Source organism: Gemmatimonas sp., from assembly GCF_044345575.1.
GTDB lineage: Bacteria > Gemmatimonadota > Gemmatimonadetes > Gemmatimonadales > Gemmatimonadaceae > Gemmatimonas.
This window is the reverse complement of record NZ_JBIJAW010000001.1, coordinates 1-50780: the sequence shown is the minus strand read 5'-3', so window position 1 is coordinate 50780 and position 50780 is coordinate 1. Positions and strand designations below refer to the sequence as shown.

General features: G+C 67.1%; 38 protein-coding genes and 1 tRNA gene. 16 read left to right on the top strand and 23 right to left on the bottom strand.

Annotated elements, in window-relative coordinates; all coding sequences use genetic code 11:
• The 5 genes from prfA to ACIQ6O_RS00175 form a co-directional block, all read left to right on the top strand.
• Window positions 1–828, top strand: an 828-nt coding sequence (prfA, locus tag ACIQ6O_RS00195) for a peptide chain release factor 1 (protein WP_396205748.1), incomplete at its 5' end; no start/stop codon positions are given.
• Complete coding sequence (prmC, locus tag ACIQ6O_RS00190) at window positions 825–1727, top strand: peptide chain release factor N(5)-glutamine methyltransferase (RefSeq protein WP_396205747.1); 903 nt, start codon at window positions 825–827, stop codon at window positions 1725–1727. The genes prfA and prmC, both read left to right, overlap by 4 nt.
• 28 nt (window positions 1728–1755) lie before the next feature.
• A complete protein-coding gene (locus ACIQ6O_RS00185) occupies window positions 1756–2106 on the top strand; it encodes a YlbF family regulator (protein WP_396205746.1) in 351 nt (116 codons plus the stop codon).
• Window positions 2099–2866: a dTMP kinase gene (gene tmk / locus ACIQ6O_RS00180; protein ID WP_396205745.1), complete on the top strand. Its 768-nt coding sequence runs from the start codon at window positions 2099–2101 to the stop codon at window positions 2864–2866. Before ACIQ6O_RS00185 ends, tmk begins: the two co-directional genes overlap by 8 nt.
• A gap of 15 nt (window positions 2867–2881) precedes the next feature.
• Window positions 2882–4525 carry a S41 family peptidase gene (locus ACIQ6O_RS00175; RefSeq protein WP_396205744.1) on the top strand — a complete coding sequence of 548 codons (1644 nt, stop codon included), beginning with the start codon at window positions 2882–2884 and terminating at the stop codon, window positions 4523–4525.
• 173 nt (window positions 4526–4698) lie between these two features.
• Here the strand turns inward: ACIQ6O_RS00175 and ACIQ6O_RS00170 are convergent, their stop codons facing one another.
• From ACIQ6O_RS00170 to rpsF, 13 genes are all read right to left on the bottom strand, one after another.
• Window positions 4699–5376: an outer membrane lipoprotein carrier protein LolA gene (locus ACIQ6O_RS00170; protein ID WP_396205743.1), complete on the bottom strand. Its 678-nt coding sequence runs from the start codon at window positions 5374–5376 to the stop codon at window positions 4699–4701.
• Between the two features lie 39 nt (window positions 5377–5415).
• A complete protein-coding gene (gene aroF / locus ACIQ6O_RS00165) occupies window positions 5416–6450 on the bottom strand; it encodes a 3-deoxy-7-phosphoheptulonate synthase (RefSeq protein WP_396205742.1) in 1035 nt (344 codons plus the stop codon).
• A 19-nt stretch (window positions 6451–6469) separates the two neighbouring features.
• Window positions 6470–7228: an MBL fold metallo-hydrolase gene (locus ACIQ6O_RS00160; protein ID WP_396205741.1), complete on the bottom strand. Its 759-nt coding sequence runs from the start codon at window positions 7226–7228 to the stop codon at window positions 6470–6472.
• A 4-nt stretch (window positions 7229–7232) separates the two neighbouring features.
• A complete protein-coding gene (locus ACIQ6O_RS00155) occupies window positions 7233–8282 on the bottom strand; it encodes a hypothetical protein (RefSeq protein ID WP_396205740.1) in 1050 nt (349 codons plus the stop codon).
• Window positions 8279–11866 carry a chromosome segregation protein SMC gene (smc, locus tag ACIQ6O_RS00150; RefSeq protein ID WP_396205739.1) on the bottom strand — a complete coding sequence of 1196 codons (3588 nt, stop codon included), beginning with the start codon at window positions 11864–11866 and terminating at the stop codon, window positions 8279–8281. Before smc ends, ACIQ6O_RS00155 begins: the two co-directional genes overlap by 4 nt.
• Window positions 11866–13284 (bottom strand): SPOR domain-containing protein, encoded by a 1419-nt coding sequence (locus ACIQ6O_RS00145; protein WP_396205738.1) that lies wholly within the window; start codon window positions 13282–13284, stop codon window positions 11866–11868. Before ACIQ6O_RS00145 ends, smc begins: the two co-directional genes overlap by 1 nt.
• Window positions 13281–14777, bottom strand: a complete 1497-nt coding sequence (locus tag ACIQ6O_RS00140) for an SPOR domain-containing protein (protein ID WP_396205737.1) — start codon at window positions 14775–14777, stop codon at window positions 13281–13283. Before ACIQ6O_RS00140 ends, ACIQ6O_RS00145 begins: the two co-directional genes overlap by 4 nt.
• Before the next feature lie 291 nt (window positions 14778–15068).
• Complete coding sequence (locus ACIQ6O_RS00135; RefSeq protein WP_396205736.1) at window positions 15069–18350, bottom strand: hypothetical protein; 3282 nt, start codon at window positions 18348–18350, stop codon at window positions 15069–15071.
• A gap of 5 nt (window positions 18351–18355) precedes the next feature.
• Window positions 18356–18736 (bottom strand): ribosome silencing factor, encoded by a 381-nt coding sequence (gene rsfS / locus ACIQ6O_RS00130; RefSeq protein ID WP_396205735.1) that lies wholly within the window; start codon window positions 18734–18736, stop codon window positions 18356–18358.
• Between the two features lie 247 nt (window positions 18737–18983).
• On the bottom strand, window positions 18984–19427 hold the full coding sequence (gene rplI / locus ACIQ6O_RS00125; protein WP_396205734.1) for a 50S ribosomal protein L9: 444 nt from the start codon (window positions 19425–19427) through the stop codon (window positions 18984–18986).
• Window positions 19428–19463: 36 nt separating this feature from the next.
• Window positions 19464–20630, bottom strand: a complete 1167-nt coding sequence (locus ACIQ6O_RS00120; protein ID WP_396205733.1) for a hypothetical protein — start codon at window positions 20628–20630, stop codon at window positions 19464–19466.
• Between the two features lie 2 nt (window positions 20631–20632).
• Window positions 20633–20854 carry a 30S ribosomal protein S18 gene (gene rpsR, locus ACIQ6O_RS00115; RefSeq protein ID WP_306523386.1) on the bottom strand — a complete coding sequence of 74 codons (222 nt, stop codon included), beginning with the start codon at window positions 20852–20854 and terminating at the stop codon, window positions 20633–20635.
• Window positions 20855–20857: 3 nt separating this feature from the next.
• On the bottom strand, window positions 20858–21250 hold the full coding sequence (gene rpsF / locus ACIQ6O_RS00110; protein WP_396205732.1) for a 30S ribosomal protein S6: 393 nt from the start codon (window positions 21248–21250) through the stop codon (window positions 20858–20860).
• A gap of 225 nt (window positions 21251–21475) precedes the next feature.
• Here rpsF and ACIQ6O_RS00105 point away from each other — a divergent pair, with 225 nt between their 5' ends.
• On the top strand, window positions 21476–25039 hold the full coding sequence (locus tag ACIQ6O_RS00105; RefSeq protein WP_396205731.1) for a beta strand repeat-containing protein: 3564 nt from the start codon (window positions 21476–21478) through the stop codon (window positions 25037–25039).
• Between the two features lie 31 nt (window positions 25040–25070).
• A complete protein-coding gene (locus tag ACIQ6O_RS00100; protein WP_396205730.1) occupies window positions 25071–25754 on the top strand; it encodes an SOS response-associated peptidase in 684 nt (227 codons plus the stop codon).
• A 9-nt stretch (window positions 25755–25763) separates the two neighbouring features.
• Here the strand turns inward: ACIQ6O_RS00100 and ACIQ6O_RS00095 are convergent, their stop codons facing one another.
• Together ACIQ6O_RS00095 and ychF are read right to left on the bottom strand one after the other, a co-directional pair.
• Entirely contained in the window at window positions 25764–26570 is an 807-nt protein-coding gene (locus tag ACIQ6O_RS00095; RefSeq protein WP_396205729.1) for a DUF3108 domain-containing protein, read from the bottom strand.
• 56 nt (window positions 26571–26626) lie between these two features.
• A complete protein-coding gene (gene ychF, locus ACIQ6O_RS00090) occupies window positions 26627–27727 on the bottom strand; it encodes a redox-regulated ATPase YchF (RefSeq protein ID WP_396205728.1) in 1101 nt (366 codons plus the stop codon).
• A 126-nt stretch (window positions 27728–27853) separates the two neighbouring features.
• On the opposite strand from ychF, the gene ACIQ6O_RS00085 reads away from it, so the two are divergent.
• Entirely contained in the window at window positions 27854–28237 is a 384-nt protein-coding gene (locus ACIQ6O_RS00085) for a four helix bundle protein (protein WP_396205727.1), read from the top strand.
• A gap of 83 nt (window positions 28238–28320) precedes the next feature.
• Here the strand turns inward: ACIQ6O_RS00085 and ACIQ6O_RS00080 are convergent, their stop codons facing one another.
• Both ACIQ6O_RS00080 and ACIQ6O_RS00075 read right to left on the bottom strand, forming a co-directional pair.
• The gene (locus ACIQ6O_RS00080; RefSeq protein ID WP_396205726.1) at window positions 28321–30078 is read right to left on the bottom strand and encodes a M28 family peptidase; all 1758 of its coding nucleotides are present in this window, start codon (window positions 30076–30078) and stop codon (window positions 28321–28323) included.
• 6 nt (window positions 30079–30084) lie between these two features.
• Complete coding sequence (locus ACIQ6O_RS00075) at window positions 30085–31326, bottom strand: sialidase family protein (RefSeq protein ID WP_396205725.1); 1242 nt, start codon at window positions 31324–31326, stop codon at window positions 30085–30087.
• Between the two features lie 44 nt (window positions 31327–31370).
• On the opposite strand from ACIQ6O_RS00075, the gene ACIQ6O_RS00070 reads away from it, so the two are divergent.
• From ACIQ6O_RS00070 to ACIQ6O_RS00060, 3 genes are all read left to right on the top strand, one after another.
• Entirely contained in the window at window positions 31371–32999 is a 1629-nt protein-coding gene (locus ACIQ6O_RS00070) for a M20/M25/M40 family metallo-hydrolase (RefSeq protein WP_396205724.1), read from the top strand.
• Window positions 33000–33139: 140 nt separating this feature from the next.
• Window positions 33140–34468, top strand: a complete 1329-nt coding sequence (locus tag ACIQ6O_RS00065) for a carboxypeptidase regulatory-like domain-containing protein (RefSeq protein ID WP_396205723.1) — start codon at window positions 33140–33142, stop codon at window positions 34466–34468.
• Between the two features lie 9 nt (window positions 34469–34477).
• Window positions 34478–35869, top strand: a complete 1392-nt coding sequence (locus tag ACIQ6O_RS00060) for a carboxypeptidase-like regulatory domain-containing protein (protein ID WP_396205722.1) — start codon at window positions 34478–34480, stop codon at window positions 35867–35869.
• A gap of 43 nt (window positions 35870–35912) precedes the next feature.
• Here ACIQ6O_RS00060 and pth read toward each other — a convergent pair whose 3' ends face one another.
• The 3 genes from pth to ACIQ6O_RS00045 form a co-directional block, all read right to left on the bottom strand.
• Complete coding sequence (gene pth, locus ACIQ6O_RS00055; protein ID WP_396205721.1) at window positions 35913–36536, bottom strand: aminoacyl-tRNA hydrolase; 624 nt, start codon at window positions 36534–36536, stop codon at window positions 35913–35915.
• Between the two features lie 42 nt (window positions 36537–36578).
• On the bottom strand, window positions 36579–37208 hold the full coding sequence (locus tag ACIQ6O_RS00050; RefSeq protein WP_396205720.1) for a 50S ribosomal protein L25/general stress protein Ctc: 630 nt from the start codon (window positions 37206–37208) through the stop codon (window positions 36579–36581).
• Between the two features lie 85 nt (window positions 37209–37293).
• Complete coding sequence (locus ACIQ6O_RS00045; protein ID WP_396205719.1) at window positions 37294–38262, bottom strand: ribose-phosphate diphosphokinase; 969 nt, start codon at window positions 38260–38262, stop codon at window positions 37294–37296.
• Between the two features lie 307 nt (window positions 38263–38569).
• Between ACIQ6O_RS00045 and ACIQ6O_RS00040 the strand changes: the two genes are divergently transcribed.
• Window positions 38570–41773: a carboxypeptidase regulatory-like domain-containing protein gene (locus ACIQ6O_RS00040; protein ID WP_396205718.1), complete on the top strand. Its 3204-nt coding sequence runs from the start codon at window positions 38570–38572 to the stop codon at window positions 41771–41773.
• Between the two features lie 155 nt (window positions 41774–41928).
• Window positions 41929–41999, top strand: a tRNA-Gln gene (locus ACIQ6O_RS00035).
• 164 nt (window positions 42000–42163) lie between these two features.
• On the opposite strand, the gene ACIQ6O_RS00030 is transcribed toward ACIQ6O_RS00035, so the two are convergent.
• Window positions 42164–43111, bottom strand: coding sequence for an ROK family protein (locus ACIQ6O_RS00030; RefSeq protein WP_396205717.1), 948 nt, complete (start codon window positions 43109–43111; stop codon window positions 42164–42166).
• Between the two features lie 137 nt (window positions 43112–43248).
• Between ACIQ6O_RS00030 and ACIQ6O_RS00025 the strand changes: the two genes are divergently transcribed.
• The gene (locus ACIQ6O_RS00025) at window positions 43249–44691 is read left to right on the top strand and encodes an NADP-dependent isocitrate dehydrogenase (protein ID WP_396205716.1); all 1443 of its coding nucleotides are present in this window, start codon (window positions 43249–43251) and stop codon (window positions 44689–44691) included.
• Complete coding sequence (locus ACIQ6O_RS00020) at window positions 44691–46217, top strand: glycoside hydrolase family 10 protein (protein ID WP_396205715.1); 1527 nt, start codon at window positions 44691–44693, stop codon at window positions 46215–46217. Before ACIQ6O_RS00025 ends, ACIQ6O_RS00020 begins: the two co-directional genes overlap by 1 nt.
• A gap of 183 nt (window positions 46218–46400) precedes the next feature.
• Here the strand turns inward: ACIQ6O_RS00020 and ACIQ6O_RS00015 are convergent, their stop codons facing one another.
• Entirely contained in the window at window positions 46401–47693 is a 1293-nt protein-coding gene (locus tag ACIQ6O_RS00015; protein WP_396205714.1) for an MFS transporter, read from the bottom strand.
• Window positions 47690–48589, bottom strand: a complete 900-nt coding sequence (locus ACIQ6O_RS00010) for an ATPase (protein ID WP_396205713.1) — start codon at window positions 48587–48589, stop codon at window positions 47690–47692. The genes ACIQ6O_RS00015 and ACIQ6O_RS00010 overlap by 4 nt, the downstream gene beginning before the upstream one ends.
• A 49-nt stretch (window positions 48590–48638) precedes the next feature.
• On the opposite strand from ACIQ6O_RS00010, the gene ACIQ6O_RS00005 reads away from it, so the two are divergent.
• Window positions 48639–50780, top strand: a 2142-nt coding sequence (locus tag ACIQ6O_RS00005; protein WP_396205712.1) for a WD40/YVTN/BNR-like repeat-containing protein, incomplete at its 3' end; no start/stop codon positions are given.

The window sequence follows — 50780 nt, the reverse complement described above, 5'->3', positions numbered from 1 at the left end:
GCTGAGGTCGTGCGGTTGGAGATCGAAGTGGAGCAGCTGCAGAAGGCGCTGCTCCCGTTGCTCATTCCGCGCGACCCGCTCGACGATCGTCCGGCGATCATGGAAATCCGTGCGGGGACAGGCGGCGACGAGGCCGCGTTGTTCGCCGGCGACCTCGTGCGCCTCTACACGCGCTTTATCGAGCGGCGCGGCTGGCGCATCGAGGCCATCTCCTGGTCCGACGGGGCGGTGGGTGGCGTCAAGGAAGCGGTGTTCAAGGTGATCGGTGACGGCGCCTTCGGCGTACTGCGTTGGGAGAGCGGCGTGCACCGCGTGCAGCGGGTGCCGGCCACCGAATCGCAGGGACGTATTCACACCTCGGCGGCTACGGTGGCGGTGCTCCCGGAGGCGGAAGAGGTCGATGTCCGCATCGAGGACAAGGACCTCCGTATCGACGTGTTCCGCTCGTCGGGCCCCGGCGGGCAGAGCGTGAACACGACCGACTCGGCCGTGCGCATCACGCATATCCCCACGGGTATCGTGGTCTCGCAGCAGGATCAGAAGTCGCAGCTGCAGAACAAGGCGAAGGGGATGGAAGTGCTGCGCGCCCGGCTGCTCGACCTGCGCCTCTCCGAGCAGGAGGCGGAGCGCTCGCGCCTGCGCAAATCGCAGGTGAGCACCGGCGACCGGTCGGCCAAGATTCGCACCTACAACTTCCCGCAGGGGCGCGTGACTGACCATCGCGTGGGCGTCACACTGTACGATATCGACGGCGTGATGAACGGCGACATTGGCGGCTTCCTCGACGCTATCCAGTTGGCGAATGCCGAGGAGAGCCTCGCCGGGTGACGTTGCGCGAGGTGGTGCAGCGTGTGGTGTCGTTGATTGGCGAATGCGCGCAACTCGAGCCGGAGGTCCGTCAGGACGCTGCTCGCGAGGGGCGGTTGCTCGTCGCCGGGGTGCTGCACCTTTCTCCCGGCGAGTTGGCCCAGCGTCTCGTGGCCGAGCCGGCGCTGCGCGCGGGGGAGGCTGCCCACATCGAAATCGCGCTGCATCGACGGCTCCGTGGGGAGCCGCTGGCCTATGCAGTGGGCGAGGCCCCCTTCCGCGATCTTGTGCTGCGCGTGGACAGCCGCGTGCTGATTCCGCGCCCTGAGACCGAAGTGGTGGTGGAGGAGGTGCTGCAGGTCGCCGCCGCCGCCCCAGGCGGGCTGGCCGTGGACATCGGGACCGGGTCGGGGGCCATTGCGCTCGCCCTCGCCACCGAAGGGCGTTTCGATGCGGTGCTGGCTACCGATGTCTCCTTGGAGGCGCTCGCCGTGGCACAGGAGAACGCCGAATGGCTTCGGCAGCAGGGGGTGGCGATGGCTCCCGTCGAGTTCCGGCACGGGGCCGACTTGGCGCCGCTGCGGGCCCGGCTGGCTGACCACGAGAAGGCCCGTGTGATTGTCTCGAATCCCCCGTACATTGCGTACGAGGAAGCCGTGCGGCTGCCGGCCAGCGTACGCGACTGGGAGCCCACCCTGGCGCTGTTCGCGGCCAACGGGGGGCTCGCCCGGTATCAGGTGCTGGTGCAGGACGCTCGAGCGTTGCTGGAGCCCGGCGGGTGGCTGATCCTGGAGCTCGATGCGAACCGTGCGGCGCCCGTGGCGGCCATGGCCGCGGCTGCGGGGTATGACGTGGTGCAGGTCAAGCAGGACCTCGCGGGGCGTGACCGGGTGCTGTTGGCCCGCACGCCGCCGGAGTAACTCATTCCACGGCCGGGAGGCCGGATTCATGCTCGAAGACAAGGCGAAGGATCTCGGCCGCTCGATCGGCCAGAGCGAGGAATACAAGGCCGTGAAGCGCTCGAGCGACGCGCTCAATAACGACCGCGAGGCCACGACGATCCTTCGGCAGATGGAGAAGATCCGTCAGGACGCGCAGGCGATGATCGACCGCGGTGAGGAACCCACGGGCGACATGGAGCAGCAGCTCGACACGCTGCTGCAGCAGGTTCAGGTGAACCCGGCGTATCAGGCGGCCATCAGCGCACAGGACAACTTCGACAAGCTCATGCTGCGCGTGAACCAGTGGATTGCCGATGGCATCCGCACCGGTGCCGCGAGCCCGATCATTCTTGGCTGAGCGTTTGGCCGCCGCCGACATGGTCGACGACGCGTTGGACAGTCCGAGGGCCGACAGTGTGTCCCTCGCGGCGGCAGACCGTCGCGGGGTGTTCGTCGTGCTCGAAGGTGGCGAAGGGGCAGGCAAGACCACTCAGTGGTCACGGCTGGCCGACGCCTTGCGCGCGGTGGGGCACGACGTGGTTGCCGTTCGCGAGCCGGGTGGCACGCCGGCGGGCGACGCCATCCGTGCGCTGTTGCTCGATCCGGCGTCCCAGCTTGCCGCGGAAAGCGAGGCGCTCCTGTTCGCCGCCTCACGCGCGCAACTCGTGCGTGACGTGATCGCCCCCGCCGTGCAACGCGGTGCCGTGGTCATGGTGGACCGCTTCCTGCTCAGCACCTATGCGTATCAGGGGGCTGGTCGTGGGCTGCCCATGTCGTCGTTGCGGGCGGTGAATCATTTCGCCACAGGTGGCCTCGCGCCCGATCTCACCTTGCTGTTGTCGTTGCCCCTCGCTGAGGCGCAGGCGCGCATGCACGCGCGCGGGGCCGCCGATCGTATGGAGCGCGAGGATCTCGCGTTCCACGAGCGCGTGCGCGAGGCGTTCGATCGCGCCGTCAGCGCCGAATGGCAGGCACAGCATCCGGAAGTCGGTCCGGTGGTCGCGGTACCCGCTGAGGGTGCCGCCGACGCGGTGACCGGCCGTTGTCTGGAGGCGCTGGTGGCGCGGTGGCCTGAGCGGTTCGCCGCAGCGGCCACGGCGGCCCTCGGCGCGCTCTGAGTCCGTACAGCCTTCATGCCCGAAATTCTTCCCGACGCCCCCGCGGTTACCCGCCGTCCACTGCGCGCCCTCGTCGCGGCCCTCGGCTTCGGCGCGCTGCTTGGTGTTGGCGGCTGGTGGGCCGGCCGGGATCTCACCGCGGCGTCGCAACCGTCACGCGCGCCCCTCGGCGGCGCGCGTCTGTTCGATCAGGTGGTGGCCGCGATCGCGCAGAAGTATGTGGATTCCATCCCGCCCGACTCCATCTACGCGAAGTCGGTCACGGGTATGCTCAACGAACTCGACGATCCGTTCACCTCGTTCCTCACGGAAGATCGTGTCCGTCGGTTGAGCGAACAGATGAACGGCACGTTCTCGGGGATCGGCCTGCAGGTGGACATCCGTGACGGATGGCCCATCGTCATCGAGCCGCTGATCGGCGGGCCGTCGGAGCGGGCCGGCATTCTCGCGGGTGACCGTATCGTGCTCATCGGCAAGGAAAGCACGAAGGATCTCGATCGTGAGGAAGTGCTGCGACGATTGCGCGGCCCCACCGGGACAACGGTCGCGTTTACCGTGGAGCGGGAGAACCAGCGGCAGGTGTTCACGCTCACTCGCGACAAGGTGCATCTGCGGGCCGTGCAGCGTGTCGCGCTGCTGCAGAATGGTGTGGGCTACCTGGACGTGAACGTCTTCAACGCGTTCACCGCCGACGAAGTGGCTGCGGCCATTGATTCCCTGGTGAAGATGGGCGCGCGGTCCATGGTCATGGACCTGCGTGGTAACCCGGGCGGCCTCCTGGAGCAGGGGGTGGCTGTCGCCGAGCTGTTCCTCGACCGCGGGCAGAGCATCGTGCAGCTGCGCGGACGTGCCGGCGTTCCGCCGCAGACGTTCACCGACTCCCAGCCGCAACGGTGGCCCACGCTGCCGCTGGCCGTGCTCGTCGATCGCTCGAGCGCGAGCGCCTCGGAGATCGTGGCCGGCGCGCTGCAGGATCACGATCGTGCGGTGGTGCTCGGTGTCACCAGCTTCGGTAAGGGGAGCGCGCAGAATGTCTATCCGCTCTCGAACGGCAGCGCATTGCGGCTCACCATCGCGCGCTGGTACACGCCGGTGGGGCGCAGCATCAATCGTCCAGTGGAGCGGCCGCAGGACGATGAGATCGATCCGGACACAGGCGGCGTATCGCTACCCGACACCATCAAGCCGCGTTTCCGTACCGATGCCGGACGCACGGTCTTCGGCGGCGGTGGCATCACGCCCGACGTGATCGTGGGTGACACGATCACGCCGCAGCCGGTGCAGGTGCTTGCCCGCGCGATGGGGCGGAATCTGGGCGCCTACCGTGATGCGCTCAGCAAGCACGCCCAGCAGCACCGTCGCACGATGAAGTCACCGGGCGATCCGGTGACGCGGGCCGATCTCGACGACATCTACGCGGACCTTGTGCAGCGGAAGGTCGCGCCGCCGCGCGCGGTGTACGACGCCGCGGGACCATGGATCGCGCGGTCGCTGGGCTACGAGATGGCGCGCGTGTCTTTCGGCAGTGATGCCGAATTCCTGCGACGCACGCAGGACGATGCGACGCTCCAGCGCGCGACGCAGGTGCTGCAAGGCGCCCGCACTCCGCGCGATGTGTTCGGCAATCTCGAAACGCGGCGCGCCGTCACGGTGCCTTGATTCGCGGTTCCCCTCCCGGGGAGAAGAGGGGAAAAGGGGGAACTGACAATAGGAGAAAAGGGAAAAGGGAGAAAAGGAGACATCACATGATGTCCAACTCCTTTTCTCCCTTTCCCCTTTTCTCCCAATATCAGTTCCCTCCTTTCTCCACTTCTCCGGAGAACCAGGGAGGACTACAGCCCGGCGATCTTGGTCGAGACTTTCACGCCCTTGGGCACGCTGAACTTGAAGGCGTCGCCGGGGAGCGTGGCGTCGGGTGACCACGACGTGAGCGTGATGGTGCGGTCGACGCCCTGACCGTCGATGACCTGCACGCGCACCGGGCGCGGCTCCTTCTCGTCGAGCCACAGGGTGGCCTTCTGGAACGGCACCGTGTTGGGATTGCGCGGCAGCAGTTGTACGCGACGCGTGGTACGGCCGTCGATGGTTACCACATCTCCGCCGGAAATCACGAACGCACGCTTGGGGGTGTCGAGCAGCTGACCCAGCAGGTCAGCCACGATGGCGCCGTCGGCATCGCCCGGCAGCTTGAGTACGCGACCCGGCGCACTGCTCGGCAGATACACCCACAGCGTCTTGCCGTCGCCGACGATGCGGTCACCGGCGGGCTGGGTGAACGTGATGCTTACCTTGCCCGGCCGCTCCTGCAGGAACACGCCCTTGGCGCTGGCCGAACGCCCGAGCAGCGGGTTGGTGATCTTCTGCTCGAAGTTGGCTTCGAGCGTCCGCGTGTCCTTCCACGCCCTCGCGATGCGGTCGTATGCCGTCTCGGCGCCGGTTTGGGCCGGCAGCGGCGCGGTGGTCGCTGCCGAGAGCGCGATCACGAATGCGGAGTACGTCAATTTCGTCATGTGCTCGAATACCCGTGTCGATGAAGCAGGTGCCGTAACTCACGCACCCGGCGGGGGCGTCACCGAGCGCCCGATCGCCGCCGCAATCGTGCGTAGCTGCTTCACGAGCTCATCGAACTGCGCCGGATACAGCGACTGCGCGCCGTCGGACAGCGCCTTTTCCGGAGTGGGGTGCATCTCCACAAGAATACCATCGGCACCGGCAGCCACCGCCGCGCGCGCCATCGGGGTGACCTTGTCACGCAGCCCCGTCCCGTGACTCGGATCGGCCACTATCGGGAGATGCGAGAGCTTTTGCACCACCGGGATGGCGGTCAGATCAAAGAGATTGCGCGTGGCGCTGTCGAACGTGCGCACGCCGCGCTCACAGAGAATCACGTTGGGATTCCCTTCGGCGAGAATGTACTCGGCGCTCAGCAACAGGTCGTTGATCGTGGCCGCCATGCCGCGCTTGAGCAGCACCGGCTTCTTGAGCGTGCCCACGTGCCGCAGCAGCGAGTAGTTCTGCATGTTGCGCGCACCGATCTGGATGCAGTCGGCGTACTCTGCCACCATGTCGGCGCCGCGTTCGTCCATCGCCTCGGTCACGATCGCGAGCCCGGTCTCCTGCCGCGCCAACGCAAGCAGTTCCAGCCCCTGCTTGCCCAGCCCCTGAAACGCGTAGGGGCTCGAGCGCGGCTTGAAGGCGCCACCACGCAGCGCGGCGCCACCCGCGGCCTTCACCTGGCGCGCCGCCGTGAGAATCTGCGTCTCGTTCTCCACCGAGCACGGCCCCGCCACGATGGGCACATCGGTGCCGCCGAAGCGCACGCCCGGCGCGATTTCCACGATGGTGGTCTCCGGCTTCCACTCGCGCGACGCCTGACGGAACGGCTTCTGCACGATGAGCACGCTGGACACGCCTGGTAGCCCCTCGATGTACGACCAGTCCACCTTGGCGTCATCACCAAGAAGACCGATCGCCGTGCGGACTTCGCCCGGCAGCGGGAGGGGCTTGAAGCCCTGACGCGTGATCTCTTCGCAGACCCGATCGATATCGGCGGAAGAAGCGTTGGGCTGCATCACGACCAGCATGTCACGTCCTCGGAAAAACTCAGAAGTCGATGGACCAGCCATCGGTGGCACACACCACCGGGCCAGCGTAATGCTCCGCCACCTCGGCCGCGATGTCCACGGACTCGACGGGCGGATAGAAATGCGTGAGCACGAGCCGCTTTGCAGCCGCCTGTGCTGCCAACGCGCCGGCCTGCCGCGGCGTGAGATGCTCGCGAAGGGCCATGGTGTCGGGCAGGGAACACTCGGCGAGCAACAGATCACAGTCGCGCGCCCACGGGCCCAGCGATTCGCTCACTCCGGTGTCACCGGTGTAAACGAGCCGCTGCGTTCCTTCACTGATGGAATATGCTACGCTCTCGGCGGTATGCGGTACCGGATGTGCCTGCAACGCCACGCCGCCGGGCAATCGGATGATCTCATCGGGCAGGAGATCGCGCACCGTGAGTGGAAACCCTGGCGCCAGCATCCAGGCGCCATACACCCCCGCCATCCGTTCCAGCAGCGCACCGGTTCCTGAGGGCCCATAAATGGTCACGGGTGCACTCCGCGGCGGCAGCTGGCCCCAACGCCACCCCATGATGAGGAGTGGCAGATCGGCAATGTGGTCGGCGTGAAAGTGCGTGAGGGCGACATGCGTGATGCCACTCCAGTCGACGCCCAGATTGGCGAGGCGATGTACGGCCCCACTGCCGCAGTCGAGCAGCAACCGCACCTCGCCGCATTCGACGAGATGCGATGACGCCACGCGCGTGGGATGTGGGGCCGCGGTGCCCGTGCCGATGGTGGTCAGGCGCATGGGGTTACCGTCCCGTGAAGACGATCTTCCGATACGTCGGCGTGCCGTTGTCGGCGCGGAAGCGCGCGAGATATACGCCGGGAGCCACCGTTCGCCCGTCGGCCGCCGTGCCGTCCCACACGAACCGGTTGTCGCAATTGCTCGCGGCGCCCGGCGCCCCGCGACCGTATCGCCCCGCGTCGAATCGCTCGATACCATCGTCGGCGGGCACGATGCGCTTCACCAGATTGCCGCGCAGATCGAGCACGTCGAGCGAGACCTTCACGCCGCTCTTCCCCACATCGAACCAGAAGCAGGTGGACTGCGTGGCCGCCGTGGGAAAGGGATTGGGAAAGTTCTGGTATGACAGGGTGGTCGTGGGCAGCGGCGGGTCGGTGATGACGAAGCTGCCCTGACTGTACACGCGAACGTTCGCGCCGTTGGGGAGCGACGCGCGCACGTTCCAGCGGTACGAGGTGTTGGCCTGCAGGTCGGTGAAGGAACGGAAGGTGGTGTCGCGCACGCCACTCACGGCGACTTCCGGTCGCCCGGCGGTGGTAATCTCAAGATCGAAGCGCCACGGCCCGATGCTGCTCACCACCGGCGCCACCCGCCAGATCAGGAGGGGCCGGCGGATGTCGAAGGCGTTGCCCACCGGAGAATTGGGGGCGATGAGCGACAGCCACGCCGGTACCTGACGCGAACCCGAACTGTTCGACAGCGCCTGTGGACCGAGTGCGCTTCGCGCTGCCACGCGCCAGAACACCGTCGCCTCACTTGGCAGCGGGCGCGTGATCTGCACGCTGACCACCGTGTCGGCCGCATTGAACGTGCTGTCGAGCACCAACGCCGTGAAATCGGGCGTGGTGGAAACCTGCACCGTGTACTGGATGGGGCGGGCCGGGCCGAGCCCGATGGCGCGGACCTGGAGCAGCGGGGTGAGCGACGGCAGCACACCAGGGCCGGGGCCGTCCACGATCACCACCTGCGCCCGTAACGCCGAAGGGGCGAGACCCACTGTCAGCCACGACAGCAGGATCGCCCCCCAACGTGTCACCGCCCTACGGCTCGTCACGCCGGCGACGGCTCGGCTTCGGGGGATTCGTCCGCTTCGCCTGCCGTCACATCCGAGCCCGCATCAAATGCGCCGTCTGCCGCCGGCACATTGGCGGCCGACGATTCTTCGTCGATCGACGGGCCGTTACGCAGGCGCACACTCACGATGCTCGACACACCAGGCTCCTGCATCGTCACGCCATACACCGCATCGGCCGCTTCGCTCGTGGTGCGCGGATTGTGCGTGATGACGATGAACTGCGTACGTGACTTGAAGTCGTTGAGCATCTTCACGAAACGCCCGATGTTCTGGTCGTCGAGCGGCGCGTCCACTTCGTCCATGAGGCAGAAGGGGCTCGGCTTGGTGAGGAAGATGCCGAAGAGCAGCGACAGCGCCACGAGCGCACGTTCGCCACTCGAAAGCAAATGAATGCGCTGCGTCTTCTTGCCGCGCGGTGACGCATGCACTTCGATATCGCAGTCGAGCGGCGCATCGGGATTCTCGAGGCGCAGATCGCACTCGCCACCGCCGAACATGCGCAGGAAGATCTGGCGGAAGTTCTCGCGCACCTGCGAGAAGGTGGCCAGGAACAGCTCGCGTGCCGTGCTGTCGATTTCGCGAATGGCCTGATGCAGCGACTGCTTGGCTGCCACGAGGTCATTGCGCTGGCTCGTGAGGAACTCGAGACGACGCTGTTCTTCCTCGTGCTCCTCGATGGCCAGCGGATTCACCGGCCCCAACTCGTCGAGTGCGCTACGCAGCGTCGCCGCTTCGGTGCGCAGTTCGTCGGTGGGGAGGTCGAGCTCCTCGAACCCGGTGAGCAGGTCGTCGAGCGACCGACGCCATTCCGTTTCGAGACGCGACTTGATAGTCTCGCGACGGCCGGCGAGCTCGGTGTGGCGAAGCTGGGCCCCATGCAGCTGCTCGCCCAACGCCGTGGCGCGACGACGCGCTTCATCGAGCGTGGTTTCGCACGCATCAGTGGCGTGCGTCGCGGCCGCCACGGCGCGCTCCGCCTCCGCCAGCCGCCCGTCGGCGTCGGCGAGATTCTTCTGCTCGGTGTCGAGCTCCGCCCGCCAGCCATCGAGCTGCTGCGCAAGATTCTGGTCGGCTTCGCTGAGCGTGGAGAGCTCACGGGCCAGCGCTTCGATACGCGCAGCCGCGGTGCTGTCCTCCTCGAGCAGGCGCTTCTCGCGATCGATGGCCACGCTGAGACGCGCCTGTGCCTGTGCCTGTGCCACCTGCCAGGTCGCGCGGGCCTCGCGCGCCTGCTCCTGATCGCGCTCGGCAAGGCTCAGCTCTTCACGCGCCGTGGTGATGTCGGTGTCGGCCTCACCGGCGCGGGCATGCAGTGCTTCCGCCTGCTGTGCCAGCTGCTTGGTGCGCTGCTCGAGTTCTTCCAGCCGCGCTACCAGGCGCTCCGCCAGCGCGCTCGACTGCGCGAGTTCGCGCTCGGCGCGCTCACGACGGCGCTCCACCTCGTTCTGCACTTCCACCGCCCGACGCGATTCCTGCTGCGCCCGGTTGTTGCCCTCGATCGCCATCTGCTGTGCCCGCTCGGCCTCTCCGAGCGCCAGGCGCGCCGCCTCGGCGGCGAGAGCCGCTTCGTCACGGCGCGCATCGGCCGCCGCGAGATCACTCTCGAGGCGCGTGAGTTCGGCGCGACGCTGCAGCGGACCGGGGCCACCGGCATTACCCGGGAGGTACACCGCACCACGCTCGTCCACGAACGCGTCACCGCCATCGAGGGCGCGCACCTTACCGAGAAGTGCCTGCACCCAGCGGCTCGCGGGGCCCTGCGTCTGCACGCTGCCGGCGAGAGCGCCTTCGAGCGTGCCGATATCGCTGATGACATCGAGCGGCAGCAGCAGGATGGGCCCTGGCTGCGCCTGTGCATGCCACTGCCGCACGGCCAAGGCCGCGTCGGCATCGCGCACGACGATGGCGTGCATGGTGGCGCCGAGGTAGCGCTCCACCAGCTTGGCCGTGTCGCCGTCGGCGGTGAGGAAGTCCGTGAGCGGCCCCAGCACCGCGCCGTCACCGAAGCGCTCGCGTTCCTTGAGCAGCTTGGCGGCCGAGGGGGCCAGACCGACGCGCTCGCGCTCGAGCGCGGCGAGCGCGTTCATCTTGCCTTCGAGATTGGTGCGCAACTGCACTGCGTTGGCGAGCATCGCTCGCGATTCGGCGTCAGCGGTACGCGCCGTCGCGGCAGCAAGACGCGCGCCTTCCAACTCGTGCATCGCCTCCTGCGCCGCTTCCTGCGTGAGCTGCACGGTCTCGCGCGCCGTGATCAGCTCACGCTCGATGGTATCGAGCGCATCGGCGAGGTTCTGACGCTCCACTTCGAGGGCTTCGCGACGCTGCTGCGTTTCGGCCTGCTCACGGGCGGCGCCGTCGCGATCGAGTTCGACACGGCGCGCCTGATCGCGGTGCTCACGCACCTGCCGCTCGAGCTGGTCGAGCGACGCTCGTGCGCGCTGTACGGCTTCGCGGGCCACCTGCTCAGCGGAGAGACGCTGCTGCAGCGCCTCTCCGGCGTCAGTCAGCTCGCGTTCCAGTGTGCTACGATCGGTCGCCGCCCTCTCACGATCCTCGCGGAGGCGTCGACCGAAGGCTTCATTCTCCTCGCGCTCCTGCTCGGCGCGGAGCTTCCGCTGCGTGGTGCTGCGCTGGCGCTCTTCGGCCACCGCCAGTTCACGCTCGAGCTTCTGCGTCTTGTCGCGCTGCTCGGCAGCCAGACGGGCCAATTCCACACGGCTGGCCTCGGCCGCACTGCGGGCGGCGTGCGATTCCTCACGCTGCAGTTCAGCGGCCGCGATGGACTCCTCGGCGCCCGGCATTTCGCCGCGCAGCTCCTCGAGACGCCCATCGAGGGCCTCGAGTTCGTCCTTCCACGCCGCCATCTCCCGCACGGCGAGGGAGATTTCCACGGAGAAACGCCGGGACGTGAGTTCGGCATGTCGCTCGGCCCGGCGGCGCTGGCGCGCAAGCGAACGTACCTGGCTCTGCACTTCGTTGATCAGGTCATCGAGGCGCGCGAGGTCCGTGGTGGTTTCCTCGAGTCGACGCTCCGCACTGCGACGACGATCGCGATAGAGCCCCACACCGGCGGCTTCCTCGAACAGCTCGCGACGCTCGTCGGGGCGATCGGACAGCAGGGCATCGATCATCTTGCTTTCGATCACCACGCCCGAGTCGGCACCGAGGCCGGTGCCACGGACGAGGTCCTGAATGTCACGCAAACGGCAGGGCGCACGGTTGAGCAGGTACTCGCTCTCGCCGCTGCGCAGGAGGCGCCGCGTGATCACCACTTCCTTGAACGGGATGGGGAGCTCACCCTCGGTGTTGTCGAAGTGGAGCGACACTTCCGCCATGTTCACCGGCTTGCGCGCCGACGAGCCGTGGAAGATGACGTCTTCCATTTTCGCGCCTCGCATCGCGCGCGCCCGCTGTTCGCCGAGCACCCAGCGCACGGCGTCGGAGACGTTCGACTTGCCAGAACCGTTCGGGCCGACAATGGCCGTCACGCCTTTTTCGAACACGAACTCCAAGTGATCGGCAAAGGCCTTGAAGCCATGTACCTCGAGCTTCGTCAGACGCACTAGAACCCTCTCCCCGTTCGATAAACCAGCACAGGCGCGACACCGGCGGCGCGCAAGGAATCCGCAAGCGCGGTCGCCTGCAGCGGCGACTCGAATGCGCCGGTGTAAATCGTGGCGCTGCCGTCATCCTGACGGAGCGCATAGGCGATGATGCCGCGCGTGCTCAACGCCGCGAGGCGCGTGGGTACAAGCGCGGTGGTGACCTTCGACTCCACACGGAAGGCGAAGGGCACCGACACGATGGAGCCGGAGCCGATCACCTTGTCGGTGCGCAGGCGCGCCAACAGTCCTTCGGCATCGGCCCGCGACTTGGCGGCACCGACGGTCACGCGAAACCACTGTTCATTGCCCTCCAGCACCGGCGACAGCGCTACGGCTTCGAGGGCGCGCACCTTGGAGTCGGGCATCGCTCCCGAGCGCGTATTCGCGGTGGCGAAGTACACGGCGTACCGTGCCGCCGACGCCGAGTCGGCGGGATTGGCAATGGGCGGCGGTGGCGCCGTGACGGCGCTGCTCATGGTGCTATCGCCCATGGTGCTGTCGGAGACCACCGAGTCGCTCCGCGCACTGTCCGTTCCGGGCATGGTGTCCATGCGGGTCGGCGGGACAACGACGGTGGCGCTATCGGCCGCCGGCTGTTCGCGCTGCAGCAGCGACGACAACGGCGCCGGGAGACGCTCGGCGATCTGCGGCCACAGCGCACCGACCGCCACAGCGATCGCTGCGAGCAGGATGAGCAGCACCCATCGCATGCGGGTGCGGCTTTCCTCGTTCTTCTGCGCGGCCTCGCGGGCGCGCGCCCGGCTCGCGCGCTGCGGCGGTGCTGCAGCCTCGCCCGCCGGGGCCGCGGCTGGAGCCGCCGCCGTCGCTGCCGCCGGCGCCGCCGGCGCCGCAATGAGCGGCATACCCGGGGGAGTGGGGAACGCCGTGTCGCCCACCGGCATCAGGGCACCGATGTGGCCGCACAGCGCCATGAAACCAGACACCTGCGGGCGCGCCACCACGATGAGCAGCGCACCCACCTGATGAAACCCGGCCGCGAGTCGACGCCACCGCTCGTTGCCGTAGACGTCTTCATTGTCCACCGGCTCCGTGCCGCTGGGCATGAGGAACACATTGTCGGCCCCCTGCATGGGGCGGGCGATCTTGTTCAACGAGACGCCGTACAGAAAACTGTCGGCAATCCCGTGCGGGTCATCGCCGGTCAGTTGCGATTCGATGGCGGGCGACTCGCCGATGAGATCGGCGACCGCCACGCGACGGCGCTGCCCCTGCGCGCGGGCGACGCCGATCGCCACACTCACGGCAATGGAAGGATCCGTGGCCGCCACCACGACCGCACTCACGCCATCGAGCAACGGCGACAGGCGGCGTCCCTCCACCTCCCACGGGGCAATCAGTGAACCGGGTGCGGTCATGGTACGCCCTCGAAGATCCAATAGCTCTGGCCCGAGGCCCGACCCACGCGCTCGGCATCGGCGCGTGACGAGAAGGGCCCGAGTACTACACGATACAAGGTCTTGCCGGCGCGTTCCGACGACGTGATGCGCGGCGACTGTCCATCCACCCGGATGCGAGCGGCGAGGGATCGCGCCTGCGCCTCGTCGAGAATCGCCGCGAACGATACCGTGAACTGTCCCGGGGCCGCCGTGCCGGCCATGCCGGCGCTGTCGGGGCGTGCGCCGCCGCTGTCCGTGGTCGCGCGCACGCTATCGGGGAAGAGATCGGCAGAGTCGCGTGGAGCGCTGGTGCGGAACTGCACCGGCTGGTCGAGCCCGGCCGCGCGCGGTCGGAACCCGTTCCACCGCAAGGTGTGCCAGAACGACGACGCGCCGCCGGCGACGGTGCGCATGTCTTTCAGTGAACGTGGATGCGCGAACACCACATCGGCCCCGCGGGTGTGGGCGATGCTCGCATCGGGGAGGACCAACGGCAGATCGCCGCGCCATGCCGTACGGATGACGCCAACGACCTCGTCGGTCGCGAGGCTCACCACGAACACCGAATCGCCGTTGCCGCGCGCCAGCATTGTGCGGCCGAGCGGGTCCATGCGCAGGGCGCGTGCTTCACCAGGCAGCGAGATCTTGCCGGTGATGCCTTCTTCGAAGCGATCGACAATGCGCAGCACCTCCTCGCCGGCGAGGGCCACGAACAGACGGTCCCCACTGGGCGTGGCGGCGATGGCGCGCACCGGATCGCCCATGTCCACGTCGAGCGCCTTGCCCAAGTCGCGTGTGCGCACCGCGAGCACATTCTCACCGGCACCCACGAAGACGCGGTCCCCCACGCCACCTGCAGTACGCTGCAGCGCGTCGGCGATGGCCCGTTCATCGTCGCCGATGGCGAACGAGAGGCTATCGGACACGGTTTGCTGCGGCGGACGCACGCGCCACACGATCACGCGATCCTTTCGCGCCCCCGCCACGATGAGCGACCCGTCGGCCTGCGCGAAGAGCGCCTGGGCAGGGAGCGCGGGCTTCATGCGCCAGTCGCCGCCGCTCGGGGTGAAGCGCACGATCTCGCCGGCGGTGTTGAGGCCGAAGATCGAGCCGCCGTCGGCCGACGACACCACGCGCACCGTATCGCTACGCAAGGTCGTGACTGTGCCGAGTCGCAGATCAATGCGCACCGGGGCCCCGCTGGTATCGATGGCGGCGAGGTAGCCGTCGTCGGCGCCGAAGGCGACCATGCGATCGAGCGCCGGCAGGAGCGCGGAGGAACGCCACACAGTTGTGTCCAGCGCCGGATAGCGGGCAGCCGTAAGGAAGCCACCGTTCCGCGCGACGCGCAGGACGATGGGATCAGGGCCGGCAGGAACACTGGGAGGGGCGTCGGCTCCAGAAGGGCGGGACGAGCCGTCGGCACAGCCGCACGCGAGGAGCACGAGCGCCGACGCGAGGAGCGTGCGCACGAGGGAAAAGTACCCGTCCGAGGGAAGGGAAGGGAGGGGTTGCTTCTTGGCTTTGGGGTTGTTTCGGGACGCGGAAAACAGCGGCACCACGGAAGCTCCCGAGGCGGAAGCTCAACTACGGGAGCTGGTGGGACGGGAGCTTCACCCACGGGAACGCCCCTGCCCGATTCAGGGAAAGCCAAACGGGCCGCGACATCGTCGTGGCCCGCGGCTCTTCCCGTGGGTGAAGCTCCCGTTCCATCAGCTTCCGTTCCCCCAGCCACGGAATCCGTGAAACACACGGATGCCCGGTCAGTACGACGCCCCAAAGAACCACGTCCCAAACCCTCTCGCGCCCGGCCGGCTCACCGGCACGGCCCAGTCCCAGCGGATCACGGCGATGCCGAACAGGTTCATGCGGATGCCGAAGCCGTAGCTCTGCAGTAGGCCGCGCGCCGTGTCCACGCTCAGGTTCGCCGGCCGCGAGAGCGACACGCTCTGCCCCTTCGACCACGCTACACCGGCGTCGTAGAAGAACAGCCCGTCGATGGGCGGGAGGCCACCCAGCAGGTTCGTGCGGTTGCCATAGCGGCGGATCATGGGGAACCGCAGTTCGGCGTTCGCAAACGCCACGCGGCTGCCGATCAGCTCCGAGGCGCTGCAGCTGCTGCCGTCGTCATTCGGCAGGCCGGTGCAGCCGAAGGACCCGATGTCTTCGCGGTTGTAGCCGCGCACGAAGTCGGGTCGACCGATCCACTTCGGGAACCGCGCTTCGTCCCGTCCCACCGTGAGGCTCGACGTGAAGCGCGTCGCGAAGGTGACATAGTTGAACAGAATCGGGATGTACGACCGCGTGTCCACCGTGTACTGCGTGTACTGCCACGTGCCCACGCTCGGCTCTGCCTCGAGGCGCGCGCGGCGCCCGGAGATTGGGCCGGTGTAGCCGAACATCGTGTTGTCGGTGACCCACGCGATGTACGGCGAGATCGTGTTGGCCGAGGCGATGTTGCGCGTGGGGCCGCGCTCGAACCCGGTGGAGAAGCCGAGGCCGTAATCGACACCGCGGTTGAACGAGAACACCTGCTGATCCACGTTCTGGAAGCGCGCCCCGAGTTCGAAGCGCGTGAAGCGGTTGAGCGGATACAGGCCGGCCGCGAACACCTGCCGCAGCACGAGTCGCGTGATTTCCTGCGTCTGCACGAACTGCGTCTGGCTGCCGTTCTGCGGCGTCTCGTAGAAGCCGGAGAACAGATACAGCGGCTGCTGGATCACGCCCGTGGTGTACTGCAGGCGACGGCCGAGGCTCGTGTACCCCGCGAACACCTGCGCATCGCTGAGCTGCCCGTTGATCGAGCCCGAGAGCGCGAGGCGGCGATCGCCCAGCAGGTCGCTGAGCACGATGGTGGTGCCACCGTAGGTTCCCTGGCCGAAGCCGCCCTGCTGATAGCCGATGCTCGGCTGCGCCACGTACTCGGGCGTGAGCTTGCCCTTGTAGCGTTCGTCCTTGAGGCCGGTGGTGTCTGGCAGATTGAAGTCGAAGCTGTCGAGCATCGCCTTCACGCTCACCGTTTCTGCCTGGCGCGCAAGCACGCTGGCCGGCAGATCGGCCGACACGCGCGCGGTTGCGCCCGTGGTGGGACGATAGAAGCTCTGGCGCGCGGCGGCCGTGTCGGTCATGGTGGCGCGGCGCAGATGTGCCGTGGGGTCGACCGGAGCGGCCGACGCCTTGCTGGCGCCACCGTCACGCAGCGGTCGCTGCGCCACGACCACGTTGTCACGGAACGGCTGCTTCTTGAGCTTGCGCGGGTTCTGGATCTTCCAGATCGCGTGGTCCGTCTTCTCGTAGTACACGAACGCCATGAGATCAGCGCCGCGCGCCCACGTGAGCGCCGGCGACTGCTCGGCCACGGCCGTCACCGCGCCCAGCACGTTCGTGAGCTGGTAATGCTCCTTGTCCGCGAAATCGTACAGGAAGATGTTCGCGATGCCGGTGCGATCGGAAATGAAGGCGAGCGACTTGCCGTCGGGCGCCCACTGCGGGTTGATGTTGCGGCCGCCCTGTCCGGGAACGAGGGTGATCTTCTGCGTCTCGAAGTCGTACAGGGCAATGCGCCACGGACCGATCTTGAGGATGTCCATGTCGGTGTCGGGGCCGCGCTCCGACACGAAGGCGATCGACTGGCCGTCCGGGGACCACGCCGGCGACAGATCGCCATACGTGTCCTTCGTGATCTGCGTGAAGCCCGGCGTGTCCATCGAGGCGATGTACAGGTCGCTCGTGCCGTGGCGCATACCGCTGAACACGATGCGGCGCCCGTCGGGAGAGAAGCTCGGGCTGAGCACCTGGTCGAGCTCGAAATCGAAGCGCTTGACGATGTTGCGGGACTTCACGTCGAGCACGTAGAGCACGTCGCGGCCACCACGCTGCCCGGTGAACGCGAGCAGTTTGCCGTCGGGTGAGAACGACGGCTGCGAGTAGATGTAGCGCAGCTGCTCGAAGTCGGGGTTGGTGGTGGTCTTCACCAGCCGCTTGAGTCGCTTGCCCGTGGTCGCGTCGGCGAGGAACAGCTCGGGGAACACTTCGCCCCGGAGCAGGCTGCCGTAGCCCACGTATGTGATGTACTTGCCGTCGTCGGAGAGGGCAGGGGCCACGTAGATGGGCGCGAGGCCACCGGTCCGAGCCTGCGACAGCAGCGGTTCGGCAAAGCTGCGGGGACGGTCGAGCGTGGCCGCGGCCGTGATGTACTTGGCCTGCATCGCCGCCTTCCAGTCGGCGCTCAGCTCGTCGAGCGACAAGCCGATTTCGCGGCGGAACGCGCGATCGATGCCAAGGCTCGGCGTGGCGTTCATGATTTCGCCGATCACTTCGTCGCCCCAGCGCGCGCCCACGTACTGCCACAGCGCGAGCCCGTACCGATACGGGAAGTACCGGTCGGGGCGCTCCGTCATCTGCGCGATGGTGGGGAGCGAATTGTTCACCACGGCATCACGCACCCACGCATCGGTCCACGGATGATTGGGGCCGATGGACAGGTACTCGGCCAACCCTTCCATGTACCAGAGCGGCGGGTTCACCATCGCCAGGTTCTGCAACCCGGCGCCCGCGCGACCGCGCGAAAAGATGTCGAAGGTGAACACGTGCACCATTTCGTGGATGAGCACGTGCTCGAAGCTGGCCCAGTCACCGCTGAAGAACTGCGCCATGCGCTGACGCAGCGGGTCAGTGACACCGCCCGTGCCTTCACCCAGGTCGCCGAACACGTTGCTCTGCGCGAAGTCGCCCGACGACCCGAAGATCAGGATGGGCTTCTTTTCGCGGAACTGATGCGCCGTGAGGCGCGAGAGACGCGCGTAGGCGCGCTCGGACATGCGCGCGGCCTCGGGCGCGACATCGGCGATCTGCGGGTAGTAGTGGAGCTTGAAGTGCTCCGTCTCGATGACGCGCCAGTTGAGCCGGTCGTACTGCACCTGGTTCTGCCCAAAGAAGCCCTGGGCGCCGGCGGGCGTGACGGCTGCCGAAACAGCCAACGCCGCGGCCGCGACCGCGAAGTGCAACGTCGAACCGAGTCGTGACCACCGCGTCGCCTGCGTCATGCGAATTACGCTCCCTGCGTGATTTCGGCGCCCAGCGCGAGCGGGGTGGCATCACCCCAGAGCCGTTCGAGCTGGTAGAACTGCCGTAACGTCGGATGAAAAACGTGGATCACGCAGTCGGCATAGTCGAGCAGTGCCCACCGTCCCTGCGTGAGGCCTTCGGTCATGGTGGTAGACACGCCACCCGACTTCAACCCTGCCTGGATGTGCTCCGCAACGGCCCGGACATGGGTGTCCGAGGTCCCGGAGGCAATAACAAAGAAATCCGTCATATCCGTCACTCCCCGGAGATCGAGGACCACGATGTCAGTGGCCTTCATGTCGCTGGCCAGCGCAGCAGCGCGGCGGGCGATGGGTTCTCCGGGGCTCGGGCGTCGTTCAGCCATGGGTATTGCGGGTAAGGGCCTCAGGGCAGGGCGGAGTTCCATTGGAGAACTTCGTACCCCACGCTACAGGCGAAGGTTGCTTCGAAACATACGACTCGGACAGGGGGCCGGAGGCCCCGTCTGCCGGTCGACGACGAGTGGGACCGCCTGCGGGGGCGGGCGGTCACGAAAGCCAAAGGGGAGTCCGGACTCCGGACTCCCCTCGCGCTGCGGGTATGGTGCTCCCGAGAGAGCCCCGCGAACGGGCTTACTGCTTGATGATCCACACCTTGATTTCGGGGTGCACGTCGGCGTGCAGCTTGATCGGCACCTTGTACATGCCGAGCGCCTTGATCGGCTCGTTGAGCTCGATCTGACGCTTTTCGATCTTGAAGCCCTGCGCCTCGAGCTGGTGCGCGATGTCGCTGCTGGTGACGGAGCCGAAGAGCTTGCCCTCTTCGCCCACGCGCGCCGCGAAGGTCACGGAGACCTCGGCGAGCTTGTCGGCGATCGCCTGCGCGGCGGCCTTGCGCTCGTTCTCGAGCGCTTCGAGACGGCTCTTTTCGGCCGCGATGCGCTTGAGGTTGCCCGGCGTCGCCTGGTAGGCGAGGCCACGGGGCAGGAGGAAGTTGCGGGCGTAGCCCGGCGACACGGAGACGATGTCACCAGGATGTCCGAGCTTGTCGATGGCGTTGCGGAGAATGACTTCCATGGGAACTCCGGGTCGAACCGGTGAAAGAAATTGAGTTTACGGCGACCACGGCCGGCGCGCGTCGGCGCCAGCGCGGAAGTCGCGCCAAGTATCACCCAGCCCCAGTGTGAACGTGACCGTGAGCAACCCCACGAGCACCCACAACGGCCCCAGGACCGGAACCAGCACCAGCAATCCGATCGGCACCCACACGGCCACGCGATCGGGGATGTACCACGTAAGCACACCGGCGCCTCGCAGGGCGTACAGCGTGCCGAAAAACGCCACCAGGTTGAGGCCGGCCGTGCGCCACTCCACCAGCGTGGGGAGCAGCAACACTGTCATGCCGACGATCAACCCCCACACCCACTGATCGTTGAACCGGAGGAGTCGCAGTGCCGCCAGCGGCGGGCCGATACGGGCCCGGGCCAACCGGTGGTACGCGGCCCACCCCAGGGCCAACGCCAACAACGTTTCCAACGCCAACAGGGCCGGTGCGAGCCGCACCAGCGGCGCAAGCCGAACGCCCCCCACCGATGCTGCCGCCGGTTGCGGATCAGCCAGCGCCACCAACAGCGCCTCCATCCGCTCCGTGCGTACCGCCGCTTCGGGGAAGCGCGTTGCAAACTGCTGCCATGAGGCCGTCGTGGTCCGGTCGTGCCACGCTTCGAGCGAAGCGCCGAGCCGCTGCGAATACTCCTGCGACAGCATCAGCGACACCGCATCGAAGGCGCCCGCGCCGGGGGCTGCCCGCGTGGAGAGTCCTCCCAGCGTGACCACGCCCGCCAACGCCACGGCCGCCAACGCCCGGGTGAGGAACGGTTTGGAAGCGGCGACCAGACAGACGAGCCCGAAGGCTGCCCCCGCCGTGACCGCCCAGCCCCGCAGGAAGGCCCCGTAGCCGGACAACGGCAATGGCACCTTCCACACGACGTACGCCGCCGCCAAGCCCCACACGAGGCCCAGCATCAGGCGTCCCCCGGCCCACCATCCCACTACCGCACACGAGGCGATCCCTACCAAGACAAGCAGCGCGAACTGCTCGACCGGCAGGAGGAGCCGCACGGTACCGGCCAGCAGCGCGAGGGCCGGCGGCCAGGCCGGTGCTGCGGTCACGGCGACCATCAGCAGCATGCCCAGCACGAACCAGCGCCACCCGCGTTCCTGCGGCGCACCGCCCGACGGAGCAGTCGCGGCGTTCCCCGACGCGACCGCCCCGTTCACGCTCAGGCCGTCTGGCCCTTCACGTACGGAAGGAGCGCGAGGTAACGCGCCTTCTTCACGGCCTTCGACAGCTGACGCTGATGACGCGCGTCCACACCGCTCAGACGGCTCGGCAGGATCTTGCCGTAGTCCGTGATGAAACGGGCGAGGAGGCGGTCGTCCTTATAATCGACGTAGCGGATGCCCGCTTCAGTGATCGGGCAGGGCTTCTTCTGGCGGCGCATGGGTTATTCCTCGTCGTCGTCGTCATCGTCGCTCGCGCGACGGCGCGAGGCGAGCTCTTCGTCGGAGAGCTTGGGCGCACCAAGCTCATGCTCATACAGCGTCACCAGATAGCGCACCACGCTCTCTTCGAGCTTGAGCGCGCGCTCGAACTCGGGGAGCACGGCCGGTGCCGCGGTGAAGTTGCTGATCACGTAGTAGCCGTTCTCGTGACGGCCGATCTTGTACGCGAGCTGACGACGGCCCCAGTGCTCGATCGTCGCCGGTTCGGCGAGGTTGAGCAGGCCCTGCAGCTTCTCGAGCTTTTCAGCGATGGTCGCATCTTCGAGCGCACTGTCGAAGATGTACACGGCTTCGTACCGCCGCGTGGGATTACGGCGGATCTTGAGCTTTGCCACTCGGCAATCCTCCCTATGGTCATGAGAGCCACCCGCAGTGCCGAGCCGCGGGCGGAGGGTGTCAGAAGGTCCGGAGGACGTTCTGGATGAGCCTTGAAGTGTAGACAGACAAGGGCCGGACGGCAACTGCCGTGAGTTTTTCGCCCTGCTGCCGATACTCCCGAACAGGACCGCGCACGAGGCGTGGTGATTTCGAAATGGACGTCGAGCGGAGTGGGTTCGGGCATGCGGCTGGGACGATCGGACTTCAACGGAACAACGACGCGGGGCGGGTGGGCGGCTGGCCGGGACGGCCGAGGGGTTCTGGCCGCGCTGCTCGCTCTGGCGGCGCTCACCGGCTGCTCCGCTGACCCCGTAGCGCCACCCGTGCCGGATCGCATCACGATCGCGGCCCCGGCCACCCGTCTGTCCGTCGGAGAAGTCGCCGTCCTCCAGGCCAGGGTGGCCGGGCTCGCGGGCGCGCTGCCCAACGCCGACATCGTCTGGACGTCGAGCGCCCCCGCGGTCCTATCCGTGGTACCCGGGGGCGTCATCACGGGCGCCTCCCGCGGCACCGCCATGATCACCGCCGCCGCGGCCAGTAACCCCAACGTCAACACCAGCGTCGTCCTGTCGGTCGTCGGCGCCTCCGCCCTCAAGCTCGATACGCGGAGCGTCGTCCTCGGCGAGGGTGGACAGCAACGCCTCACCGTGGCGGTTGCGTACGACGATGGCGCCACCCCCACGCCGGTGGTCTGGCGATCGAGCGTCCCCGCCGTCGCGCTGGTGGACCATCAAGGGCTGGTCACCGCTCTGGCGGCTGGCACCACAGTGATCCGGGCCACGGCGTCCGGGCAGTCCGATTCGGCGGTGGTCACCGTCTCGTCGCAGCCCGTAGGGAGCGTGACCATCGATTCGGGGAGCAGCTCCGCCTTGTTCATCAGCGACCGGCGATCGTTGACGGCTACCGTGCGCAACACCGCCGGTGTCGTCCTCCCCGGGCGTCCGATTGCGTGGTCCTCGGTCAACCCGGCAGTCGCCACCGTGTCGACGGCCGGTCTGGTCACGGCGGTCGGCGCCGGAACGACCACCATCCTGGCGGAGTCGGGGGGGCGGGTCGCCGAAGCCACCTTGGTCGTCATTCATCGGGCGGCGTCGGTGACGTTGGCGCCCGCCAGCCTCCGGGTCCCGCGCGGTCGGACGGAGGTCCTGACACCAACTATACGAGACACGGCCGGCGCGCTCCTCACCGAGCGTCGCTCCGTGACGTGGAGTAGTTCGGCGCCGACGATCGCTACCGTGAGCGCCGACGGCACCGTCACCGGCGTCGCGAATGGGTCGGCGTCCATCACGGCCACCGTAGAAGGGATCTCCGGGACGGCGACCATCACCGTCGTCGATCCCGTCACCTCGGTGCTGGTGACGCCTGCGGCGCTCTCGCTCCCGGTCGGAGGCACGCAGCAGGTGTCCGCCGCCGCACGCGACACAAAGGGGGCCCCGCTCACGGGACGCGCGGTGGTGTGGGCATCGTCGAACCCCGCCGTGGCCTCGGTCAGTGCCAGCGGTGTCGTGACGGCCGTCGCCGCGGGCAGCGCCAATCTGACCGCCACCGTTGAAGGCGTGGACGCGACCGCGACCGTCGTCGTGGTGCGGCCGGTCGCCACGGTGGCCGTCGCGCCAGGGAACGCGAACCTCTTCGTCGGCCGGACGCTGCAGCTGTCCGCCTCCGCCCGTGATGCACAGGGGACGGCGCTCACGGGACGCCCCGTCAGCTGGTCCGTCTCCGATCCGGCGATCGCGACCATTTCGGCGACCGGGCTTGTCACCGCGGTCGCGCCCGGCACCATTGCGATCACCGCCACCGTCGAAGGGGTCGAAGCGAGCACCGGCCTTACGGTGGTGCCGCTGCCCCCGGCGCTCACCGGGATCACGGTCTCGGTAGATACCGTGGTGCTGTTCGCCGGCCGCATGCGCGCGGTGACCACCACCGTCGATCAGCCGACGGGCGCCCCGGTGGCCACGGTGACCTTCGGATCGGTCATGCCGTCGGTCGCGACGGTTTCGGCCACCGGCGTCATTACGGCCGTTGGCCCGGGAACGGCGAAGATCACGGCGACGGCCGCCGTGGCGGGCAACAGCAACTTCGCGGCGGCGACGCAGACGGCGACCATCGAGGTGATCGTGCTGCCGGTGCCCGTGGCATCCGTGCAGGTGACCCCCGGAACGGTCAATCTCGTCGTCGGGGTGGCGCAGCAACTGGCGATGACCGTGCGCGATTCCGTCGGTGCTCCGCTTTCCGGGCGGGTCGCGACGTGGACCTCGTCGAATACGGCGGTGGCCTCCATCAGTGCGACCGGGTTGGTCACGGGGGTCTCGGTGGGGACCGCCACCCTCACCGTGAACGTGGAGGGGGCGCAGGCTACCGCCCTCGTGTCCGTGGGGCCGCTCCCCGCTGCGGTCACCAGCCTCACGGTCAATCCGAACTCACACAGCCTCATCGCAGGCCAGACCCGCACCGTCACCCCGACGGTCGTACGCCCCGCTGGGGCGCCAGCTGCGACGCTGACGTACGGGACGACCAACCCCGCGGTCGCCAGCGTGTCGACCGCCGGGGTGATTACCGCCGTTGCGCCGGGGACGGCCACGATTACGGTGACCGCGACCGCGCCTGGGAACACCAACTTCGCGGCGGCGACGATGTCCGAGTTGGTGGCCGTGTCGGTCTCCGCCGCGGTCGCCAGCGTGCAGGTGACGCCGGGCACGGCCGCGCTGATGCCCGGTAGCACCCAACAGTTGGCTACGACCGTGCGGGATTCCACCGGTGCCGACCTCACCGGACGAACCGTGGCGTGGAGCAGCTCGAACCCGGCCGTCGCGACCGTCAGCGCGACGGGCCTCGTCACGGCGGTGGCCGTGGGGAATGTGACGGTCACGGCCACGGTGGGCGGCGTCCCCGGAACCATGTCGGTCACGGTCTCGCCGCTACCAACGTCGGTCACCTCGGTCTCCGTCTCACCGACCGCGGTCAGTCTGCTCGTAGGGAAAACCTCGAGCGTCGCACCGGTCGTCTCACAGCCATCCGGAGCCCCCACCGCGTCGGTGACCTTCGGCACGACGGCACCGAGCGTGGCCACCGTGTCGACGGCCGGGCTCATCCTCGCGGTCGGGCCGGGGACCGCAACGATCACGGTCACGGCCACCGCCGTTGGCAATACCGGGTTCTCTGCCGCATCGCGCACGGCCACGGTCACGGTCACGGTGACGGCGGTACCGGTCGCGTCAGTAAGTGTCGCACCGACCGAGGCCAGCATTTTGGCGGGGGCATCGCAGCAGCTGGTGGTCATCGCCCGCGATTCGGCGGGACAGGCGCTCACGGGGCGCACGATCAGCTGGGCCACGTTGAATGCGGCGGCCGCGGTCGTGAACACGAGCGGACTGGTGACCGGCGTGGCGCCCGGGACGGCCACGATCACCGCCACGGTCGAAGGGATCGTCGGCACGGCGACGATCACCGTGCTCCCAGCACCGGCCGCGATCACGAGTCTCACCGTGTCGCCAAGTTCGGCCACGGTCACCGTGGGCCAGACGCGGACGCTCACGCCGACGGTGACGCAGCCAACCGGTGCCCCCACCGCCACGGTGACCTACACCTCGTCGGATCCGGCTGTGGCAACGGTGTCGCCGACGGGTGTCGTCAGCGCCGTCGCGGCGGGAACCGTCAACATCACGGTGACGGCCACGGCGCCGAGCAATGGCAGCTTTGCCCCGACCACGGTCTCGTCGACGGTCGTGATCACGGTGGTGCCATAGCCTCGGCGTCGCACGTGGTATCTTTCACGCCATGTGCGGTCGCTATGGATTCGGGAACCCGATGCGCCTCGCCGAGCTTCCCCTCGGTGTCGATCTCGCGGCGTCGCTTCCCGAGCTGGCAGCGCGCTGGAACGTCACGCCGTCGCAACACGTCCCGCTGATCCGCGAGACCCCGGTCGGCCGTGAGGCGCTGATGGCGCGGTGGGGCCTGGTCCCGTTCTGGGCGGACGATCCGTCCATCGGTAACCGCCTCGCCAACGCCCGGGGGGACACGGTCTCCGTGAAGCCCTCGTTTCGCGCCGCCTTCGCGCGGCGGCGCGGGCTCATGCCCGCCGATCTGTTCTACGAGTGGCAACCGCTCGAAGGCGCCAAGATCAAGCAGCCCTGGTGTATACGGCTCCCCGGCGACGAGCCGTTCGCCATGGCTGCTCTCTGGGAGTCGTGGACGCCCAAGAATGAGCCCGAGGCGCCGCCGCTGGTGACCTGCTGTCTGATCACCACCGAGCCGAACGACACCATGCGGCCCATTCACGACCGCATGCCGGTGATGCTGTCACCCGCCGACTACGACACGTGGCTCGACCCGGCAACGGCTCCGTCGGTGCTGCAGGGGCTCATTCGGCCATACGCCGGCGCGATGCACGCGTATCGGGTGAGTCGCATGGTGAATGCGCCGGTGAACGATGTCCCGGAGTGCGCCGCGCCGCTGGTGTAGCGCTCCGCGCTACTTCGTCCCGCTTGCCTGGAGCAAATAGAGGTTCAGACTGCCGAAGCTCAGCTTCGACTTCATCTGCACCATCATGCGGCGATCGTCGTCGGTGATCCACACCTCGGCACGGCCGTTCTGACTGAAGATGCCCTTGGTCTGAAACGTGGGCTGCAGCACCACGGTCTTGAACGTACCGCCGGGCACGGTCACGGTCTCGCGGCGAAGCACGCGGATGCGCACCGGGTTCCCCTGCGCCTTGAAGTAGCGCGGGAACTCGTAGCTCTTCCCCACCTCGAGAGAGAGCGTGCGCACGAAGTAGAGGAACGACCCGTCGTCGAGCGGGTTGGCGACGGTGGGCTCTTCGTCCTTGTCACCTTCCCTGAACATGCCGCGCTCGGGGAAGATCTCGTAGCGACGCTTCCGCTCGTAGCTCCCTTCATCCACGTCCTGATGGTAGCGGAGCGAGTTGAGCGTGTTCACGTCGAACCAGCTTTCGTACACGTCGTTCACCCGGTACAGCGGAATGCCACCCCGGATGGTGAACACGGTGTGCCAAACGGGACGGCCGCGGACCTCGGTGAGTTCCTTCACCGCCATACTGCCGGTGCCTACCTTGAGCGCGCCGAACCTGACCTCGTAGTCGAGGCGTTCGCCGACCGCGAAGGGCACCGGCGCCGGGCCGGCCACGGAGACCGGCTGCGGAGCGGACGGTTGAGCGAACGCCTGAGCGAACGCGGCGGTCTGGCCGTCGAGGTTGGCCGCCGAAGCCACAAACACGGCGGCCAGCACGGTCAGCGGGAGGGTGGGGACGACGCGCGCCATACGCTGTGGGTACCCGCCAGCACGGAAAAAGGTGCGGCGGGTGCGATTCCCCGTGGTCAGACGTTGAAGCGGAAGAGCAGCACGTCGCCGTCCTGCACGATGTACTCCTTGCCTTCCGAGCGCGCCACACCCTTTTCCTTCGCGCCCTTCCAGCCGCTGTGCGCGACGAAGTCGGGGTAGCTCACGGTTTCGGCGCGGATAAAGCCCTTCTCGAAATCGGTGTGAATCACACCGGCCGCCTTGGGAGCGGTGTCGCCCTTGTGAATGGTCCAGGCGCGCACTTCCTGCTCGCCGGCCGTGAAATACGTGTCGAGGCCGAGCAGCGAGTAGCCGGCGCGAATGAGCCGGTCGAGCCCGGCGCTCTCGATGCCGAGCGACGACAGGAATTCGACGCGCTCCTCGGCGCTGAGTTCCGCCAGTTCGCTTTCGATTTTGGCCGAGAAGGGGACGATCTGCGCGTTCTCGCCGCCGGCGGCCACGGCCGCGCGCAGCGCCTTGAGGTACGCGCCCTCGTCGCCCGACAGCTCGGCGTCGGTCACGTTCGCCGCGTACAGCACCGGCTTGGCGGTGAGCAGCTGCAGCCCGGCGAGCTTCTCGAGCTCATCGGCCGACAGTCCCGCACGCCACAGCGGCTTCCCCTCGGAGAGCGCCGCGTTGGCCGCTTCGAGCGCCGGCAGTTCGGCCAGCGCCTCCTTGTCGTTGGCCTTCGCCGCGCGGCGCGCCTTGTCGAGGCGCTTCTCCACCTGCGCGAGATCGGAGAGCGCGAGCTCGAGCTCGATGATTTCCTTGTCGCGCGCCGGGTCAGGCTGCCCCATCACGTGCGTCACGTCGTCGTCGGCGAAGCAGCGGATGACGTGAACGATCGCGTCGGTCTCGCGGATGTTCTGGAGGAACTTGTTTCCCAGCCCCTCACCCTGCGACGCGCCCTTCACGAGCCCGGCGATGTCCACGAACTGCACGACGGCCGGCACCGTGCGCTTGGGCTGCACGATCTCCGCGAGCTTGTCGAGCCGCGGATCGGGCACTTCCACCATGCCGACGTTGGGCTCGACGGTGCAGAACGGATAGTTCGCCGCTTCGGCCTTGGCCGCCGTGAGCGCGTTGAACAGCGTGGATTTGCCGACGTTCGGGAGACCGACGATACCGAGGCGAAGCATAAAAGCGGGATTGGGTTTGGGTGCAGCCTCGAAAGGTAATGGGGGAGGGGAGGGAGTGCGTTGGATTGGTCCCGGCGGCAAGAAAAGGGTACCGTCGGTGCCGCCGCGGCTCGCTATGGTGGGGCCGTGCAGAATTTTCGGAACCTTCAGGTCTGGCAGCGGGCGCAGCGTCTGGCGGCCCGGGTGCATCTGGTGTCGGAATCGGTTCCTGCTGGGCAGGCTTCATGGCGCAACCAGATGCGCCGTTCCTCACAGTCGATTGCGGCCAACATCGCCGAGGGGGCGGTTCGTGATTCGGCGCGGCAATTCGCGCATTTTCTCTCGATAGCGATCGCGTCGGCATCCGAGACTGAGAATCATCTCGACTTCGCGTGGCGGATTGGCGCTCTGAGCTTCGATCAGGCTGGCCCTCTAATCGATGAGGTCGTGCAGGTCCGTCGGATGCTCACCACCCTACGAAAGCGGGTGATGGACGACCAGGGACCGGTAAGGCGACTTACCGACAGCTGATGACCGAAAGCTGAAAGCTCCCCTGAAGATCACGGGATCTCCGGGGGAGCTTTCAGCTCTCAGTCTTCAGCCCTCCGTGCGGGTTACTGCTTGCACGAACCCCGAGGATCCATCTTCGTGCCATCTACTTTCGGCCGGCTCGCGCCATTCCCGAGCGCCGTCGCGATATCCGCCACGAGGCGCGACACCCGCTGCATATGCGGGTAATCGATATACTGCGGCTCGTCGGTCAGCTGATGGTACGCCGAGTGTCCGCCGGTGGTGAAGAAGGTCACCGGGATATTCCACTTCGCATACTCGTAGTGATCGCTGCGGCAGTAGATGTTCATCGGATGGCCGTTGGCGTCCATCGCGTAGTCGAAGGTGAAATTGTGCTTCTTCGTGGTGTTCACCTTCTCCACGAGATCGCCGAGTTCCGTGCTCAGGCGACGCGAGCCCACGAGCTGCAGGTAGTCGGGGCCGCCGCGCAGTTCCTTGCCCTCGGCGCTCATGCCAGTCTGGTCGGTCGCGCTGCCGCGGCCCACCATGTCCATGTTGAGCTGCGCCACGATGCTGTCGCGCGCGACCGTGGGGTACTCGGTGAAGTGCGCCGATCCCCACAGCCCCTTCTCTTCACCGGCGTGCCACACGAACAGCGTGCTGCGCTTGGGCTTCACCTTCTGCGTGGCGAGATATTCGGCGATTTCCAGCACCGCCATCGAGCCTGAGCCGTCGTCGTCGGCGCCGTTGAAGATCGAGTCACGACGCGCCGGCTGCGTCTTGCGCAGTTCGGCCAGCTCGGCGTTGATCTGCGTGAACTGGTCGGCGGTGCCCATCTTGTCATCGTTCTCGGCGCCGGCGGGGCGCACGATGCGGTTGAACACCAGTACCGAGTCGTGGTCGATGGCGCGACGCGCCGTGCCCACGTGATCGCTGTGCGCGCCGATCGCCACGTACTGCGTGGCAAGCTTCGGGTCACTGCCGGGGATCATCGCCACCACGTTGCGGGCCGCGAAGGCGGGCGACTGCATGTCCACCAGCGCCTTCACGTTTACCTTGGCGCCCAGGGCCCCGGGCACGAGCATCTGCATGCCGCTGCCGAAGATGCGCATGGTGGCCGAGTCGGTCACGAACAGGCGCGCATCGCGCGGCGCGTTCGGGTCGACCGGCGACAGCCCGCCCTGCAGCACGTAGCCAAGCACGCCGCGGGCCTGCACCGGGAGCAGGAACAGCACGCCCACGCTGCCGGCCGGCGCTTCCACGCGTCCCACGACCGAGCGCTGGAGCGCCGGGTTGCCGGTGATGCTGTACGCCACCACGCGCCCCTTGGCCTGCTCGGGGGTCACCGTCGGCATCCCCTCTTCCGGCAGTGGGCCGGCGAAGAACACTTCGGCATCGTCGATGGTGATGTTGCCGCTGCCGCTGAAGCCCCAGGTCTGGCCGAGCGCGAGATTGGTGCCACCCGCCACGAAGCTCGACATGCGGTCAACCTTGCGGGTCTTGAGGGGCAGCGTCTGGAAGTACGTGCCGCTGTCGCCCATGGGCTTGAGGCCAAGGCGCTTGAGCTCACCGGCGATATACGTGGTGGCCTTGTAGTGCCCCTCGGTTCCCACATCGCGGCCGGCGAGCGAGTCGTCGGCGAAGATGTAGAGGCGCGTCATCAGGTCCTGCGTGGTGATCGCACCGGAGGTGGGGCGCGGCTCGAGCTTGAGCGGCAACGGCGAGCTGTTCACGCCGGCGCTCTTGCCCGCGTCTACCGCCTGCTTCTTCGGGGCGTCCTGGGCGTCGGCATGCGACACGGCGGCGAGGCACAACGGAGCCAAAGCGATGGCGACACGCCGGCGCGACGGAAGGGAAATCATCGGGAACTATTTGGAGGAGAGAGAGAATCGGGCGACATGGACCTGCAGCGGGTTCACGCTGGTCCAGGCCGCCACGACGTCGTTGGCATGACGGGTAATGCGCGGGAACCCGCTTTGGCGAGCCCCGGAGGTACGGGATAGGACACGGACGGGCCCCGGGGCGTTCCCTACGATGCGCCGGGCGAGCACTTCGGCGGCGTCGGGGCCGCGTTGTTCGAGCCACACGACCACCGGGTTGGCCGCATCGTCGAGCACCACATCCACCCGGCCAATGGGGTCACCGTCGTCGACGCGCACCGGTGCCCCGAAGGTCGCCCCGCCGTCCACCGAGCGGGCCACGTTCACCCGGGCCGTGTCGTGTGCGGCCGTGTACCAGGCCACGACCACCGTATCCCCGCTGCTCGCGACCTGCGGGCCGTTCACCGGACAGCCGGGATAGTGCCAGTCGTCGTTGTGCACCTTCTGCGGGGCCGTCCATCCGCTGTCGGTCTGCCGCACGATGGCAATGTCGCGGATCTCTTCGGTGGTACGGTCGCGGTACACCAGCACGCGGCCGGTGCGGGTGGCGGCGGTGCCGGTCTGGCAGCAGTCGCAGCTGCGCGCGTCGACGAGGGCCTCGCGCTGGAGCGTGCCCGTGGCCGACACGCTCGCGGTGCGAATGGTCATCTCCCGGGTGCTGTCGGGCATCGCGCTCTTGCGGCCATCGAGCCATACCATGCCGATGCCGTCGGTACCCTCACCCCACAGCGACACGAAGCCGTGTTCGGCGGCGAGTCCGTCGGTGTGCGGGGTGACCGGTGCGCCCCAGGTTACGCCGCCGTCGGTCGAACGTACCACGCGCACGCCGTAGGCGTACTTGCCGCCTCCCTCGCGCTCCAGCCAGTGCGCGGCGAGGTCGCCGTTACCGAGCGCGGTGATCGCCGGAAAGTCGGCCCAGTTCACGAAGAACTGGCGATTGTCGGCGATGGTGCGCGTGCTGTCCCAGGCTTGGCCGTCCCACGTGGCCATCTGGATGGCGACCGTGGAGTCGGGCCGGCGCTGCGTCCAGGACAGCAGCACGCGACCACGACCGTCGAGCGCAAGATGCGGCGTGTTGCTGCCGGCCGGGGCGGGGGAGGTGAACTCGGTCACCTCGCCGAGCGACGCGTCGGCGCCCGCGGATGCCGTGGCGTCGCCCTGACAGGCCAGGAGGGAAAGGGCCAGCAGGGCGCCGGTCGCCCGCGTCAACAAAGCGGATGGATGATCCATTCACTAAACTGCGGGGCAGCTCCGTCCCATATCAACCCATGAACATGCCCACGATGTCTTTCGCCCCCCGCGCGGCCGTGGCCGCGTTGGCCGCCGCCTTGGTCGCCCCGCTGTCCTCGCAGCCCCTCGGCGCCCAGACGCCGGCCACCTTTCCGGCGCCCAATGCCGCGCTCGAGCGCTTCTGGCGCCTCGGCATGGACAGCTCGCAGGTGCAGCGGTTGGGGCAGGTGCTGCTCGACTCGCTGGGACCGCGCCTCTCGGGAACGGCCCGTCAGAAGGCGGCCAACGACTGGCTCGTCTCGCTGTACAAGCAGTGGGGGGCCGAGGGGAAGAACGAGCAGGTGGGCACCTGGCGCGGCTGGCGTCGGGGCCACTCGCACATCGATCTCGTGTCGCCGCGGGTGCGGACCCTCGAGGGCACGATGCTGGCCTGGAGCCCCGGTACCAAATCGAAGAATGTGACGGCCACCACCGTCGTCCTGCCACGCTTCGCCGACAGCACCGAGTTCGTACAGTGGTTGCCGCAGGCGAAGGGCAAATTCGTGCTCGTGTCGGCGCCGCAGCCCACCTGCCGGCCCACCGAGAGCTGGACCGCGAACGCCACGCCGGCGAGCAAGGCGCGCCTCGACAGCATGCGCGCCGAACTGCAGCGTGACTGGGGGGGCGTGAACGTGCGCGGCACGGGCTACAGCAATGCGCTGGGGACCGGGAGCCTCGGTATGCGCCTCGAGCAGGGCGGCGTGGCGGGGGTGATCTCGTCGCGCCCCAAGAACGCGTGGGGTACGATCGACGTGTTCGAGACCTACAACACGGTCGCGCCGGCGCTCGCGCTCTCGTGCGAAGACTACGGGCTCGTGTTCCGCCTCACCGAGAACAATCAGTCACCGAAGCTGCGCGTCAATCTCGATGCCGAGCTGCCAGGTGAGCAGCCGATCTTCAACACCATCGGCATGCTGAAGGGGAGCGAGAAGCCCAACGAGTATGTGCTGCTGTCGGCCCACTTCGATTCGTTCGACGGCGGGAGCGGTGCCACCGACAACGGCACCGGTTCGCTCACCATGCTCGAGGCATTCCGTCTGCTCACGACGGTGTACCCCAAGCCCAAGCGCACGATCATCGTGGGACACTGGACCGCCGAGGAGCATGGCCTCGTGGGATCGCGCGCCTACACCGAAGATCATCCAGAAGTGGTCGAAGGGTTGCAGGCGCTCTTCAATCAGGACGCGGGTACGGGGCGCATTCTCAGCATCGGCGCCGGCGGTTTGCCGAATGCCGGCGCGCATCTGCAACAGTGGATGGCGAAGCTGCCGAAGGAGTTCACGAGCGTGGTCACGCCGCGCATTCCCGGTTCGCCCGCGGGGGGCGGCAGCGACGACGCGAGCTTCGGCTGCTACGGCGCCCCGGCGTTCGGCATGGGCGGCACGAGCTGGGAGTACGGCAGCTACACCTGGCACACCAACCGTGACACGTACGACAAGGTCGTGTGGGATGAGCTGAAGCACAACGCGACGCTGGTGGCGATGCTCGCCTATCTCGCGAGCGAAGACGACACAAAGATCACGCGTGAGCGCGCCACCGCCGAGCAGATCGCGCCGGGCCGCAGTGGTCAGGGCGCCTTCGCGTGGCCCACGTGCCAGAAGGCGCCGCGCAAGACGAATCCGCGTTTGCGCTGAGCGGCCTTGGCTGAAGACTGAAGGCTGAAAGCTGAAAGCTCCCTGTGACGTCGCGGGGAGCTTTCAGCTTTCGGTCGTCAGTGTTCAGTTCTTGGTATTGGGCATGGCGTCGAACCTCTTCGAGCCGTAGCATGGTGCCTATGCGCCACATTGCCGCCACCATTGCTCTGCTGCTCAGTTTGCCGCGTGTGCTCGCGGCCCAAGCTGACACTGTGCGCGGGGTCGTGTACGACAGTCTCGCCGCCGCGCCGCTGGCCGGCGCGTTCGTCACCGCCGAAGGCGGCACCGCATCCGCGGTGACCGACTCCCTTGGCCGCTTCACGTTGATGGCCGACGCGCGCATCGCGAGTGTGGTGGTGTACCATGACGTGCTCGATCGCCTCGGGCTGGGGGCCCTCTTGGCGCGTCGTGCCGGTGAGCGTGCCTGGGCGCCTCGTGTCGCGACGCCTTCCATCGAAACCGTGTGGCAGCGGCTCTGCGGTACACGTCGGCCCTCCAATGGCCTGGGGGGTATCGTGATCGGCAGTACGCGCTTTGCCGACGACACCACGCGGGTGGGCGGTGCGCGTGTGGTGATCGAATGGGAATCGCTGCGGCTCATGGCCGCCGCGCGCCGTGACAGTGTGCGCTACGAATCGGTGACGGCGCGCAGCGATTCCATCGGTGAGTTCGTCGCCTGTGGTGTGCAGGAGTTCGGGCAGGCCGGGGCCATGGCCAGTGCGGCCGAGTTCAAAAGCGGCAGTGTGTTGCTGCTGGCGGATGTGCGCCCGCTGCGCCGCGTCGATCTCGTGTTGGCGGCGGCGTCGACGCGCGCCGTGGTGAGTGGCGTGGTGCGTGACGAGAATGGGCAGGCGGTGGCCAGTGCCACCATCACCCTCGATGGCGTGGACGATGCCATGGTGACCGATGGCGCCGGTCGTTTCACGTTCGCCGCCGTACCTTCGGGCACGCGCATGCTGAGTGTACGGAAGGTGGGCTACCTGCCCACGGTGCAGTCGGTGGAAGTGCTCGCGCGCGGCGTGCGCGATCTGCCCCTTATCGTGGAGCGCGGCGTCACGTTGGATGGCGTGAAAGTGACGGCCCGTGCCACCCTATCGCGTGACCGGCAGGAGTTCGAAGAGCGTCGCCGGGCCGGAGTGTCGCAGGTCATGGATTCGACACGGTTGGCACAGTTCCCACTGCTGCAGTCGGCGCTACGCATGTACCCGTCCCTCGTCGTGCAGAGCGGGCGAAGCGGGGTGGAGTTTGCGCTGCTCGGTCGTATCACCAAAGCGCTGGTGCGCTGTCGCGTGTACGTCTGGGTTGATGGGATGCGGGAAGACGAGGACTATCTGCGCCGGCTGCCGCTCGAGAACCTCGCCGCGATGGAGCTGTTCAACACGGATGCCTTGGCGCCGGCGCGGTTCCGCACCTTCGGCGATACCTGCAACACGCTGCTGGTGTGGACGAAAGGGTACCTGAGAGGGTAGCCTTCAGGCATGAAGCGCTTCAACTCTCTTGTGGCTCGCGCGGTAGTCGCGACGGGCTTCATCATCGCCGGCGTGCAGGGCGGTACACTCGCCGCGCAGGTGCGACCCGGCGCACCGCCGGTTGCTGACACCATTCGTGGACTCGCGTATGACAGTCTGTCGTGGCAGCCCCTGCGAGGCGCGCTGGTAACCGCGGAGCCTGGCGGCCTCACGGCTGTCAGCGATTCACTGGGGCGATTCCTCATCGTCAGCCCGGTGCCGGTAAAGCGCCTCGTGGCGTTTCACGATCAGGCAGACCGACTCGGGCTTGGTGATCTCATTGCGACTCGGCCGGATAGCGGCCTCACGTGGGCGCGCCCCATCGTCGCCACGCCCAGCATTGTGACGGTGTGGCAACGCCTGTGCGCGCCAGCACGGCGCATTGGGAATGGGAACGGCGGGATTGTCTTCGGCACCACCGTGGCGGCCGACGGCAGTACCCGCGTCGCCGGCCTGGGGCTCGTCCTGCAGTGGGAATCGGTGCGGAGCATTGCCGACACCAGCAAGCGACTCGAGAGCATCACCACGCGCAGCGATTCGCTCGGCAACTTCGTCTTCTGCGGCGTGCAGGACTTCGGGCCGGCCGCGGTGGTGGCGAGCAGTTCGCAGTGGCGGAGCGACAACGTGCTGGTCGAGGCCGACCCGTCCTCGCTGCGCCGCGTGGACCTGGTGGTGGGCCCCCGCGAAGGGGCCGGCGCCTTCGCCACCGTGGGCGGCTACGTGTACGACGACAACGGCGTCATCGTACCCGGCGCCACGGTGAGCATCGGCGGGTTCGCGGGGGAGATTCAGTCGGGGCCCAACGGGCGCTTTACCCTCCAAAACGTGCCAACGGGCAGCCGCATGATCGCCGCGCGCAAGGTGGGATATCTGTCTACCAGTCAGCAGCTCGACATCACCGACAAGGGGATCCCGCGGGTGGAGCTGCGCATCACCAAGGCCACCGTCACACTCAACACCGTGGAAACGCGCGAGACGCGAATCATGACGCGTGATGCGCGCGAGCTCGACGAGCGCCGCGTGTCGAACAAGGGGCGCTTCCTCGACTCGACGTACTTCCGCGGATACGTGGAAACGCGTCAGGCGCTCGACGCGGCGCCGGGGCTGCGCACGCAGGTGGGACGCTCGCCGAGCGATTTCATTCTGCGAGGTCGCGGCGACTGTGTCGCCACGCTGTGGGTGAACGGCGTGCGCGAGCCGATGACCTTCGACAACATGCTGGCCCGGGTGGACAAGGACAACATCGCGGCGGTGGAGATCTACCCCAGCGAGAACATGGCGCCCACGCGATTTCAGACGCCCGGCAATACCTGCGCGGTGGTGCTGCTCTGGACCAAGACCCACATCAACGCGCGTCGCTGACGCGGCGTCGTCGCAGGGCAGGCAACAGGCGGTCAGCCCCGGGTCACCGACCCATGGTGCTGACCGCCTTTTCCGTTCCGTCGGTGATCCACAGCTCGATCGCCTTGCACATGCGATCGTATTGCGCTTCCACCAGCTCACGCTCGTCGCGCGGCATGGTGTGCAGCACGAAGTCGGCGAGATCGCCAATCTGCCGGCGTTCGTCCACCGGTTTGATGCCGATGCGGAGCCGCGGGTACGTGGCGCTCTTGAGATGCGATTCCACGCTCTTGAGCCCGTTGTGGCCCCCCGGGCTGCCGGCGGCGCGCAGGCGGAATTCGCCCACGGGCACCGCAACTTCGTCGACGATGACCATGAGGTCCTGCGCGGCGCTCCACCCCTCGCGCTTGAGATAGGAGCGCAGCACTTCGCCGCTCTTGTTCATGTACGTCTGCGGCTTCACGAGCTTCACCTTCTTCGTACCAACGAGACCGGTGGTACTCACGGCGTCGCCGTCCTTGCGGAATGGTTCGAAATGCCAGCGCTGCGCCAGCACGTCGACCAGCCACCACCCCACGTTGTGCCGGGTGGCTTCGTATTCGCGCCCGGGATTGCCGAGCCCCACGATGACTTTCATACGGAGCGGTAAACGCGCAGGGCGCGGAATGCGCCAGCGTGGGGTGACCATGCTGAACGAACTCCGCGCCCTGCGAGGTGACGCGACGACGGCTTACTTGTCGTCGGGCTTCGGCTTGCGGATGAGCTCCGGCTCGGCCGCGCCGTCGGCCGGCGCATCCGGGGCCTGCTTCGGCTGCTGCACGATGCACACCGTGCTCGACGCATCGTCGACGATCTTGATGCCCGCAGGCACCGTGAGGTCGGACACGTGCAGCGACTTGCCCACCTTGAGCGCCGAGATGTCGACGTCGATGTGGTTCGGGATATTGCTCGGATCGACCTGAATCTGCAGCTCGTGCATGATCTGATCGAGGATGCCGCCCTCGAGGCGGACACCTTCCGGCGTGCCCACGTACACGATGGGGCACTTCACCGTCACGGTCTCACCGGCCACCAGTTCCTGGAAGTCGATGTGGAGGATGGTGCGCTTGAACGGGTGGCGCTGGATTTCGCGGATGAGCGTGCGGACCGTCGCGCCGTCGATCGTGAGTTCGATGGCCGTGCTGCTCACGGGAATGCTCTTCACGAGCTTCTCGGTCTCGCGCGAATTCAGCACGAGCGACTGCGGCTCACGGTTGTGGCCGTAGATGACCGCGGGGATGTTGCCCGCCTGACGGAGCTTGCGCGCAGCGCCCTTGCCGGTCTCGGCGCGGGTGTTCGCGGAAAGCGTGGGGTTCGCCATGGGTGTTGCCTCGGAAAAAGTGGTTCGGGAGTAACCGGAAGTGGTCGTCCCGGCCGGTCCTGCGGTGTTGCGGGTCCTACAGGTACTACTCGAACAGCACGCTCACCGACTGGTCGGCGTGCGTGAATCGGATGGCCTTGGCGAGCAGATCGCCCACCGAGAGCGTACGCAGCGTGTCGAAGCGGCGCTCAGGGGACAGGTTGATCGAGTCGGTCACCACGACTTCCTTGATCGGGGCGTTCGACAGGCGTTCCACGGCGGGGCCGCTGAACAGCGCGTGCGTGGCGCACACGTAGATGTCGTTCGCCCCGAGATTCTTGAGGGCGCGCGCGGCTTCGGACACCGTGCCCGCTGTGTCGATCATGTCGTCGGGGATGAGACAGTCGCGCCCTTCCACTTCACCGACGACGTTCATCACCTCGGCCACGTTGGCCTTGGGACGACGCTTGTCGATGATGGCGAAGGTCGCGTCGAGCCGCTTGGCGAAACCGCGGGCCATCTTGGCCGAGCCCACATCGGGGGCCACGACCACGAGGTCCTTGAGTTCCTTCTTGCGGAAGTAGTTCGTGAACACCGGCGCCGCGTACAGGTGATCGACGGGGACGTCGAAGAAGCCCTGCAGCTGGTGCGCGTGAAAATCGAGTCCGAGCACCCGGTCGGCGCCGGCGGTCTCGATGAGGTTGGCCATGAGCTTGGCGCCGATGGCCACCCGCGGCTGATCCTTGCGGTCCTGGCGTGCGTACCCGGTGTAGGGGAGCACGGCGGTCACGCGCGCGGCCGAGGCGCGACGGGCGGCATCGATGAGGAGCAGCAGCTCCAGCATGTTCTCGCCCGGCGGGTTGGTGGGCTGCACCACGAAGACGTCGGCGCCGCGGATATTCTCGTCGATCCGCACGAACACTTCACCGTCGGCGAAGCGCGTGCAGGTCACCTTGCACAGTTCCGCGCCCAACGCGCGGGCCACCTCCTCTGCCAGCGGCCGGTTGGCCGTGCCGGAGAGGATCTTGAATCCGCGGGAATTGGACGTGGACAGGACGTCCGGAGCGGCGTTCATGTGATGCTCGTGCGAGAAAGAAGGGTTCGGAACGGGAGTCGGGACATGCCGGCGGGTGGAATACCGAACACCCGTAGCCTCGGAAGATAGGCGAACCCGGCTGGCAGTGGAACCCAAACCGGGGCCGTTTCGTGCCTGCGCGGGGCGAGTTTCCCTGAAAATGGAACCCGTACAGTGGCGGAATCGTGACCTCTCCGTCGCGGAGCTGCGGCAAGACGGCACAGCGATCGTGACGGGACGCGATGACTCTCCGGCGTCGCCATTGGGGCCACACTGGCCAGTGACATCGCGTCCCTCCACGGATCCTATGCTCTCCGAACGTCTCCGGCGGCTCGCCGTAGCCGCGCTGCTCCTCTCCTCGCCGCTTCCGCTGGCGTGTTTCCCCACCCGCCTGCCGGCCCAGGCCACCGAAGGGTTCGTGGCCGGTCAGGTCCGCTCCGCTGCCGGCGCGCCCATTGCCGGTGCCACGGTCACGGCGCGCAACGAGGCCACCGGTACCCAGCAGACGCGTACCACCGACGCGCGCGGGCGCTACGTGTTCCCCCAGCTGCCCATCGGCGGTCCGTACACCATCGCGGTGCGCCAGCTGGGCTTCCGCCCGGTTCGCCGCACGGGGCTGATGCTCAACCTCGGCGATCGCGTGCCGCTCGACGTCACCCTCGAGCAGTCGGCCCAGGAGCTCGGGGCGATCGACGTGCGCGCCGATCGCGAGAGCAAGCGTACGGAGCGCGTGGGTGGAAGCATCGTGGTGGGCGAAAAGGAAATCCGTCAGCTCCCCATTCAGGATCGATCGTTCGCCGACCTGTCCATCATTGCGCCCACCACGAGCCGCGCGGGTACGGGCGGAATCATCACGTCGAGTTCGTCGATCGCCGGCGGGCGCGTGTCGAGCACCGACATTCGCGTGGACGGCGTACAGGCCAAGAACACCTTGTGGGGCGCCGGCTTCGGCCGCGGTCCGTACTCGATCTCGGTGGAAGCCGTGCGTGAGTTCGAGGTGGTGACCAACGTGTACGACGTGACGCAGGGCCGTCAGGGCGCAGGCGCCGTGAACGTGGCCACGCGCGCCGGCACCAATACCACCACCGGCTCTCTCTTCGCCTATAACCGCAACCAGGCGTTCACGACCAACACCAACTTCCTCGGTCAGCGCAACACGAACTTCGAGAACTGGCAGTTTGGTGGTGCCGCCGGCGGCGCGATCAAAAAGGACAAGCTGCATTACTTCGTGGCGTACGACCGTCAGCAGGTGGCTGAACCATTCAGCACGCTCCAGGTGGACAACAATGCGGACTGGGCCCGCTTGCAGGTGGCGCCTGACTCCGTCGCGCGCTTCCTCAACATCCTGCGCACGCAGTATGGCCTCCCCGGCGGCCAGCAGGTGGGTCTGTTCAATCGCAACAACGCCCTCAATACCGTTTTCGGCCGCCTCGATTGGCAGATCAACGATGCGCACCGCGCCACGCTGCGCACGACGTATTCCAACTGGTTCTACAGCAACTCCATCCCCGACCGCGAGCTCTCGGTACTCGAAAGCCGCGGCAACCAGAAGTCGAACGAACTGCAGGTAATGGCCTCGGTGAAGAGCGCGCTAAGCTCGTCGCTCAACAACGACTTCCGCCTGGCCTACACGAACCGCCTGCTGGAGAACGAGCCGAACACGCGTTTGCCGCGGGCCTGGGTGAACGTGTCGAGCGCGCTGCCCACCGGGGGCACGGGCACGAACCAGATCCTGCAGTTCGGTGGGCAGCGCACCAGCCCGGAGCTGCAGACCGAGGAGTCGTACCAGCTCGTGAACGTCCTGCGTTGGGACCGCGAGAAGACCGCGTTTACGGTGGGGACGGACCACTCGATCAACAACCTGTCCATGTTCGTTTCCATCGAGACGGACGGGCTGTTCCAGTTCCCCAATCTCGCGGCGCTCGAAGCGCGCCGTCCGTCGAGCTTCGCGCGTCTCGTGCCGCTGCAGACGCTCGAGCCGCGTATGCGTCAGTGGGTGTACGACGGTGGTGCGTACGTGCAGGGCGAGTATCGCGTGCGTCCCAATCTCAACCTCACCGGTGGCCTGCGCGCCGACATGTCGGCGTTCCTCACGGCGGCCAATCCCAACCCGGCCGTAGAGCAGGCGTTCGGTCGCCGCACCAATGTGAAGCCGACGGATATCGCCATTCAGCCGCGCGCGCAGCTCACGTGGACGCCGGGCGAAGCGGGGACCAATCTGCTGCGTGTGGGCAGCGGTTTCTTCACCGCGCAGCCGCACTACATGGTGCAGATCAACCACATGCTCAACGACGGCACGCAGCTGGCCGACGTGCTGCTCACCGGGGCTGCGGTGCCGACGCCCGACTTCGTGTCGTACCGCCAGTCGTTCGCCAACGTGCCGGGGATTCCGCAGGGAAGCGCGCAGCGTCCGTCGTACATCAACATGTTCAGCGACGAGTTCAAGGTGCCGCGCACCTGGAAAAGCGACATTGCCTACCAGCGCCGCCTCTTCAACGGCAACCTGACGCTCGGTGCGACGGCGCAGTACGCCCAGACGAGTGAGCTGTACCGGTACTACGATCTCAATCTGCGTGCCGCGCCGGAGTTCACCCTCGCCAACGAAGGGGGACGGAGCGTCTTCGTGCCCGCGTCGAGCATCACCGCCACGGGCGGCCGCAACCCGGTGCTGGCGCGTCCGTTCTCGCAGTTCCAGCGCGTGCTCGAACTGCGCAGCGATGCGGCGCAGCACCAGAAGGCGTTTGTGATCGACGGTGCGCTGCGCCTGCCGCGCGGCGGCTCGCTGAGCGGCTCCTTCACGTGGAACGAGACGCGTGACAACAGCTCGTTCAACTGCTGCATCGCCATCACGTCGGTGTTCACGCCGGTGCCGAGCGATCCGCGCGTGCCGACGTGGGGGGCCAGCGCCAACGACTTCCGCCACAAGCTGGTGCTCTATGGCGCCACGCCGGAAATCGGCGGCTTCCAGTTCAGCGCCCGCGTGATCGGTCAGTCCGGTTCGCCGTGGAGCGCGACGGTGGCGCAGGACATCAACGGTGACGATGTGGGCGCCGGCAGCTCGTTCGGCAACCAGAACGACCTGGCTTTCATCTTCAATCCGAACACGTCGGGACTCCGACAGGGCTTCGCCGACTCACTGCGTCTGGTGTACGACAATCCGGCCAACATCGGCGGCGCGTACCTGCGGGAAAACCTCGGCCGCATCGCCGATCGCAACGCCGTGCGCAATCCGTTCGTGACGCAGGTGGACGTGCGGCTCACGCAGAAGCTGCCGAGCATCCGCGGGCAGCGCGCGCTGCTCACCCTCGACGTGTTCAACGCGGCAGCGCTCGTGAACCACAACTGGGGCGCGGTGCGGGTCGTGCCGGGCGCGAACCAGACGCTGCTCAACGTGATCGCCTTCGACCAGACGTCGCGCGAGTACCGCTATCGCGTGAACCCCAACTTCGGCCGCACGGTGAAGTCGGGGAATCGCTACCAGATGCAGCTGGGCGTGCGTTACGAGTTCTGAGGCCGGGGACCCGGGTGGGAACCGGGGGAGGGAAGCGGCGGACGCTGAGGGGCGTCCGTCGTTTCTCTCCCGCTCGAGACCACCGAGGCACTCCCCCCGGCCGCAGGGGCAGGATACAATTCGGGCTGCGGGGACGATCTGGTGGATCGCCTGCTGGCCCATCGTATAACGGCTATTACCTCGGCCTTTGGAGCCGAAGATCTTGGTTCGATTCCAAGTGGGCCTATAGCTGCAATCACGCCGGAGACGGCGGGGTAGGACCGAAGACTGAAAGCTGAAAACTGAAAGCTCCCTCCGATGAACGGGATATCCGTTGTGTCGGGGGGAGCTTTGAGCTTTCGGTCCTCAGTCCTCGGTTTGTTCTGTCCCCGGATGCACTACCTGTTCCACCTACCCCCACAACCACGCCGCGCCGCGCACGCCGCTGGCGTCCCCGTGTTTGTTCACGACCACACGGGTGCTGACCGTGTCGGAGAACACCCAAGGGGCCACCTCGCGTTCGAGATCGTCGGCGAGCCCTTCGGTGTTGGACAGGCCGCCGCCCAGCACGATGACATCCGGGTCGAGCACGTTGATGATGGTCGCCAGCGAGCGGGCGGCGCGATGCACCAAGCGGGTGCGCGTGGCGACGGCCGCCGGTTCCCCGCGCGCTGCCGCCGCCATGATGTCGGGGGCACTCAGCGCTTCGCCGTGCACGCGGGCGTGATCGGCCGCCACCGCGGGGCCGGAGATCCACGTCTCGATGCAGCCGTGCTTCCCGCAGTAGCAGGGCGGGCCGTTCACTTCGCCGTGCTGCGGCCACGGCAACGGATTGTGCCCCCACTCGCCAGCGATGAGGTTGCACCCGGTGAGCACCTTGCCGTCGATGACGACACCGCCGCCACAACCGGTGCCCATGATCACGCCGAACACCACTTTCGCGCCGGCGGCCGCGCCATCGCTGGCTTCGGACAGGGCAAAGCAGTTGGCGTCGTTCTCGATCCGGATTTCCCGTGACAGCGCGCGCTCGAGGTCGGTTTTGAGCGGTTTGCCGATCAGCCAGGTGGAGTTGGCATTTTTCACCAGTCCTGTCTGCGGCACCACCACACCGGGGATGCCCATCCCCACGGTGGCCGGGTGCTGCAGCGTGCCCTCAAGTTGCGTGACCAGCTGGACGAGTTCGCGAAGGGTCCCGTCGTAGTCGCGCGGTGTGCTCACGCGCTGCCGGGCCACGATGCCGCCATCGTGCGCCATGGCCACGGCTTCGATCTTGGTACCCCCGAGGTCGATCCCGATGCGCACGGGGTGCTGGGGATGGGAAGGCGTCGGGGCGAACGCCGGAGTCGGAGTCACGGTCATGGAGGCGACGTTGTACACAGGTCAGGTGGCGGGCAAGGGGTGGGGCTCCCGCGCGGAGGAATGCGGCACCCACTGGCATCGGCCATGGCACCGCGCCATCGTGCATCCGTACCTGTTCCCTCCCCATCCCACTCCCCATGCAGAACGTTCCCATTACCATCGCCTACGGTGATGGCATCGGCCCCGAAATCATGCGCGCCACGTTGCGCGTGCTCGAGGCGGCCGGCGCCCGCATCGCTCCCGAAGTCATCGAGATCGGCGAAGCCGTCTATGCACGTGGCCAGTCCAGTGGCATCGAGGCCTCCAGCTGGGAGAGCCTGCGCCGCACCAAGGTGTTCCTGAAGTCGCCCATTACCACGCCGCAGGGCGGTGGCTTCAAGAGCCTCAACGTGACGGTGCGCAAGACGCTGGGGCTCTACGCCAACGTACGGCCGAGTGTGAGCTACGATCCCTACGTGGCCACGAAGCATCCGGGCGTCGATGTCGTCGTCGTGCGCGAGAACGAGGAAGATCTCTACGCGGGCATCGAGCACCGGCAGAGCGACGAGGTCTACCAGTGCCTCAAGCTCGTCTCGCGCCCCGGCTGCGAAAAGATCATCCGCTATGCCTTCGAATACGCGCGCGCCAACGGCCGCAAGCGTGTCACGTGCATGACGAAGGACAACATCATGAAGCTCACTGATGGGCTCTTCCATCAGGTGTTCAACGAGATCGCGCCCGAGTATCCGGACATCGCCAGCGATCACATGATCATCGACATCGGGGCGGCGCGTCTCGCCACGCGCCCCGAAGCCTTCGATGTCATCGTCACGCTCAACCTGTACGGGGACATCATCTCCGACATCGCCGCTGAGGTGACGGGATCGGTAGGACTGGGCGGCTCGGCGAACATCGGCGATCAGTGCGCCATGTTCGAGGCCGTGCACGGCAGTGCCCCGGACATCTCGGGGCAGGGGATCGCGAATCCGAGCGGCCTGCTGCTCGCCGCCGTCGCCATGCTGGTGCACATCGGTCAGGGCGACGTGGCCGAGAAGATTCACAATGCGTGGCTGGCCACGCTGGAGGACGGCGTCCACACGGGCGACATCTATCACGAGAAGGTGTCGGAAGTGAAAGTTGGAGCCGAGGCCTTCACGCAGGCGGTCATCGATCGGCTGGGACGCACGCCGCAGCGGTTCGCGCCGGTGGCGTACGCCGGAGGGTCGCCGATCGCCGTGGCCGGTCGTGTCTCGACGCTGCATCCGTCGAAGAAGGAACTCACGGGGGTGGACGTGTTCCTGCACTGGCGTGGGCGCCCCGAAGTCCTCGGGCCGCAGCTCCATGCGCTCGACGGTGACGGCCTGTCGTTGACGATGGTGACCAATCGCGGCGTAAAGGTGTACCCGGAAGGATTGCCGGAAACCTTCTGCACCGATCACTGGCGCTGCCGATATCAGGCCGCGAAGGGCCACACCGTGACGTTGTCCCAGGTGCTGTCGCTGCTCATGCGCGTGGGCAACGCCGGGTTCGACTTCGTGAAGACGGAGCACCTGTACACCTTCGACGGTCAGAGCGGATTCTCGCTGGGTCAGGGGCAGTGATGCGGGCGCTGCTGCGCCGCGCCGGCCTGGCCGTGAGTCTGGCCGGCGTGGCGTCGTGCGGTGGCGCGACGACAGAACCGGGGGCGGTGGTGCCACCGCCACCACCCCCGCCGCCTCCAGCACCGTCGTGGTCGGTGCCAAGTATTTCGCGGGAGTTCCGCGGCATGTGGATCGCCACGGTCGCCAACATCGATTGGCCCTCGCGCAGCGGGCTCACGGCCGCGCAGCAGCAGGCCGAGCTCGGGCTGCTGCTCGATGTGGCGCAGCAGACCGGGCTCAACGCCGTGATCCTGCAGGTGCGCTCGGCTGGTGATGCCATCTATCCGTCGAATCTCGAGCCGTGGGCGCGCGTGCTGACGGGGACGCAGGGGGGCGATCCGGGGTACGATCCACTGGCCTTTGCGGTGCAGCAGGCGCGGTTGCGCGGCCTTGAGCTGCACGCGTGGTTCAATCCCTTCCGCGCCGGGAACCTGAGTGACACCCTGCGGCTGTCGCCGCAGCACTTCGCGGTGCGCCGTCCCGATCTCGTGCGCAGGTGCGGTCAGTTATGGTTCGATCCCGGCGAGCCGGCGGTACACGATCAGGCCATCGCCGTGGTGCGCGACGTGGTGCAGCGCTACGACGTGGATGCGGTGCACATCGACGACTTTTTCTATCCGTATCCGGATACGTGCACGAATTTCCCCGACAGCGCCACCTTCGGGCGCTATGTGCGGGGCGGCGGCACGATGGCGCTCGCCGATTGGCGTCGCGACAACGTGAACCGTTTCGTCGAGCGGCTCTATCGCGAGACGCACGCGGTCAGTCCGCTGGCGAAGGTGGGCGTGAGCCCCTTCGGCATCTGGCGGCCCGGCAACCCCGCCGGCATCGTGGGGCTCGACGCCTTTACCACCATCTTCGCCGACTCGCGCCGGTGGCTGCAGAGCGGGTGGGTAGACTACTTCGCGCCGCAACTCTACTGGAGCATCGCCAGCAGCGGTCAGAGTTTCCCCGCGCTGCTCAACTGGTGGGCGCAACAGAACACACAGCGTCGTCACCTCTGGCCGGGGCTCGCTTCATATCGCATCGGCACCGGCACCTCGCCGTATTCCAATAGCGAGATCCCGTCGCAGATCGCGCTCGTACGTGACGCCGCCGCCAACGCCGGCGGAGCCAGCGGCTCGATTCTTTACAACGGCAGCAGCGTTCGGAACAACCTCGGCGGGTTCGCCACCGCGCTCTCGTCAGGGTTGTACGCGAACGGCGCCATTCCCCCCGCCAGCGCGTGGCTCGATGCCGCGCCCCCCGCGGCCCCGGCGGTCTCGGTGGTCACCGGTGCGACGGCCCACACCGTGACCCTCACGAGTGGCAGCAGCGACAGCTGGTGGTACCTCGTGCGTTGGCGCGCCAACAATGCGTGGCGTCAGCGGCTCGTTCCGGTCACGCAGCGCACCGTCGACGTGCCGTCGAGCGGCGTGGACGGCATCGTGGTGAACGCCGTGGACAGGGCAGGGAACGCGTCGGGAGACGCGGTGTGGAGGCCGTGACTCGGGGGCTTCGCGTAACGGCGTAAAGGGTAAAGAGCAACTGGTCATGATTACCACGAAGACATAACCGCGTTTGACAGCGTTGTTGAACGCGGTTTGGGTTTCGCTGTCATCATGACCCATGACTAGCAGTTGTCATGACGCAGTAACACGCCGTTGCCAGCGCCGTTCCCCCTGCCGTTTCTACTCGCCCATGTGTCCGATCCGCGACGTCTCCTTCATCGTCGCGTATACCGCCAGCGACGCCACGATGCACGCGGTCACGTACCAGTAGAACCACTCTTCGTGGCCGATGTTCTTGAAGTAGAGCGCGATGTATTCGGCCGTGCCGCCGAACAGCGCGACCGTCACCGCGTACGGGAAGCCCACACCCAGAGCGCGAATGCTGGTGGGGAAGAGCTCGGCCTTCACCACGGCGTTGATCGCCGTGTATCCGCTCACGGCGGTGAGCGCGGCCAGCAGCAGCCAGATGGCGCCGCCCACCGTGTGGGTGTTCTCGAGGGCACGGAACAACGGCACGGTGCCGAGTGAACCGACCACGCCGAAGGCCGTGAGCACCGGGCGGCGGCCGATGACGTCGGAAATGGCGCCCACCACCGGCTGCAGGCAGAGATACACGAGCAGCGTGACCGCGTTGATGAACGTGGCCTCCTGCGGCGTGAAGCCCACGGTGTTCACCAGGAACTTCTGCGCGTACGTCGTGAAAGTGTAAAACGCCACGGTTCCGCCAGCGGTGAGCCCGACCACCGTGAGGACTGCCCGCGGATGTTCCATGAGGCCGCGAATGGTCGCGGCCGCGCTTTTTGCCGGGCGTGACGCGCGATCCTTCTCGAAGTCGGTGGTCTCCTCCATGCTGCGGCGGAGCCAGATGGCCACCACGGCACACATCGCCCCGATCACGAACGGAATGCGCCACCCCCACGACTCGATCGCCGGCTTGTCGAGGAAGTTCTGAATGATCAACAGCACCGCGAGGGCGATGAGCTGCCCGCCAATCAGCGTCACGTACTGGAAGCTCGACCAGAAGCCGCGGTGCTTTTGTCCGGCCATCTCACTGAGGTACGTGGCACTCGCGCCGTACTCGCCGCCCACGCTGAGCCCTTGGAGTAGGCGCGCGAACATGAGCAGCGCGGGCGCCGCGAGGCCGATGGTCGCGTAGCTGGGCGTGACCGCGATGAGCAGCGAACCGGCGCACATGAGTATCACGCTGAACGTGAGCGCGGCGCGTCGCCCATGCTTGTCGGCATAGCGCCCCATCACCCAGCCGCCGATGGGGCGCATGAAGAAGCCCACGGCAAAGACGGCGGCCGTGTTGAGCAGCTGGGCGGTCTGGCTGGCCGGCGGGAAGAAACTTTTGGCGAAGTACAGCGAGAACGCCGAATACGCGTACCAGTCGTACCATTCCACAAGGTTGCCGATGCTGCCGCCGATGATCGAACGCAGTCGCGACTGGGCGAGGCCGGTGGAGCTACTCATGCGGGGCTCCCGGTCGCGGCTGAACCGCCTCGCGCCACCGCCGCGTCGATCGTGCGCTCGAGCAGATCGAGCAGATCGCTTTCGGTCTTCACCCCGGGCACGTCTTCCATGTCGATCACGTAGCCGTACCGCTCAGCGATGGCTTCGTACAACGGAATCCGATGGGCGAGCAGCTGTTCGAAGCCCCAGACGGCAAAATCATCAGGATCTACCACGTCGTCGTCGGTGATACTGCGCAAGGCCTTGTACTCGGTCCACTTCACATCGAGAAAGGCGGGATTGTAGTACATCGGCTTGGGATGTTTACGGAACCGTTCTACCAGCATGCGCGTGTGGCTGGCGCTGCCGCGGATATACACGAGCAACGTGTGCTCGGCGAGGCAGCGCAGCACGGCATCGTTCTCGTCGCTCGGGTCCACCACCTCGCAGAGGCTGCCCCCCGAGTCGCACACGAAGTGGGCGTACCCGTAGATGTCCTTGGCGCGGTCGATGAACTCCGGTACGTCGAGTAGGGCCCGAATCTCCGCCTGCCGATGCTGCGCCTGCCGCCGCCGGTACTCATCAAAGGGAATTCCACCCAGTGCTTCGTTGCCCGGCTTGCCGAGGTACGTCGAGAGCGGGCTCAGATTCTCGAAAGAGATGTTGCTGCGAATGTAGATGGAGTCGGACCGCAGCAGCTGCCGCAGGAACGGCACCTTCATCGCTTCGCGCTTGAAGTTGTCCACGATGTGCTCGCCCATGTACCGCGTCCCGATGCGGTAGTCGACCGAGTACTGGAACCATTCGTGGTGCTGCAGCAGGCCGGCCAACGTGGTCTTGCCCACGCCGGACATGCCGAAGAAGGTGACGGCATGGGCCGGCTGATCGCGCAGGGCGCGCCCCGAGGAGAATCGCATGGCGCTAAATTCCGCCGCGGTGCACCACTCCTCAACCCCTCGGGCTGCAATGATTCGCTTCCGACCGACCCTCTCGGCCCTCGCGCTTGGCGCGTCGGCCTCGCTTTTCACCGCGGCGCCTCTGGCCGGGCAGACCGCCGGGGCGAACGTGCCCGACAGCTCGACCCTCGCCGGCCTGCGCTGGCGCTCGGTCGGCCCGGTGAACATGGCCGGCCGCATCACCGACGTGGAGGCCCATCCGAGTGCCCCCACCACGTTCTACGTCGCCGGCGCCACGGGTGGGCTCTGGAAGACGGTGAATGCGGGTACCACCTTCATCCCGCTCTGGGAGCAGGCGCCCATCTCCTCCCTCGGTGACGTGGCCATCGCGCCGAGCAACCCGAACATCGTGTGGCTCGGCACGGGTGAGGAGGATTCGCGCAACTCCGTGCAGCCCGGCTACGGTGTGTACAAGAGCACCGACGGGGGCGTGTCCTGGCAGTCGATGGGGCTCGAGAAGACGCAGCACATCGGACGCATCCTCGTGCACCCCACCAATCCCGATGTGGTGTGGGTGGCGGCGCTCGGTGCGCTCTGGACCACCAACCCCGAACGCGGTCTCTACAAGACCACCGACGGCGGCAAGACGTGGGCGCTCTCCAAGTTCATCAGCGATAAGGCCGGGTTCGTGGATCTCGCGATGGACCCGCGCAATCCCGACGTACTCTATGCCGCGAGCTGGGAGCGCATCCGCAAGGGGCACTACCTCAAGAGCGGTGGCCCGGGCTCCGCGCTGTGGAAGAGCACCAACGGCGGTGCCTCGTGGACCGAGATCAAGGGCAACGGTTTCCCCGAGACCACCAAGGGGCGCATCAGCCTCGCCGTGGCGCCGAGCGCGCCCGATGTGGTGTACGCCATGGTGGAGGCCGACAGCGTGCGCGGCGCGAAGCCGCAGCGGCTGCTCAGCGGATTGTACCGCAGCAAGGATGCCGGGAAGAGCTGGACGTGGGTGAGCACGATCAACAATCGTCCGTTCTACTTCTCGCAGATTCGCGTGGACCCGAAGAACGCCGACCGCATCTACCGCATGGCGGTGGACTTCCAGTTCAGCGACGACGGCGGCTACTCGTGGCGTACCGGTATGAACGGCATCCACGAGGATTATCACGCCATGTGGATTGATCCCGCCAACCCCGACCACTTCATCGTGGGCGGCGATGCCGGCGTGTTTCAGACGTGGGATAAGGGCGGTACGTACGACGCGTTGAACAACATGGCCATGGGCCAGTTCTACGGCATCAGCTTCGATTATCAGGTGCCGTATCGGATCTGCGGTGGCCTGCAGGACAACGGTACCTCGTGCGGTCTTTCGCGTCGCAACAATGCGCCGCTGCAGATGACTGACTGGTTCGCGGTGTTCGCCGCGGACGGGCTGCAGACCGCGCAGGATCCGCTCAATCCCGACTTCGTGTACTACGAGTCGCAGGGCGGCAACATCGCGCGTCGCAACGTGGCCAGCGGTGAGACGGTGAACATCAAGGCGCGCACCGTGACCCGCGCGCAGTTCGGCCAGGCGATCGCGCGTATCAAGGGCGACGGCACCACGCCGCTTACGCCGGCGCAGAAGGCGCAGGTGGACAGCATCCGCGCCGAGATGAAGAAGCAGCTCGCCGATCCGCAGGTGGCGACGCGGTGGAACTGGAACACGCCGTTTATCCTGTCGCGTCACGACGCGAACGTGTTCTACAGCGGCGCGGACAAGCTGTTCAAGAGCGTGAAGAAGGGCGTGGAGCCGGTGGCCATTTCGCCGGACCTCTCGAGCCGCGACGAGAATCGTATTCGCATCACCACCGGCTACGACGCCGAGGGCAATGTGGCTGCTGATGCCACCGGTGGCATCACGCGTGACGCTACGGGCGCTGAAGAGAACGCGACCATCGTAACCATCGGCGAGTCGCCGGTGCGCGCGGGGCTGCTGTATGTGGGCACCGACGACGGCAAGCTGTGGCTCACGAAGAACGACGGGGGGACGTGGGAAGACCTGAGCCTGCGTCTCCCCGGCGCGCCGCCGTTCTATCACGTGAGCAAGGTGGAGCCCAGCTTCGCCGACTCCGCCACCGTGTACGTGTCGGTCGACATGCACCGCGAGAACGACTTCTCGCCGTATCTCTACAAGAGCACCGACTTCGGCAAGACGTTCACACGCATCGAT

Coding starts and splice junctions, on each gene's coding strand:
- aroF (WP_396205742.1), bottom strand. CDS start 6,450: ATGCTGGTCGTGATGCAGCCCAACGCTTCTTCCGCCGATATCGATCGG.
- ACIQ6O_RS00095 (WP_396205729.1), bottom strand. CDS start 26,570: ATGGCGCGCGTCGTCCCCACCCTCCCGCTGACCGTGCTGGCCGCCGTG.
- pth (WP_396205721.1), bottom strand. CDS start 36,536: ATGGTCACCCCACGCTGGCGCATTCCGCGCCCTGCGCGTTTACCGCTC.
- ACIQ6O_RS00010 (WP_396205713.1), bottom strand. CDS start 48,589: ATGCGATTCTCCTCGGGGCGCGCCCTGCGCGATCAGCCGGCCCATGCC.
- ACIQ6O_RS00020 (WP_396205715.1), top strand. CDS start 44,691: ATGCGGGCGCTGCTGCGCCGCGCCGGCCTGGCCGTGAGTCTGGCCGGC.
- ychF (WP_396205728.1), bottom strand. CDS start 27,727: ATGCTTCGCCTCGGTATCGTCGGTCTCCCGAACGTCGGCAAATCCACG.
- ACIQ6O_RS00105 (WP_396205731.1), top strand. CDS start 21,476: ATGCGGCTGGGACGATCGGACTTCAACGGAACAACGACGCGGGGCGGG.
- rpsR (WP_306523386.1), bottom strand. CDS start 20,854: ATGCGCCGCCAGAAGAAGCCCTGCCCGATCACTGAAGCGGGCATCCGC.
- ACIQ6O_RS00060 (WP_396205722.1), top strand. CDS start 34,478: ATGAAGCGCTTCAACTCTCTTGTGGCTCGCGCGGTAGTCGCGACGGGC.
- ACIQ6O_RS00050 (WP_396205720.1), bottom strand. CDS start 37,208: ATGGCGAACCCCACGCTTTCCGCGAACACCCGCGCCGAGACCGGCAAG.
- ACIQ6O_RS00175 (WP_396205744.1), top strand. CDS start 2,882: ATGCCCGAAATTCTTCCCGACGCCCCCGCGGTTACCCGCCGTCCACTG.
- ACIQ6O_RS00185 (WP_396205746.1), top strand. CDS start 1,756: ATGCTCGAAGACAAGGCGAAGGATCTCGGCCGCTCGATCGGCCAGAGC.
- ACIQ6O_RS00070 (WP_396205724.1), top strand. CDS start 31,371: ATGCCCACGATGTCTTTCGCCCCCCGCGCGGCCGTGGCCGCGTTGGCC.
- ACIQ6O_RS00045 (WP_396205719.1), bottom strand. CDS start 38,262: ATGAACGCCGCTCCGGACGTCCTGTCCACGTCCAATTCCCGCGGATTC.
- ACIQ6O_RS00040 (WP_396205718.1), top strand. CDS start 38,570: ATGCTCTCCGAACGTCTCCGGCGGCTCGCCGTAGCCGCGCTGCTCCTC.
- ACIQ6O_RS00015 (WP_396205714.1), bottom strand. CDS start 47,693: ATGAGTAGCTCCACCGGCCTCGCCCAGTCGCGACTGCGTTCGATCATC.
- rsfS (WP_396205735.1), bottom strand. CDS start 18,736: ATGGCTGAACGACGCCCGAGCCCCGGAGAACCCATCGCCCGCCGCGCT.
- ACIQ6O_RS00170 (WP_396205743.1), bottom strand. CDS start 5,376: ATGACGAAATTGACGTACTCCGCATTCGTGATCGCGCTCTCGGCAGCG.
- ACIQ6O_RS00145 (WP_396205738.1), bottom strand. CDS start 13,284: ATGACCGCACCCGGTTCACTGATTGCCCCGTGGGAGGTGGAGGGACGC.
- ACIQ6O_RS00075 (WP_396205725.1), bottom strand. CDS start 31,326: ATGGATCATCCATCCGCTTTGTTGACGCGGGCGACCGGCGCCCTGCTG.
- rplI (WP_396205734.1), bottom strand. CDS start 19,427: ATGGAAGTCATTCTCCGCAACGCCATCGACAAGCTCGGACATCCTGGT.
- ACIQ6O_RS00080 (WP_396205726.1), bottom strand. CDS start 30,078: ATGATTTCCCTTCCGTCGCGCCGGCGTGTCGCCATCGCTTTGGCTCCG.
- ACIQ6O_RS00100 (WP_396205730.1), top strand. CDS start 25,071: ATGTGCGGTCGCTATGGATTCGGGAACCCGATGCGCCTCGCCGAGCTT.
- ACIQ6O_RS00160 (WP_396205741.1), bottom strand. CDS start 7,228: ATGCGCCTGACCACCATCGGCACGGGCACCGCGGCCCCACATCCCACG.
- ACIQ6O_RS00135 (WP_396205736.1), bottom strand. CDS start 18,350: ATGACGCAGGCGACGCGGTGGTCACGACTCGGTTCGACGTTGCACTTC.
- ACIQ6O_RS00030 (WP_396205717.1), bottom strand. CDS start 43,111: ATGACCGTGACTCCGACTCCGGCGTTCGCCCCGACGCCTTCCCATCCC.
- ACIQ6O_RS00025 (WP_396205716.1), top strand. CDS start 43,249: ATGCAGAACGTTCCCATTACCATCGCCTACGGTGATGGCATCGGCCCC.
- ACIQ6O_RS00065 (WP_396205723.1), top strand. CDS start 33,140: ATGCGCCACATTGCCGCCACCATTGCTCTGCTGCTCAGTTTGCCGCGT.